A 57671-nucleotide genomic window follows, 5' to 3' on the forward strand; every position below is an offset into this window, starting at 1 on the left:
GCGAGAGGAACCATCAGTACGGATAGATGCCGCGAGGATGTATTTCTCATCGAATGTATAGATCAAACGACCATAATAGGAAATCAATGCATTCTCGGGTTTATCCATAGGGAAATTAGGTGTAGAACCCGGGATGAGATTGCCATTGGCACGGTAGTTACCAAAGTTGTAATTCGTAGAAGTGTTTTTGTAGTAACCGTAACCAGCCGTAGCGTTGATATTACTTTTGATAGAGGTAATGGTTTTATTGTAGTTCAAATAAAACTCACCCACTTTACTACGGATACTGTTCTTGTATTGGTTATGTTGACCACTATCCAAGAAGTTCTGCCCAGCATATGCAGGTACATCCACTGTACCCGAACCATTTGCTACATCATAACCGAGGTTTACATGCGCATGTAATTCTGGTAAGAAATGGAATTTATAATCGAACTGCGCGTTACCGTAGCTGCGTTTTACTGTGCTCAAGTTTTTGTACAAGTCAAGCAATGCAACAGGGTTACGGGGCGCGAGTTTGTTAAGTGTAATAGCACCCGTATTGGGGTCCTTTGTGTACCATTCGAAATAATTGCCGAACGGGGTTTCCGCATGTACAGGTTGTGTAGGATCGAAGTAAACAGCCGAGCTTACCGCTGCACCATTTGCAAAACGAGCTTTGCTGATGGTTCCTTTCAGGTTCAAATCCACCTTTAAATGGTTATCGAAAAACGTTGGACTAATCGATATACCACCGGAATAACGTTGCAAGTTATCGGTTCTTAAAATACCATCTTGGTTTAAATAACCTACAGATACGCGGTATGGTAAGTTTTTAAGCGCACCGGAAATGCTAAGGTTATTATCGGTTGAAATAGCGGTAGAATAAATTTCATCTTGCCAATCGGTATTGGCGTCGCCCATCATGCTTTTGAAATTGCCGGTTCCATGTTCATTCACGTAGTTACGGAATTCATCAGCCGTGAGTGCATCTGCTTTACGTGCTAAAGTGGCGGCAGATACTTGGGTAGAGAAATTGAATTGTGGCTTTACGCCTTGATCGCCCTTCTTGGTGGTAATTATAATTACCCCGTTGGAAGCACGCGATCCGTAGATGGCTGTAGCGGCAGCATCCTTCAAAACGGTGAAAGAGGCAATGTCGTTCGGGTTAATTAAACTTAATGGGTTAGAAGCTCCGTAGATATTAAGGTTGGCAAGCGGCAAACCGTCAACCACAATAAGTGGATCATTACTGGCATTCAGCGAAGCCCCACCACGCACACGAATCACACTACCGGCACCTGGCGATCCGCCATTCGGGGTAATGGAAACACCTGCGACCTTACCGGCTATCAGCTGCTCAGGTGTGGTGATAACGCCTTTTTGGAAATCCTTCGCCGTTACGGTTGCAATGGCGCCTGTAAGTTCTTTCTTTTTAGCGGTACCATAGCCGATTACAACTACATTGGCTAAAGATTGTGCATTGGGTGTGAGTTGCACTTCAATGTTCGACTGTTTGCCAACTGGAATTTCCTCGGTATTATACCCAATAAAGGAAATGACCAATACGGCATTACTGCCTACTTGCAAGGAGAATTGACCTTTTACATCTGTTGCGGCACCTACAGAAAGACCTTTAACTTTCACCGTAGCGCCAAAAACAGGTTGTTTGTTTTCGTCGAGCACTTGTCCTGTTACATTTTTTGTTTGCGCCCAAGCCTTCGAAGATGCGAATGCGAGCAGACAAAATAGCAGGGTGCGTAAAATGCGGTGCTGTATCATTTTCGATTGTACCATAATGTGGAAAAAGTGGAATTGTATAGGTTTAATTGATTTGACTAGTAACCGTTTCCCGGCAGAGAAAAACGGTCACCTACGTTTTACAGGCAGCTATCATAACTGGAATCCCGGTGAAATTTTTATATCATCCCAAAAAAAGAACAAGTTCCTCTATCGAAAAATTAATAGCCTCAAAATATAGATAATATCCACTTTTAGATGCCTTTACCAGTTTACAATACACTATATATCAATTCATTAAAAAAACATTAAATAAATTCACCATATACATAATACAGAAGCTAAAAAGGCAATAAAATGATATACTAAAGGATAAAAAGCGGCTATGCAATGCCTATCCCTACATGTACATCATGTGGGATTATAGTTGGTAAAGGCAAGAAATGAAAGGCTACTTAGATGGATTTGATTCGCATGACACGGTTATCAAAATCGTCTTTCGGAACGATGGTGCGGTTACGGATTTTGGTTTTATAAGCGTAGATCGTTTTGATAGAATACTCTAAAATTTGTGCTATTTTTTCATTCTCTGTTATACCCATACGCATCAAAGCGTACATCCGTAGTTCGTTATTCAGCAGTTCCCCGCTCTTCAGCACAATACGGTCTTCTTCCAAAAACAAGGCGTTGAACTCTTCCACGAAGGTGGGAAATAGCTTCAAAAACACCTTATCGAACTGGGTTAATAACTCTTCTCTTTCGTGCCGGATATTAATATTGTTAGCGAGTAACCGAATTTCTTCCATTTTACGGTCGGCTACTTTTTGATCGAGCTGGCGTTTGAATTTCTCTAGTTTCTCGAAAAAAGCGGCATTGATATTAAAGAAATAGCCAATGTACTCCTCTTTAATCTTATTTGCTTCTTCCAGCTTCCCGTTTACATCTTGCAAGGTGTGGTTCACAGATTGCAGTTGCGCATTAACTGCTTGGAGCTTTGCATTAGCTTCTTCGAGATGATTACGGGCCTCGTTGATAGCCTTTTCAGCCTTCTTTAACTTGGTAAATTGCTTATATATAATGAAGATTAAGCAACCAAGTATGACCAAGAACGAGGTCACTACCAAGGCATAATACAACCAGCGCTGCTTTTGCTTCTCGATGTAATTGATTTTCTCTCCTTGGATAATGGGTAAGATGGCACTTACTTGTACTTTACGTTGACGTGCACCGTAAAAGCTGGCATCGTCGATGGCCTTTTGGATATAAATAGACGCCTGCTCAAAATCGCCTTGACCATATAATAATTGAGCCAAGTTAAAGGTAGCGAAGGTTTCCTTCGTACTGGAACGTATATCGGCGATGGCGGCTTGTAATTGGTAGTGAATCGCTTTGGCCGCATCGTGCTTTAGATCGTAATAGTGACTAAGTGTAGAGGTAACGATGGCCAATTGGTGATCATTTAAGCCTGGCAATGTTAGCAATTGTTGGAAATAGCTATTGGCTTGTTCCAGCTGCCGCGATTTTAAGTTGCGTAAAACGGTATAATATATATGCTCGAAGGAGTTCGTTGGCAAGTAATGCAATGCAGTATCCAAGTAACGGTTACCTTTTGCACGGTATTCCTCGGAATATACCTCGTCGCTATTATAATCGGCGAGGTCGTAGTAATACCTGCCCAATAGCACATAGTAGTCGGCCTTACTTGAATCGTTGAGTTGTTGTGGTTGGATGGAAGACAAATAGCTATAAGCTTCGCTGAACTTCCCAGCCGACAGGAGGACAAAAGCGAGTTGTTGCCTTGCTGCGACCGCTTTTTTACCGTTTTGGGATTGAATGGCAATCGTTTCCATTACCCGGGCATAATTGAAGGCCGAGTCGAACTTGTATATTTTATATGCTTCGTATAGTGCTAGCGCTTGCGTGTATTGCTCGTTGGGAGTGGTTGCTTTTGAAAAAAGTGCCCGCATGGAGTCTAATGCGTGCTCCTTGGTGGCATCGAATTCATGGGATTGAGCAATTACTTTATTCAATTGGGCGAACAGGCTATCATTCACCGGTTGCGCCTTCGTGAGGGCACTGCTCATGACCAGTAATAATAATACGCACCAATATTTCATGTAAAAAGTCGGTTGATAATTTCTCATATATTCAGCCCCATGCAGCCCCGGTATAGGTTGTATAGCGGCATGGCAAGATTGCTAAATTAATGTTTAATTACTTTGTAGCCTATAGTTTTATATAACCGGGTTTCAACAACAAAATCTATCTATATTATACCTAACTTTCTATCATAATTTTTTAATCCCACAACCAAATACACATGAAAAAAGTAACGGGTATTGGCGGCGTATTTTTTAAGTGCGACGACCCAAAAGGCATGAATGAATGGTATGCAAAAAACCTAGGTATTGCTGCGGGCGATTATGGTGCTACGTTTGAGTGGCTACATGCCGATGACCCGGGGAAGAAAGGTACCACGGCTTGGAGTACCTTTAAAGCAGATACGAAATACTTCGATCCTTCTACGAAACCATTTATGATCAATTACCGTGTAGAGAACCTAGTGGAGCTGGTTGCCGAATTAAAAGCGAGTGGTGTGCAGGTGGTAGACGAGATTTCAGAGTACGATTACGGTAAATTTGTTCATATCATGGACCCTGAAGGGAACATCATCGAGTTATGGGAACCCAAAGATGAAGCCTTGTAATATACATGTAAACGGCGTACAACGCTAGTATTATCCTCGCATGGTACGCCGCTTTCTTTCCAATTGAAACCTCTAACGTAAATGAGCACGGAGCATCCATGCCATTTTCTCATGTGTTTCCATTAATTGGGTTGCAAAATCACTGGAACCTGCATCTTTATAATCTTCAGCGAATGTTTTCACATAGCCGCGCAAATGCATGATAATGGTTTCATGATCTTCTAACAATAAACGTTCAAAACCTTGCCCATCATTTGCTTCGCGGTTCATTTCTGACAAGTGCGTGAGTTGAAGGTATTGTTGCATGGTAGCCGGTGCATAATGACCAATAGAGCGGATTCTTTCAGCTACGCTATCGATTACATCTTCCAAAGCTTCGTATTGCGATTCGAAGAATAAGTGTTTCGCATGGAAATCCGGACCTTCTACGTTCCAATGCGCATTGCGGGTTTTTACATACAGCAAAAATTCATCTGCTAAAATAGCACTCAAAGATTGCGCTACAGCTAATGTGTGTTCACTTGAAATACCAATTGAGGGTTGCATATGTCATCAATTTTGATCAAAATAATGTTACAAATGTAGGAAGGCTATGTGCGCAAAGGAATGTACAAACCCGCGCAGGTTATGTATAAATATTGTTTTAAATTGAAGAAGCGCTTAACATTTTCCCATTCTTCGTGTTCACCCAGTAATCATTTTAGCATCATGGCATACAAGGTTAATATCCCAACAGGCATTACAGGACTTTCCACACCGGAGGTAACAGCATTACGTACTGCGCACGGTACCAATACCTATGCAGCAAAGCGACCTAATAAAGCGCTCGCTTTCTTAGGCGATCTTTTAAAAGAACCCATGCTGCTCTTACTTATTGCCGTGTCGATCATTTACTTCACATTGGCACAATGGGGAGAAGCTTACTTTATGTTGGCGGCTATTGTACTTGTATCGGGCATTTCCTTTTATACAGAAAACCGGAGCAACAAAGCGTTAGCAGCCTTGAAAAAAATTAACCAACCTAGTTCAAAGGTTTTACGAGATGGACGGTTGCAAAGCATTCCTACAGAAGAGATTGTGCAAGGCGATGTAATGTTTATTGCTGAAGGGGATACTGTGAATGCAGATGGTAGTATTATTCATAGCAACGATTTCTCTGTAAATGAATCTACCCTAACAGGCGAAGCCTTCACCGTGTATAAGGATCAAAATGAGCCAAACAACCAAGTATACAGTGGAACTTTGGTAGCCGGTGGTGCCGCTTTTGTGCGGGTTGATAAGGTAGGCATCCAAACGAAAATCGGGCAATTGGGGAACGATATTCTTACCATGAAAGAAGAGCCAACGCTGCTCCAACAACAGATCACCCACTTTGTAAAAGTAATGGCTATTATAGGGCTAGCTGTATTCCTTGCTGTGTGGGCCGTTAATTTCTACCGGGAAAGAAACTTGGTTAATAGTTTGTTGAAAGGCTTAACATTAGCCATGTCGATATTACCAGAAGAAATCCCCGTAGCCTTTTCTACGTTCATGGCACTTGGTGCCCGTAGATTAATGCAGTTGGGGATTATTGTGAAGAAAATCAAAACCGTGGAAGCATTAGGCAGTGCCACTGTTATTTGTACAGACAAAACAGGTACTATCACAGAAAATAGCATGCATTTACAGGCTATTTACATACAATCTAGCCAAGAATCGTTAGAAGCAGGCAATTGGAACTCGCCTAGTGCCCAAACTCTTTTACAATATGCCATGTGGTCGAGCGAACCGGTTCCATTCGATCCCATGGAGAAAACATTACATAGCATATACGAGAAAATAGCTGCGAAAGACGAACGCCCACTTTTCTCCATGGTGCACGAATACCCCCTCGATGGTACACCTCCTATGATGACCCATATTTTCGAACATGAACAAACACGGATTATTGCCGCTAAAGGAGCTCCCGAAGCAATTCTAGAAGTATCAAATCTTAGCGAGCACGACCGGGAAACGGCACTACAACAGTTAACAACCTATGCCTCCCAAGGTTTCCGGGTATTGGGCGTAGCAAGGGGTACTTTTACCGGCAACGATTTTCCTGCCCGCCAACAAGATGTACCCTTCGAATTCTTGGGATTTGTTGCCTTTTACGACCCACCAAAAGCAAATATCAAAGCCGTATTCGAACAGTTCTACGAAGCAGGTATTAAGGTGAAAATCATCACCGGCGATAATGCCCTTACTACCCGCGCCATTGCCCAACAAGCCGGGTTAAGGCATCCCGAAGAAGCCATTAACGGCGATGAATTAATGGCCCTTAACGAGCCTCAAAGACAAGCAACCTTACTACGCGCTAACATATTTACCCGCATGTTCCCCAATGCAAAACTAGCTGCTATTAATGCCTTGAAAGATAGTAACGAGATTGTAGCCATGACGGGCGACGGGGTAAATGATGGCCCAGCCCTTAAAGCTGCGCATATCGGGATTGCAATGGGTAAAAAGGGTACTGAAATTGCGAAGCAAGCTGCCGCACTTATCCTAGTGAACGATGACCTTTCAGGCATGGTCGACGCCGTTGCCATGGGCCGCCGCATTTACACCAATATCCGGAAAGCTGTGCTGTATATCATTGCAATTCACATTCCCATTATCCTCACCGTGTCGCTCCCCCTTTTCTTAGGATGGCTGTATCCGAATATCTTCACCCCCATGCATGTCATTTTCTTAGAGCTTGTAATGGGGCCAACTTGTTCCATCGTTTACGAAAACGAACCAATGGAACGCAACCTAATGCACGTTCCACCAAGGCCCATCAATGAAACCTTTCTCAGTGGCAAGGAATTAATGGTGAGTATTCTACAAGGCTTAGTAATAACAGCTTTTATACTTGGAATTTACCAATATTGCGTGCAAAGCGGCGAAAGTGAAAGTATCACCCGGTCGATGGTATTTACGACACTGATTTGTGCCAATATTTGGCTAACGATGGTCAACCGTTCTTTTTACTTTTCGTTTATAACTAGCATGCAAAATCGTAACTACTTGTTACCTGCTATTATTGCCGCTACCTTACTCATCACTATCATCATTTTATATGTACCTCCTGTAGCTGGGTTCTTTAGTGTAGCACCATTAAGCGGCCTACAAGTACTCATTTGTGCATTGGCAGGGGCTTTCAGCGTACTATGGATGGAAGGGGTAAAATGGTGGAGAAGGCGACGAAAAGGTGTGTAAGAACCCCCATTTTGACAGAGAGGTTCTTACCTTGCGAGCAGGTTTATTATAATTTTATGATAACATTTTTTTTGTCGAACTTGTATTTACAACAGAAGTATTTAAAGATACAATTAGCCCCGTTCTTGCAATTGTAATTTTGGGGATCATTTAAACTTTAGGAAGTATGTCAAACGTAGGAATGATCATTGAAGAGAGACCCGCGAATATTGGGAATTTCATGGTAGGCAGGTTATTGCCTTTCAAGGGGAAAAGAATGGTAGGACCCTATATTTTTATCGATCATATGGGCCCAACGAAAATGAATGACCATGAAAATTTGGATGTGGCGCCACACCCGCACATAGGGTTGTCGACACTCACCTATTTATTCGAGGGCAGTATTATGCACCGTGATAGCTTGGGAACGGAAATTGAAATCCACCCGGGTGCTGTGAACTGGATGACAGCCGGTAAAGGCATTGTTCACTCCGAGAGAACACCGGAATACTTAAGGCATTCGGAGAAGTCGATGCATGGTTTGCAGATCTGGGTAGCCCTTCCAAAGGAAAATGAATACATGGCCCCTACGTTTACCCATGTAGAAGCCAATGATATTCCATATTGGGAAGATGGAGATGTAACCTATAGATTAGTGGCGGGCGAAGCCTTCGGTAAGAAATCGCCTGTGCCGGTGTACAGTAAACAATTCTTCTTGGAAATACATAGTTTATCTACACAAACCTTGAATATTGGCCAGCATTTATTTGGTGAATCGGGTTTATATATTTTAGAAGGCAGTGTTGAGATTGAAGGCAATACTTATGGTCCGAAACAAATTCTTGTGGCGAAGAATGCTACATTATGCGAATTTGTAATCCATGAAAACACCACTGTATTCATATTTGGTGGTGAACCATTCCCTGAAGAACGTTTTATTTATTGGAATTTCGTGGCATCAACCCGCGAAAGAATTGAAGAAGCAAAACAATTATGGTTGGATCAAAAATTTGGGCAAGTGCCGGGCGAAACCACATTCGTTCCATTACCCCCAGATTATGGCGCTAAACCTGCGTCGAGCCAACCCAGTGCATAAACATCAATGTAAATCCAACGTGCAATGAAGAGCAAATTCAAGGCCATCCCGGTTGTTAAAAACCCCCTCATGCATCGATTCGAAATGCGAATCGGTGAACACTTGGCGTATATCGACTACAAAGAGAAGAAAGTTAAACTTTGGCTCATTCACACTACTTACCCAGAAGTGTACAAAGCCGATGGCGTGATTCCTGCCATCATAGAGAAAACATTGCGTGATGCGGAACAAAGCAACCTAAAGGTGATTCCCATTTGCCCCGAAATTGTGAAATACATTGCAGCTCACCCCGCTTGGAAACGCGTTGTTTTTGCGGGCAAAGATGAACTAACAGAAGAGCATTAAAATTACATCCATACAAAACCACAAGAGGCATCCTGTAACAGGATGCCTCTTGTGGTTTATTTTATAATGATTACGTAAATAAATTCTACGGTATTATTCGAAATAAACGAGTTGTGTGACTAATATTTTGGGATTGAAATTATTCGCATCACTGATCAAAAGAAATCCTTTATCGTATTGCACCATGCCCTCCCAATTGGTTTTCGTAGAGCGGATGCGCATTACTTCTTCCCATTCTCCATTTCCATCACCCAAATGGCAACGTACAATGCGGGCGAAGGTGATATCATTACCTTCTAAACGTTCCGGCAGGTTAGGAATGGCTTCGCGGATGGCTTTTTCTTTACCTGCTGCGTAGCATTTATAATCGTCTTTCCCACCAAAATAGTAGTTAATGCCATAGATGTACTCTTTATCTGCGCAGATGTCGGTAATACGGAAATACAAGCGGGGCATGTTAATCTTGCTTGTTTGGTTGTTTACAGGATCGATCCAATAACCGTATGGTTGTACTAAGCTGGCATTATCCTCGTACAAGGCCAATAAGTGCTTATCGAAATAAGTAAGGCATTCAAATCCCATGTTATCGCAATCGTACGGACGTTTAAGTGCTAGTACATTTTGAGGATCTAGTACAATTTTGTTACCATCGATAATACCTGTTAATACATAGCAATTAGGGTTACCATCATGTGTTTCCACGGTTAACCATACTTGGTTACCGTTAACTGCAATGGCTTCGAAACCTTCCCATTCGGCAGACAGCTTATTGTAAATTTCCCCCAAATTGGTAAGACTGTATGATTTATACGCAGTTACAGGTGTTTTCTCTGTACGGTACTTCCGCACATCTTCCAAGGAAATGGAATAGAGGGAGTCGCTACCTGTGCATTTCTTGAATTGTGGTAACAGCAGTAACTCGTTGTTGTATTTAGCTAGGCCAGAGTACTCGTAAAAGTTGCTGCTAATGGCGGCCGGCAAAGGGATCGTATCGCCTTCTTTGGTTGCTTGGGCGAAGGTAGGCGCCACAAACAGGAGGCAACACGCTAATAGCAAATAACGCATGTTCATGTTCATTGAGGGGCGAAAATTACAACATTTTACCATTTCCTTTAACAGGCATATTAACCGCTCGTCGAGCTACCCGTGAAAATCCCCTTTGCCTTTTGTATCTTGTTCGAAAGTCGACCAGGATCAAATGTTACGTTATATCGAACATAAGGTGAGCGGCCAAGCTGCTTTCTTTATTAAGAAACTTTGGATACTTGATAATCAGTATCATGCACAACCCGTTATACAGAAAAACGTGTTGCCGAATGGTTGTTTTACGATTGTATTTATCCATGGGAACGGGTTGGAAGTAACCACCAAGCAAGGCCTTCATGTATTGCCCGCCGGGATTTACTTTTGCGGCCAATTAACGGAAGCGATCCAAGTAAACATTCTCGCCCATACATTGGCTACCATGGTACAATTATATCCTTTTACTCCTGCCCATTTTACCCAGCAGCCTTTGGAAACTTATGTCGACCGCGTGGTACCCATCAATACATTAGATCTGCCGTTTAACATGGCACCACATGTACATTACACGGGAAGTACGAGAAAAGTGTTGTGGTATACGTTTAAGAATTTTATTCCGCTGGTGCATAATGCGCCTAGTGCTGTAATGATTACCCAAGTATGTAAAATGCTAACTGACATGCCAAGCCTAACATTGAGTAGTATTTGTGCAACATTGGGGTGTTCTCCCCGGCATTTACAGAAGAAGTTTAAGCTACATGTAGGGATTACACCGAAAGAATTAGCCATTATTTTAAAACTCCGCTTAGCGGTAGATGATGTAACGGATGATAAATTGCCGTATACGCAGTTAGCCTTAAACCATCATTTTTACGACCAAGCGCATTTCAATAATACTTTCCAGCAGATAGTGAAAACTTCACCTGGGAAATTCCGCGCACCGGATTATCTTTTATCGGAAAAAAACTAGCTGTTCGCTTTTTTCCAATTTTCGGATGAAAAGGCCTGCTACATTTGTACCGTATTCGAAACACATAGCATATATAACGATGAATTTCCACCGACTTCTTCCACTTGCGATTGTAGCCTTCGCTGCTTGCAATACGCAACCTACACCCGGCGACATGAAAACTGTTCCGGATTCTACATCAACACAGGCAAACGTGTTGACAGGCACTTATAAATTAGTGTCGGGCAAACTAATTAAACAAGGGGATACTACGAGTACATATCCCGTTGACGGTAAGCCAACAGAGATGATTAAAATCTTCAACGCATCGCACTTTGCGTTCTTTAACCACGATCTTGATCATGGTAAAGGGAAAGACCCCGTATTTACCGGTGGTGGCGGTACGTATACATTCGACGGTAAGCAATACACCGAGCATTTAATGTATTTGAACCACCGCGATTGGGAAGGCAAAGATTTTCACTTCAACCTCACTATCAAAGGCGATACATTGATCCAACAAGGATTTGAAAAGATTGAGAATTTGAACATCAACCAAGAAATCATCGAGATCTATGTAAAGCAACACTAGCGCGAATTTCATTACATCGCACATAAAATTCCGGTTATGCAACATTCTCGTAGAGCATTCCTCTTACAGGCGAGCATATTATCGGCTGGCATTGCCATGCCCAAAATCGCCCTCGCTTCGTCTAAAAAAACCTTCCCCTTAGGCTTGCAACTTTACACCATTCGAGAAGCCATGGAAAAAGACCTTCGCGGTACTTTACAGCGCGTTTCCTCGTTCGGGTACCAAGAAGTGGAAACCTATGGTTTTAATTATGGGAGAAACAAGTATTACTGGGGACTAGAACCCAAAGCCGCCAAGCAGCTGCTGGATGATTGTAACCTTACAACCCCGGCAGGGCACTACGATCTGAACTTCTTCTTCGCTCCTTCACAAGCAGATGCTTTGAAGAAGTACGTCGACGAATGCATCGCAGGTGCACATGCTTTACAGCAACAATACATCGTGTGGCCATGGTTAGCGCCAGAGTACAGGAACATTGAATCGTTCAAACGCTTAGCGAATACATTGAACACCATCGGCGAACAAATCAAGAAAGGTGGTTTACAACTCGCTTACCATAACCACGACTTCGAGTTTATTGAAGAGAAAGGGCAGATTGGGTACGATATTATTACCCAAGAAACAGACCCCAACTTCGTAACATTGGAACTCGACTTGTATTGGCTGTCACACTCCTCGAAGAAAAAAGCTGCGGAATGGTTTAAGGCGCAGCCCGGTAGGTTTGCCATTTTCCATTTGAAAGACATGGATAAAAAAGACAGGGAATTACATACAACAATGGGCGATGGACAAATCGACTTTCGCGCAATATTAAAAGATTACAAACTGGCAGGTGTACAACACATGTTCGTGGAACAAGGTAATAACTATATACCTGATGCTATGACCAACGTACAACGCAGCGCACAATACGTGAAGAAAAATTTTCTACACATATAAGCAAATGATGAATCGTTTGCTTCATCCTACTTAGATCAAAAGGGCTGTATTTCTACAGCCCTACAATATAGCTTAAACGGCTAATGCTTATGAAAAAGAAGGCTGTCATTTGGCAGCCTTTTCCTATTATTATAATGTACCCATGTATGAATAACGTTAAAAATAAAAAGCTGCCTCTACATGTAGAGACAGCCTTTTAACATGGTTTTACATGTAAAAATTAACTAGAGGTTTAAATCAGTAACACCAGCTACTTCCGTAGAAATTTCGCCTAACCAACCACCTTCAGCTCTTTGGCCTGTGTGTACTTTGATAAAGTCGATACCTTTTAGCTTCACGGGCTTACCGTTCTTATCAACTGCCCAATCCAATTTGATTTTCGCTTTTTCATCCGTATTTGACCAGTTATCGGCATAACCGAATTCAAATGCTTCGCTCACGAAATATGTACCTGTACCCGATTTATCGTATACGGTAGCATCGGTGAGTTTAGTGCCTGTGAATGAAATGCTATCGCCTTTCCACAAAGGGTAATAGCTCTGCGAATGGAAGGAGTTTTTAGATAAGTAGCCAGATTTACCTTGGTTATCTTTCCAGCGGATGTAGGTAGTATCATTCAGATATGGATACTCGTCGTTTGGAGTTGGATTCTTATTAGGATCTGGTTTAAAATATGTAATCGTATAGTTCTTCACCGTACGAGGGTTATTGTATTCTGAACCTGCAATTTCGAACCATTCGTCGTCTGGTAAACCATTGCCATTCGCATCGTATGATACGGAAATTACACCGGCTTCAGCCCAGTTAGCAAAGGCATTACCTTTTACTAAGAAACTAGGTTTGCCCGGTTGGTTAATGATCGTGTGATCAAAACCCATTACTACGTAACCACCGAAGCCCCCGAGGCAAATCATAGAGTTACCACTCAATGCTTTTTCTGCTTTCAAAGCCATAGCAGCTGCATTGTCACCTTCTACATAACCTGGTAATTCGTTGATGAACTGGCCTGGTGCAGGGAAGTATTCAAATACTTTTGTAACAGCATTGCTATATGCTTTTTGTTTTACCGTAACCACAATTTCTTGAAAGCCTTGGCCAATACCGTTTTTAACAGTTAATCGAACGCCATAAGCACCTGGGGCAGCAAATATGTGCATGAGTTGCTTTGTAGTACCAATGGTATCATTACCTACTGTCCATGTATATGTAGCATTATCATCATACTCAACATCCGGTGTAATACGTACCCAGCGGAATTGATCGAAGTTGAAACCACCGGCAGGAACCGTGATTTTTACTTCTGGTGATAATGATTTCAATTGGATAGTTTTACCGTCGCCAAATACGAACAACATGGTTTCTTTCAATTGCGCGATTGCTACAATGCCGAAAGCACTTGGGTTCGTAATAGTTGATTTAATACCGGCATCTTTTCCGTCGATAAACCAGTTACCAGTTGTACCAATTGTAATCAGTGGACTAGTGGCAGCTACGGCTACTTTAGTATCTACGTTATCGATCAACCAAGTATTGGTAGTACTTACGCTAAAGAAAGCAGGTTTATCACTCACATTCAATACTGTTCCATCGCTTAAGGTGATATTGTATTTACCGTTTTCGCTTGTGTATGAAGTAATATACAAGCGGTTATTCATGGCCGTGAGCAGGCTTTCATATTTCGCCATTTGCTCTTTCAATTTATTGACATCATCTTTCAGATCATCAATATCGCCCTTGTAACAGCCGCTGAATACTAAAGTAATCACGGCTACAAATAAGCATAGTTGTTTTTTCATTGTGCTTTTTGATTGATATATAAACTATTTCCGTATCATGTTATTTCACACCGTACACAAAGGCAAAGTGTGCTGGAATATCGCCCGTGGTAACCGACCATTTCTTTACACCATCTGCCCCAAAACAATACAAGGTACCGGGACTTACATAGTCTTTTGCGTCGGTTAGGAAGATCTCTTTTGTAATAGGATTGATTGCTATACCGTAAGGCATTTTCACACCCTTATCGGTGCCGTCGGTAATGAAATTCTTATTCAGTAATTGATCTGTTTTCAGATCAAGCATATTGAAAGCGATGGTTGTTTTGCCCGTATTGTAATTGAATTCAGTGCCGTATAAATAAGCAGTATCGCCGGCAATAGCCAAGTTGCTCACAGAGAAATCGATTTGCTTTACAACAGTATTTGTTTTCGTATCGATTTTAAATAAGCGGGAAGGTTTCGTGTAATAATCACCACGTGAGCTTACATAGAGATTACCTCGATTATCAGCCTTTAAACGGTGTAAATTAATGGCAACGTTGATCTTTTTGATTTCTTTAAAAGAAGCTAAATCCACCACGGAAACGGTAGAATCGTAATTTGGGAAACGGTAACCACCGGAATTTGCTACGTATAAATTATTTCCTACAATAGCCATCTCTTCCGGTTGATAACCTACAATTACTTCACGTGTAATATTCAATGTAGCTGTATCTAATTCAATAACTTTACCGATAGGCGCATTAGGATCTAATTCTACCGGTCCGGCGTAGGAGCTGATATAAGCTTTACCATTCGCAAAGGTTACATACCTACAGTTTAGTATCTCTACTGTTTTCACGCGTTTAGCAGTGGCTACATCCATGATCTCTAAACGGTTGGATACATTAATAACTGCATATACTTTGCTACCATAAACACGGATATCATTACCCACATCGCCGAGTTCTTTCACGGCTGTAGGGTTGGCTTCTGCGTAGATATTCTGTTTGTATAATCCCGATGTATAATCGTAATAATCCAAGGAAGCTTTATTACTTCCCATGTTCCCTTCATTCAATAAATAAAAACCAATAATACTCGTAGGTACACTGGGGGTATCTACAGGTGTAACGGTTGGAGGAAGAATAGTATCCTCTGTTCTACAACTCGAAAAATAAACGAGGCCGAGCGCGGCTGCGGCTAATGCATATTTTTTCATTCGCATGATATTCATTTTTTTAAAATCCCACGCGTATCGTGGCTTTCACATTAGTGCCGGGCATTGGATAGTTCAGCACTACATCATAGTATTGGTTAAAAATATTGTTCACTTGGAAGCTTGCCATCCAATCTAACATACCGGTTCTAAACTTGCGTGATACTGATATATCGCTCGTATACCAAGGTTGGACATAGTTGGCGCGAATATTTGCTTTGGCGTTGTAACGTTCTCCTGTGTAGATGTAACTATAATTAAAATCCCATTGCTTGTAACTCGCCTGTAGTATCAATGATCCGCTATGTTTCGGTATGTATAGAATTTGATCTTTGTAATAAGTATCCTTCGGATCTGAAAAATCCTGCGCCAATTGGAAGGTATAAACGGCTCGTGCCGACACAGTGAGCGACTTTGCTACTTGTAACTCCGTGTACCCTTTCATGTCTACCCCATGTATTTTTACAAAGCCCAAGTTCATCATCGACCAGCGGAATTGGCTAACCGTAGGCATGGCTACGATTTTATCTGTTACCTCGTTGTAATAAGCATCTGCTTCGAACCCTACTTCGTTAATGATACCCTTTTCGTATTTTTTGTTATACGTTAAACCCACATTGTATTGCGTAGCGTATTCGGGTTTTAAGTACGAATTACCAATTTCTGTGTAGTACAGGTCGTTGAACGTAGGCATCCTAAAGATGCGCTTATAGAAGGCACGTAAATAGAAGTCCTTGTAATGTGTAGGTTGATATTGTAAGAATACAGCTGGTGTTACTTCTCGTTTAGGAGGTGAAGCAGTTTTGATTTTTACTGTTTCATCTACAATGGTGGTAAGTGCATTCGCTTGTATTTTGAAGCGATTCCAATAAGCAGCTGTTGAAGCGGCTATTAATACGGTGTTCCTTGTTGGATATGCAAAATCACGCATCGTGGATTCCATGGAATTGTATTGATAATCGGTCGACAAGGCTACATCCCAATTGGGTAATATGGAATACTTCTGCGCAATAGAGAAGTAAGATTGTTTTTCGTAATACTTGTTATCTACACGGAGTAACGCGGTATCGGGAGCAATATATCGAACGTAATCGCTGGCGTATTTACCACTTAGCAAAAGGGAGTACTTCTTCGTGATATCTTTTTTGAAAGTTGATTGTACAAAGAAGTTTCTATCCATTTGTCGATCTACGTGCCCGAAAACCCCTGCCACTACGAATCCCGGTAATCCGCGATCCGAATCATAATAGTAGAATTTCGCCGACCACTCTCCTCCTTTCATCATCCCGTTAAAACCACCTTCTACACGTCGTGCTGTGATATCCCCGTTCTTACGGATAGCGGTTGTATCATACCCTTCCTTCTTCTTATACCTGAACTTATATTCTCCATCGGCATAGGTATATTCAGCGCTTAATGAAGCGGATACTTGATCGTTTATCTTATGTTGATAAATCAACGATGGATTTAACAAGCCAAATGACCCAGTTCTAAAAGTACCGGCCACATGTACTTTTTCTTTGCCTTCGAATGATGGTTTCTTGGTGTATAAGTAGATGGAACTTGCAGAGGAATAGTCTTTAGCGGTTTGCAGGATATTACTTTTCTGTCCATTATATAACGATACAATGTCCATGTAATCCAATGAGAACCTACCTAAATCTACTTGTCCATTTTGCGCATTGCCCAGCTGTATACCATCGTAGAAAACACCTACATGGTTAGTGCCCATACTACGTACATTCACGGTTTTTAAGCCGCCTATGCCACCATAGTCTTTAATTTGGATACCAGAAAAAAAGCGTAGTGCATCTGCTACGGAATACGTATTCAGTCGCTGCAAAGTGGCACCTTGCAGGCTTTGCGGGGGCGATATATATCGATCGGCCCTTGCACCCAAAATGGAAACTCCTTTCAATTGCTTTGTAGTAGCTGTATCTACTTGTTGTGCAAAAATTTGCATGGTTGGTATCACAACAAGTAAGCATACGAAAAGCAATGCCTTTTCCAAAGAACGGAGGTGTTCGATGAATTGCATACTAGATTAAAACTGTTAGATAAATAATATCAACAGCCTTCGCCATAGGAAAAACCCCATTGAAAATAACAACAATGCTATTGCCAGTACTCTCAAGCTCCATTCCACGAAAGCTTAAAAAACGAATTGCATGGCAGGTATTCTGGCTTATCTCAGCGCCAGGCGGCCTTCCCATCTCTATTTTCATAGAAACAGTGGCGAAAGAATGCCTGTGCTTATTATTGAGAATTACAGCAGCGGGACTGCCCGGGAGTTACACCCGAGTTCCCTTTTAATCGCGGATTATGGTAGTAATACGCGAACCAATGCGGTGCAAATGTAGTGTATTACAAGGGGAAATCAAATTTTGTCTTGCAAACGGTGGGGGTATAAGTATGGTTCGGGTATGTATAGTTAATATAAATCCTATTTGTTACTTTCTTTGCTTCTCCAAAGAAAGTAACCAAAGAAAGGAGGAAAAACGGCGAAAGACTGCGTCGCCGTTTTATCGGGATGTCGATGGGGCTTTGGTGCTACTGTGGTGAATGGCGTTAGGTCTTTGGGGGGCGTGTTGTGTTGGGGTGTGGTTTGTTGTTGTTGGGGTTATGTTCGCTTGGGAGCAAGAGAATAATTGATTTTTCTAATTTAGTGTTTACGTAGTGAAATATATACACATGAAAAGTATACAACTGAATTTCTCGTCCATCCTATGTAATGCAATGCTTTTCTACATGGATAATTATGTGTGTTGGATAATGAAGAAAGTATGCATTTTGTGGAGAAAATCGTTTGGACTACTTACTGGGGTTTTAATGTACAATATTGCGAGGTTATTTACTTGTGTTTAGGGAAATGTAATGGGGGGATGCTAGGTGCATCCCCTTGTAATATTTAGTCTTTATAATCGCTTACCGTACGTTTCTTTGGAATGGGTTCGCTATGTAAAGTGGGTGTTGTTGGATTGTAGTAGTAGATATTGGCTTCATCGAAAAGTGGGAACTGGCGTTCTAGCTTTTGTAGGAAGGCTGGGTAATCTTTTTGGGATGGAGGTGTCCAGGACATTTCGGCGAAGGCGCAAATGCGGGGGAACAGAAGGTAATCGAGGCGTTCGTTGTTGGACACTGTTTCAGTCCATAGGTTGGCTTGCACGCCTTTGATGAGGTATTGTTGATTGGGTTTCGCCAAGGATAGTGGAGAGAATTGGTATACTTCTTCCAGTGGATTATAGCGTTTGTTCCATTTACGGCCGTGGCGATGGGTACTGTCTTGTACGAAATCGAAGTATAATGGTAGGCGGGGACAAATAACTGTACTATATCCTTTTTGAAGGGCTAATTCGAGTTGTTGGGGTTTGTCGTGACGCCACCAGTAGATGATTGTTTTTTCGCGCGGTAGATCAGCTTCTGCCATTTCATCCCAGGCAAGTACTTTTGCTTGGAGAGACATGATGGTATCGGCCATGCGCTGCATGAAATAGTTTTCGACTGCTTTTAAATCCTTTAGTTGTTTGCGTTGCATTAATTGTTGAATGGCTGGGTCTTTCGGCCATTCTTCGTTGCCATAGCTTACTTCGTCTCCACCAATGTGGAGCATGCGAGAAGGGAAAAGTGTATTGGCTTCACGGAGAATATTGGTAAGATAATCGTATGTTTCTTCTTTTGCTGGGTTGAAGGTAAACATAGGATGTGCTTTCGAACCACCTCCGCTATATTGTGGGTACGCTTTATTAGCGGCAGTAGCATGACCGGGCATGTCTATTTCCGGCACCACCGTTATGAAACGTTCTGCTGCGTATTGTACAATTTCCTTTATATCGGCTTGGGTATAGTATTTAGCGGGTGCTATAGCATTGGTGAAGTCGCCTACGCCGCCAATTAAGGCTAACTTGGGATATTGCTTCACTTCGAATCGCCAACCTTGTTCGTCGGTTAAATGCCAATGGAAGGTATTCAATTTATAAAAAGCCATCCAATCCAATAAAGACTTCACCTTCTCTTTCCCGAAAAAATGGCGGGCTTCATCTAACATAAACCCGCGCCAGCCTAATAATGGGGCATCATCAATATTCCAGCAAGGCAAAGCCACCGTATTATTCTTGGCTGCTTGTATTCGCGATAATTGCAACAGCGATACCAAGCCATAGAAGATTCCGTTCGGGGTATTCGCTTGTATTACAATTTTATTTGGCTGCATTACTACGCTATAAGCAGATACATCTTTATTCGCCAATTTCTTCAGCTCTAATGAAATATGCGCACCAGTAGGATTACTAGCGACTTGCAATGGGATATTCTTCGATTGTAAAATTGCTTGTTGAAAGTAATAGGCTACAGGCTGTAATGATAGATCGCTGTAAGTAATGGGTGTGTAGGTCGACAATACAAATTCCCCGTTTCCTGCAGATGATTTAGCAGGTTGAGGAATGATTGGACAATTCGATTGTTGTGCATGTGCGATCATTACATAGCACATACATAACATCAACGTGAATAACGCGGAAATACGCAGCATGGATCAAAATTTTTATAATGATACAAAACTAGAAGAATACTTAATAGTTATACTGCAAATAACACCAGTATCTTGCAAATCAATATTATGATGGCAAAGAGCCCATTGAACGATTATAACAGGTAACTTACATTGAAACAACCGCATTTTGTCGATTGATGGATAGCCGGTTTTGATAATCGACCCGAACGCCGTATTTTTCCCGTCCATCAACACAAAATCTATACATGTTTCGTCGAGTTATAATGACCGTGCTTTTTGCCGGGATTTGTGCCAGCGCTATTGCCAGCGACTTTACTTTACAGCGTTTACAATGTGAATACATGGTTCGCCCGTTGGGGATAGATGCTGTACAACCCCGATTTACTTGGCAAATGGCAACTCCAAACCAGCCAGCAAAACAAGTAGCTTTCGTAATTCGCCTAGCGGCCGACAGCACAACGTTGGCCAGCCAACCCAGCTTCACCAGCGAAAAAATACAGTCGGGCCAACAACTATTCACATATAACGGTCCTACGCTAAAACCATTTACCAAGTACTATTGGCAGGTGCAAACATGGGATCAAGATGGGCATACACACATAGCAACCAGTAGTTTTGAAACCGGGATGGTGAATAAAAACAATTGGAAAGGTGCGTGGATTGCAGATCGCCTCGATATCCATGCCAAGCCTGCTCCCCTCTTCCGCAGGGCATTTCAAGCCAATAAACCCATTAAGCAAGCACGCGCATACATTGCCGCGGGTGGCTTGTACGAGTTATATATCAACGGGCAAAAGATCAGCTCGCACCAGCTAGATCCTATGTATACCCGCTTCGATCGACGCACATTGTATGTAACACATGATGTAACAACCGCTTTACAACAAGGCAAAAACGCCGTGGGTGTTATGCTTGGAAATGGCTGGTATAACCATCAATCTACCGCTGTATGGGATTTTCATAAGGCACCTTGGCGTGCACGTCCTACTTTCTGTATGGACCTCCGCATTACTTATACCGATGGCACGGAAGAAACCATTGCAACCGATCGCGATTGGCGCACATCATTATCACCCGTAGTTTTCAATAGTATTTACACAGCAGAACATATTGATGCACGCAAAATCCAAAACGGTTGGAATACGGCTAATTTCGATGATAGTAAATGGGGTGGTATCATATACCGTGCTGCACCATCTATGAATATAGTGTCGCAGGTAATGCATCCCATCGAACGGGTAGAAACCATTCTACCGGTATCGATGCGCAAAATCAATGATCGTCAATATATTTTCGACTTAGGACGGAATATCAGCGGCGTCTCTGAAATTACATTGAAAGGTGATGCCGGTACAGAAATTAGGGTACGACATAGTGAATTACTGGATAGCGCAGGCAATATTGACATGTCAAACATTGATGTACACTACCGTCCTACCGACGATAAAGATCCATTTCAAGTAGACATTTACACACTTGCGGGTATAGGCACTGAAACTTTCTCTCCACACTTTAACTACAAAGGATTTCAATACATTGAAGTAACTAGTAGTACACCTATAGCACTTACGAAAGAAAGCGTGGTGGCTTACTTTATGCACAGTAAAGTACCGCCAATAGGTGTTATCAGCACATCCCAAAGCACCTTGCAAAAGCTATGGTGGGCAACGAATAACGCTTATTTATCGAACCTATTTGGCTATCCAACAGATTGTCCACAGCGCGAAAAGAATGGCTGGACTGGCGATGCACATATAGCTGTAGAAACCGGGTTGTACAATTTCGATGCTATTACGGTGTATGAAAAGTGGCTAGCGGATCACCGCGACGAGCAGCAACCGAACGGTGTATTACCTTCGATTATACCTACGGGTGGTTGGGGCTACGAATGGGGTAACGGTCCAGATTGGACGAGCACCATTGCCATCATTCCTTGGCAAGTATATATGTTTTATGGCGATACTACCCTCCTTTCACGCTCGTACGAAGCCATGAAAGCATACGTAAACCACATCACCGATATTTCCCCGGACGGCATTACTACTTGGGGATTGGGCGATTGGGTACCCGTAAAATCTACCACACCTGTACCTTTCACATCTACGGCATACTATTTCGCCGATGCTACCATTGTAGCAAAAGCAGCCAAGATATTGGGCAAAACAGGCGATTACATTCAATATTCCAAATTAGCGAACACGATTAAAAATGCCTTCAACGAAAAGTATTTAGACCGATTGAATGCAACGTACGGGAAAGGTCAACAAACGGAAATGAGTGTACCATTATATTGGGGCCTTGTACCGAATGAACTAAAGTCGGTTGTTGCTGCAAACTTAGCGAAACGCGTAGCGCAAGACAATTACCACCTTGATGTAGGCCTACTAGGAACCAAGGCGATATTGAATGCACTAACTGAAAATGGGTACGACGATGTTGCCTATAAAGTAGCTTCGCAGAAAACCTTCCCATCATGGGGTTACTGGGTGGAAAACGGTGCTACTACTTTATGGGAAAACTGGCCACTAAAAGCCAAATCCGATATTTCGCGCAACCATATTATGTTTGGCGAAATTGGGGCATGGTTGTATAAGGGTATTGCAGGTATATACCCCGATGAAAACCAAGCAGGCTTTAAACACATTTTACTCAAACCTTATTTCCCGGCCGACTTGAACGATTTTGCGGTGAGCCACGAAGGGCCCTACGGTCAAATCAGCACGTTGTTCCAACGCAATAAGAAAGTGATTACTTACCAAGTAACCATTCCACCGAATAGTTCAGCTACATTAACGTTTAAAGGCATCTTTAAAAGCGTTCAAATGAAAGTTGATGGCAAATTAACGCCTGTAAGTACGCAGGATATTGCATTATCGGCAGGTACTTATCAATTTGAATTGAAATAAATCATCTTCAATGGAAGGCCAATATGCATTACGTTAGTGGATGTGTATTGGCTTTTTTGTTGGGAGGTGGCATGAAATGATTGATTTCCTTGGATGCGTTAATGACCGGCTGCTTTCGCTTGCCCTTGCTATTACCATTTTGCGGTATAGGTATGTTTGATTGATGTAGCATATCCAGTGCCGAAACGGTGACGGCTGCTGTTGGTTTAACAGGTACTTTCTTCGGTGTTGCACTGGCTACTCGTTTAGGCTTACTGGGTTCTTGCATCGTTGCCCGCATTCCTTTATTTTTCGGTACTGTTGGGGGTACTGCATCCTTTGCTGCTTTTTTGTTAGCGCTGGGTAACGCCGACAGTTTGGCCGGCTTTGGGAACACTTCAGCTATAGCCATCGCATTCAAGCGATTGCCTTTTACACTGTACGCTCGGCCATTTTCTATTTCCACGAATGCAATTCCTACCGACACAAATAAATGCCGTGGATCGTCTGCTAAGAAGGTGAGCGGTAATACAAATGCTTCTACCATGGGTGCATCTAAAGGTAACGTATTCGTTACCATGCAAGTTGTTTCTGTTTGATGGTTGTCGAAGTTAATCGCGTGAATAGAGGCTACCATTTTGAAATGCGTAGCATTTTTCGGTGCGCGTATTTCATTTAGCGGGGTAAATGCAGGAAATGCCACCGCAGCTTGACCTAACGAGCGATCTAGTGTTACTTTATACTTTGCATTACAAGTACGATAGAACTTAGCTTGCTGGTTGAATTGAAAATCATCTAGTACGGTAACGTTGCCTGCTTCTACAGTACGCATACCACGTTCATGGGTGGTATCTGCTTTCAAGGCCTCGAATAGTTTGGAAGACAACCTTCTGTACATTGTACTGTCTGGGAACAAGTTTGTTATCTCGCTAAAAGCCATACGAATATTAGCGGCCACTTGCGCAACCTTGCCAAATTCCTTGCGGTGTGAACGAATGCCATCGTACCGCTCGCTATCCCAGTTAATTGTTTTCTGTAGGCGGCCATTCTTCATAAAGCCACTTTCCTTTAGAAAGGTGAAAATTTGTTCCAAATCTTGGAAACTTAAATTAGATCGCTTTTTCATTTTGGATCATTTTTAGGTTAACTCGGCCAATGTGCGCCGTTAAAATGAAGATAATAAAAAATCAAATTAAATCCGCAAAAATTTTCGACTTTTTTATTCTTACATTCTTTGTATAAAACATTAGTAACCAATAAATTACTTTACACTGTAAGCAACTATATATCCATGAAAAAACGATATAGAAATCGCTCTAAATAAGGGGTTACAATTAGAAGAAATGGGTGATAAATTAAGGCGTATGTAACAAGGTATTGATAACAATGTATAATGCAATAGGCTGAATCTGAACGAAGCAGCACAAAATCACGATTGGTAATAAGGGAACAATAAGGAAGTAATAAGGGAACAGTTGGGTAACTACGATGAAGTATAAGGGTAAATACGATGTAAGTACGAAGGAGTTATAGTGAAACTACATGGAATTTACATGGAAAGTACAAGAGATTTACTTGGAAAGAGCATGGGAAAAGCATGAGAATAGCATACTTATATATTTAGCATCACAGTCTTAAATAGGGGAATTACTTCGTAAGAACCTCACAACAAGCTGGTTTTCATTTAATCAACAAAAGTAAAGTCCTTCATGATCATTTTTCGCAAGGCAAATGACAAAAGAAGGTAGCTACCAGGGAAGTAACACCTAAACGAGCTACAGGGCTTTTATTGTTTGATTCATTTGGCGTATGCTTGCTCCACTTACTAGAGGTGACTATACTACAAATATACGTAATACCATTGGCTATTAAGTTGCATACAGCCATTTAATTCATGTTCAATCTTGCCTAAAAAAAGTGACTGATATGGCAGCTATGCGAACAAATTAGGCAACAGGTTGTTGGAAAAACATGCTAACGCTTTTACTTATCAATAACGACCACCTGGCTACTGAAGACATGGCGGCGGTGCTGCGTTTAGAAGAATACGAAGTTTTAATAGCCGGTACCGGCGAGTTGGGTATTGAATTAGCGCAAGAAAACTTGCCTAGTTTAATTATCTGCAAAACGGGTATGCCTGGGATTGATGCATTTGGGGTGATGAAGGCTGTGCGTAAGCGCGATGCATTGAACTTAGTGCCTTTTGTGTTTTGGTCGGATGAATGGAACCCACATACGTTTAGAACTGCTATGGACGAAGGGGCAGATGATTTTATCTTCCCTCCCTTCAACAACCACAACTTGCTAACACTTGTTAAGAACCGCATTAAACGTAGCCAGCAACAACTCAAAAAAGCACGAAAATTATCCACCGAAGGCAACACAACCGTTACACAAGCTATCCACCAACTCATTAGCAACCGCAACACCATTCGTTTAGCCCCTTACGAAACCGTTTACAAGGAAGGAGGTATACCCCGCAATTTCTACTATATACTATCTGGGAAAGTGAAAACGGTGAAAACACATAATGATGGGAAGGAACTTGTAATAGGCCTATATAAAAAGAAAGACTTCTTTGGTTACATGGCAATACTTGAAAATACACATTACTTAGCGACTGCCATCACTATGGAAGAAACCGAGTTAGTGGTGATTCCAAAAGAAGATGCCATCGATATACTTGAACAGTCGCCTTCTATCCTCAACCGACTTATTCTTATGTTGGCCAATAATCTTACTGAAAAGGAAGAAAGACTTGTTAGTATTGCTTACAATTCACTCCGCAATAAAGTAGCCAGTGCGCTCATTCATCTACGTGATAAATATAAATCCGACGATCAACATCCCTTTAAAATCAGCATTCCCCGCGATGAATTAGCTTCTATTGCAGGTACTGCCACAGAGTCGTTAATTCGTACGCTACATGATTTCAAGTCGGAGAAACTGATACAAATAGCGAAAGGGAAAATTGAATTATTACATGAAGAAAAGTTAGAACGCATTGCCAATAAATAAAAAAGCAACAGGCGTTTTTTAGGCGCCTATTGCTAACTTGTTGCTCATAAAATCAAAACAGGTCTATTATTACCTTTGAGGAGTTTCTAATAATTTAAAGAATTGGTCTAATTCCGGTAAGATCACGATTCTTGTTCTTCTATTTTTACTTCTACCTTCTGCTGTATCGTTCGTGGTTACTGGTACATATTCACTACGTCCTGCTGCCGTCATTCTTGCCGGTGGAATATGGTATTCGTTTTGTAAGATACGAACCACGCTGGTAGCACGTTTCACACTCAAATCCCAGTTATCTAATAATACGCCGCGTGCGAATGGTACCGGGTCCGTATGCCCTTCCACCATAAACTCTATCTGCGGTTGGTTATTCAGCACTTTCGCTACTTTGCCAAGTACTTCGCGTGCTCGATCGGTTACTTCGTACGAACCGGTTTTGAATAATAGTTTGTCGGAAATGTCTATGTAAACAACCCCTTTATCTATCTTAATGTCAATATCTTGGTCGTCCATGTTCCCTATCACGCCTTTTAAATTCATCACCAATGCCATGTTCAAGGAATCTTTACGCGCCATAGCAGATTGTAAATCTTTGATGTACGCATCTTTTGAATTGATATTGGCGAGTGATTTTTGAATACTTTCTGCTTGGGAGCTGGAGATAACAGACAAGTCGCGTAAATGACCAATCATTTGGTCGTTATTCGCACGTTCTTGTGCAATCTGTGCATTCAAATGGGTGATTTGTTGTTGGGATAAAGCGTTTTGCTTCTTTAATTCGTTGTTACAATCTTGTAATGCTTGTTGGGAAGTATTGTATTTTGATTGTAATTGCGTGTACCTCGCTTCAGATTCTTTCAACTTTTTAGGTGCTGAACACGATGCTAAAAAGGCAATTAATACGGCTGAAGCGGCTAATTGTAATCTCATGACTTCTTCTTTTAGGTAAACAATTTTTCATTCTCTCTTTCACAAAGTCGATCATCTTCTTCTTTACAATTGCAAAGCTACTAGGCTTTGAAAGGGTGAGCAATGATGATGGTCATGCATATACTGATGTTGATCAGTTGTGCTAAGTAGTGCCATGTAAAAAGCCCGTGTCTACTGTGTAGATACGGGCTACATTTGGGGTTTGACTAGCTTGATAAGTGTATGTGTATATGTTAAAACCGAATTCATGAAAAAGGCAACCACCTAGCAGGTTGCCTTTTAACTTATTGTGTGTATGATAAAAAGCTTGTTTGTGCTGTGTTTGATGACACAAAATTACGGCGCGGCAAAAACCTGGGGAATGACGAAGGGTTAAAAATGGGCTGATAATGGTCATTTACCGTTTGGCATCAAACTATCATCCGTAGAAATTAAGTATATTGAACCCGCGAAAACCTTAACACCACTATATTTTAAGCAATCCATGAAAAGATTCTATACCTTGCGCGCCCGGGGTTTTATAGTATTACTAATGCTCATTTTCTCGGCCTGTACGAACCAAACCGCCGAAGATTTTGTGAGTTCCATTCCCGATCCCAAGAAAATTGATGGGGGCTATGTAAGCAATCCGGACAACCTCATTAGCACCGGCGCCGTGAGCGACATCAACACCCAATTATCGGCCTTAGACCAAGCAGGCAAAGCACAAGTGGCGGTGGTACTACTCCATAGTATCGGGGATAAAGATTCTCGCCAATTTGCCCACGAATTATTTAATCATTGGGGAATTGGGAATAAGGAAACAAATAATGGCTTATTGATATTGATGGTAGAAGATGCCCGCAAAATTGTTTTTGAAACGGGCTTGGGACTGGAAGGCGATCTACCTGATGTAATTTGCTTCCGTATACAACAAGAATACATGGTGCCGCGCATGAAAGAAAACAATTATGATGCAGCCTTTATAGATGGTGTGCGTTCCGTTGTTTCCGTTATGAATAACGGCAATTACCAATACCAATTCGATAAATTCGCGCCTTCTAATGACGATCATTCCTTAATAGATCCTGTTACGGTTGATTTAACCAATACCCCCATGCCAACAGCCCCTGTTGCACCACAAGGTATCATCAGCAACAATAGTAACAGCAGTGTACAAGATGATACCCCTATGGTAGATGGTGGTGATATGGCTAGTGCCGGTACGGTAGAATATGCTCCTGGAGAATTAACACAACAATACGACGACGCCTCATCTTATACAGGTGGGGAAATAGAAGAGCCCTTCTTCTTTGGCGCATTCTTCATGTTAATTGGTACGGCTATTTTACTACGTGCTGTGTTTGGTGGTAAAGCACCTAGTAAAACAGATGCTTCGAAAGAACCGGTTTCGTTGAAAGACTTACCTAATAAATATTTCAGGCCCCGCTTTTTTGGTAACATAGCAGTACATGGTACTGTTATTGTATTAGCATTTGTGTGCATCAAGTTTTTCAAATGGCACTTAGGCTTCTTTGCGGCTTGGGGATTGTATTACGTAGCATGGACATTATTGATGCATATTGCCTTTGCCTTTACAGCCATTTGTATAGCAACAGCCAACCGTACAGCTGAGCCCCATCAACGTTGGTGGAATTATGCTTATGGGAATGTTGGATTGAAAATAGCAGCGTACATGTTTCCTATCCCGGGCTTATTCTTGTATAAAAAGTATGTAGATAGCCAGATGAATAAGTACCGTAACGTGCAGTACAATTGCCCGAATTGCTATCACCCGATGGATAAACTGGAAGAATCGGAAGAAGACGCTTACTTGGAACATGGTAGGCAGGTGGAAGAACGTATTAAAAGCGTGGATTATGATGTATGGCTATGTAGTACCTGTAAACACGTGCTTACATTAGCTTACAACAACATGTATTCAGCGGCTTGTAGTTGCCCAAGTTGTCATCATTATACATTTGAAATGAAAAGCGATGTTGTTACGCGTAGTGCTACGGAAGATCATAGCGGGTCGGGATACAGGGTGTATACTTGTGCGGCGTGCAGTAACTCTAAAAGATATAATTACACCATTCCGAGGAAGTCGAGCAGCTCGTCAAGCAGCGGCAGTTCGTCTAGTTCTTCGAGCAGCTCCAGTTCTAGCTGGGGTGGTGGCTCGTCGGGTGGTGGTGGTGCCAGCAGTAGTTGGTAACATGTAAATAGCATGCTGGACATGGCGGCATTCCAGCATGCTATTTTCTTTATACAGTGGCCGGTGTTTCTACAGCCGGTTGTAAATGAGAGCTAACCCCAATGCGGTTCCATGCATTAATGATAACGGTAGCCATAATAATTTGGGCCGTTTTTTCTTGCCCGAATAAAGCGATGGCCTTTTCGTACGTAGGTTCTGTTAAACCAGCATGTGCAATCAATGTAACTTCTTCTACGATCGCAAAAATCAAGCGTTGTGCTTCAGTAAACACTTCCCCAGATTCGCGCCAAGCGCTTGTTAAAATTACTTGTTGTACAGTAGCGCCTGCTTTAATGGCATCGCGGGCATGGGAGTCAACACAATAACCGCAGCCATTGATTTGAGAAGCCCTCAGTTTAATCAATTCTTTATCAATAGGATCAATATCAAATGCTGCTTGCGTGGCATCAAATGCAATCATAGCTTTATATGCGCCAGGTACTACTACACCTGTTTTGAATCTTTGTTTCATGGTTATTTGTTTTCGTTTGATAGTACAAAGTTGAGGGATTACTGGTATGCATTAATAGACCAGTTAGAAGTTATTACCTAGTCCAGTTTTTCTGTGCCTTTATGCGTAATTCAACACAATATTGTACTTTTGTTGGTACAGATTTATCTACAAGGAAGCAATTACAAAGTAGTCCAGTTATGTTACCTTACAGCAAGCTTATCCCCGTTAATAAAAAGGCTGATACGGCTGTTTATTTGCAGATCAGCAATGCGTTTATCAAGAATATTCGTCGTGGTATACTTAAATCCGGCCTAAAGCTGCCGAGTTCCCGTGTATTAGCCACGTTATTACATGTAAATCGCAATACCATTAATGCGGCCTTGGATGAATTACAAGCCCAGGGATGGATAGATATACAACCTAGGAAGGGTATTTTTGTAGCACAGAATTTACCGGTCGTAAAACCAACGATACTTTCGGCCGATCAAATCCAGTCGCGCTATGCTAGTAGTACTAATTACAATATTCACCCGCTAAAGGTTTCAACGCCATTGGCAACCATGGCGCCGCCGTATTTCAAATTATACATCGATGATGGGTTTCCCGATACGCGTTTAGCACCATTAGACTTATTGGCCCGCGAGATTCGTAGGCAAGCGCATTTACCGGCTATGCGGAAATATCTTACATACGGGGCACCGGTAGGTACAGGCCCCTTGTTAGAAGCCTTGGTGAATGTATTATCGGAAACGCGGGGTTTGAATGTTCAACCCAACAATATCCTCATAACAAACGGGGCGCAGATGGGTATTTACTTGGTGGCACGTACCTTGTTACAGGAAGGCGACCAGGTAATTGTAACAGAACCCAACTACTTTTCAGCGAATCTTACGTTTCAACAAGCAGGTGCCATGTTAAACCGTGTACCTGTAGATGAGAACGGGATGGATATCGACGCGGTAGAAATGATTTGTAAGAAGAAGAAGATTCGCTTGCTTTATGCAGTGCCTCATCACCACCACCCTACTACCGTTACATTAAGTCCAGAAAGGCGTATGCGCCTATTGGAACTGGCCGCCAAATACAAATTTGCCATCATCGAAGATGATTACGATTACGAGTTTCACTATACGAGCAACCCCATTTTACCGATGGCTAGCTTGGATAATCATGGGAACGTGATTTACATAGGAACGCTTAATAAATCGTTGGCGCCTACTATACGCGTAGGCTTTATTGTAGCCCCTTCTAACTTCATAGAGATCGCAGCACAAATGAGGCGGATGATCGATTTCCAAGGCAATGCATTATTGGAAAATGCGTTGGCAGAATTGTACAAGAACGGCACCATCATGCGGCATATCAATAAAGTACAGAAGATTTACCACGAGCGGCGCGACCATTTCTGTGAACTACTATCCACTAAATTAGCCGGCAGGGTGGAATTTCATGTACCCAATGGTGGTATGTCGGTTTGGACGCACTTCCCTACTCGACCATTAGAAAAAATTGCCGAGCATGCCATGCAAATGGGACTACGTATTCCGAATTACAGGACTTACAACACAGGGAAAGTGGATTATAATTCAATTAGGATGGGTTTCGCTTCTTTATCGTTAGCAGAGCAGGATAAAGCCGTTGATATTTTGGCTGCCTGCGTGCCCTGATGCTATTTGCCTAGTGTTTGTGAATATCGTATCATTGCGTGCTTGGCGGCTAAAACCGGCAGCATGGAATGACAACATGAATATTTCAGGAATAGAGTTTTTCGATGAGTTACTAGAGTGTGTACAAAGTGGGATGCCTTTTCACGATCAATACGTGCGTATGCGCGCGATTTTGGAACGAGCGTGCAAATTGTTAACGATACACGAGAACATTCAATTTTCGAACCTATTTTCCCGTTTAAACTATGTTTGTCATACCACTGCCCTCTCCAAACGCAAAACTTACCAAATCAATACATTCAGGATACATGCAAACCAAGTATTAAAAACGGGGTATCAACCTACGGAAGACGAATATTTACATGATCTGAAAGCACTTTGTTATGCCTTGCATCATTTTTTCGCGGTAGACATTCCAGCGGAACTATCTGCATTATTACCATTAATTGATTTATACGAGCCGAAAGCCCGTGTAAATGGAATTAAATACGATCGCATCCGGGTAGAGGTAGTAGATATAGACCAAGACTATTTATACGCCATTGATGAAGAAAATGCAGCAGACGAGCCTGTAAAAATCAAGCATCATGAAACAGGCTTTAACTTGGAGTTTAATGAAACAATTGGAAAGCTGTGGAAAGATTGCCAGTTGAACTTAATTGACGTAGTGGTAGATGAGGACAACATCTACTATCCAGCTATCATCATCCTAGAACCAGATTACTTAATAGATATTAGTGCATTGGCTGAATGTATGAAGGAATATGGCAATTCGCCATTGAACTACATACAAAGCAAATTCGAGGCTTTGCGCAATACGAAGCATATATTACTGGGTAACGCGGCGAACCAATTCTTAGATGAATTTGTGAACGAGCAGCCCGGTGAACCGGTAGAATACAAAAAGGCCATTATGAAGGCTTTCAAGACCTTGCCGTTTGAGTATTCTACCTGTGTTGACTTAAAAGAGAAATCGAACGAAATGAGTTTCTTTATGGAAACAAAATCCCAGTTCGACAACATCAAAAGAGTGGTGGCGAAAGCTTTCCCCCCGAAACATATTAACAGGGAAAACGCCTTATTAGAACCTAGTTTTATATGTGAACAACTGGGCGTACAAGGTAGGCTCGATTACTTACAATTACAGTCTAACACGAATGAACAATTTGTGATAGAATTAAAATCGGGCAAGGCTCCATTCCCGGAAGATAATATCGCTTTAATAGGCAAGAACCATCGTTCCCAGCTTTTCATCTATCAAATTTTGATACAAAAAGTATTGGGCATCCCGTTTTCACAACTGAAAGCATTTATCCTCTATTCAAAATACACGGATGAAGATGCGAACTTACGTGTTTCACAGCCTTATATGACGGCCATCAAGGAAATCTTGAATATCCGGAATTTAATTGTAGCTAACGAACACAAGATAGCCACAGATGCGGCGGAAAATGAAACGAAGAATATTATACATGCCATTACACCGGAGAACCTTGTTAATGTAGTTGGTTCTACGAACAAAAATTTCATAGAACGATTTATTGTTCCGCAGATTAATGCATTTAAGCAGCCGTTTGCGCAGGCTTCTCCTTTAGCCTTGGCTTATTTCCATAGCTTTTATGCATTTGTAACAAAAGAGCATTACATATCGAAAGCGGGCGATACGGAATATGATAGCAATAAAGGTATTGCTAGTTTATGGTTGAGTTCTTTGGAAGAGAAATTCGAAGCGGGAGAAATTTTGTACGATTTAACCATTACAAAGCAGCAAGCAGCAGCAGCGAAACCTACGATTACATTAGATATACCAATTTACGAGAAAGAGTTTCTACCCAATTTCCGTGTAGGTGATATTGTGATCCTCTATCAAAGAAATCACATTACCGATAATGTAACCAATAAGCAAATCTTTAAAGGTTCCATTGAAGCCTTATCACCCCATAGCATTACGATTCGTTTACGCAACCAACAACGCAATGCATCGGTGATACCGATGGAGAGTAAATACGCTGTAGAACATGATCATATTGACGCATCGTATACAGCGATGTACCGAGGATTGTATGCTTTATTACAGGCAAATAACGATCGTGTATCATTGTTATTACATCAACGTGCCCCATTAGTTGATGAGCGATTGCAGCTTACTACCAACCACCATTCAGAAGAGGTGACGAATATTGTACGGAAAGCCAAGCAAGCAAAGGATTATTTCCTGTTGATTGGTCCACCCGGTACAGGTAAAACGTCTGTAGCATTGAAACACATGTTGGAGGAGTTTTACAGTGATGATGCATGCAATATTCTTTTGCTTTCATATACGAACCGTGCAGTAGATGAAATTTGTGAATGTTTGGAAACGGTGCAACAGCAGCCACATTATATCCGCATTGGTTCTGCCTTATCGTGCGACCCTCGTTTTAGGCATCGATTATTAGATGAAGTGATAGCGGGTTGTAATAACCGTACAGAGGTGCGTGATGTAGTGCAACAACACCGGGTGTTTGTGGGTACGGTGGCTTCCGTTTCGGGGAAGATGGAATTGTTTAAGTTGAAGCACTTCCAAGTATCGATCGTTGATGAAGCGTCGCAGATATTGGAACCACATTTGTTGGGGATTTTATCGGCTAAAGACGTTGAGGGGCGCAATGCAATTGATAAATTCATCCTCATTGGCGACCATAAACAATTACCGGCTGTGGTATTGCAAAGTGCAGAAGAGGCCATGGTGAAAGATCCCAACTTGCAAGCCATTGGGTTAATTAATCGGAATAACTCGTTATTCGAGCGTTTACACCGTTTGCATAAACATGATGCCGATTCTCCATTGTGGAGCATGTTACATAAGCAAGGACGCATGCACCCTAGCATTGCCTTGTTCCCGAACTACGCGTTCTACCAAGCACAATTGCACCCAGTGCCTACGCCTCATCAATCGGGGGATATTGGGTTTACACAATTTGATGAACATAACCCGGTAGAGAAATTAATTGCTACGGAACGCTTGGTATTTATTCCTAGCAATAAATCGAAAGCACAGAAGAATAACAAAACGAATAACGACGAAGCGAACATAGCTGCATGTTTAGTGAAGCATTTGTACCAATTGTATCAAAAGAATCCTTCGCTTACGTTTAGTCCTGAAAAAAGTATTGGGATTATTACACCTTATCGTAGTCAAATCGCATTGATCAAGCGTAAAATACATGCACTAGGTATTCCAGCGTTGAATATGATTACGGTTGATACAGTGGAAAGGTTCCAAGGGTCGCAACGCGATTTTGTGGTGTATTCTTTCTGCGTGAACCAATATCACCAGCTCGATTTCTTAGCCAATAACATGGAAGAAGATGGTCAAATGGTGGATCGTAAATTGAACGTGGCTATTACACGTGCACGGAAACAGATGTTTGTAACCGGTAATCCTAGTTTGCTTTCTAGCAACTTAACCTATTTCCGCTTCATGGAATTGATTAGGGCGAAGCATGGGTATTTGTATACAAATGCGGCTGATTTTTGTACCGGGAAGTTCCAACATGTGCCGGTAGGTATACCGTTGCCTATGGCGTTGCCTTTGTTCTTTGATGGATTGTTTGAGCAGGTGGTAGAAAAGAAATTGAAAGAGCACCCTGCTACGCAATATCCTATTAGCATATTGGGGAATACCGACGATTTCAATCATTTGAACATCGTGGAATATGGTCGTGCTGATTTTGATGCGGCATGTTATGCTACGAGTGCAGCAGAGAAGTGCTTGGTATATGCCTACTATTACATGCGCAAGCATATAGTGGGCAGCTTGGCGGTATTGGATAATTTCAAAACACCCCTTCAAACTTTTATTCAACAGCATCATCGTCGCGTTACCCTTGTAGATGTGGGTTGTGGACCTAGTACCATGGCTCAAGCTTGGGAAGATACTTTTGGGGCGTCGTTCCATTATATTGGCGTTGATCCGTCGACAGCCATGCTTGATTTAGCAAAGTCGTTTTTAGCTACAGCAGCCTTTCAACACCAAACTACATCACATGTACATGAGATTAGCGAAAGTTACTGGGAGCAACATTGGGAAAAATCGCATGTAGTGATCATCAATTTTGCCCATGTATTTGCCAACCTCTCCAAGGAAGACGCAGAGCAATGGGCAATTCAAATTACCCGTTGGCAGGAACAATTTCCCTTAAATACATTCCTCATTCTTTATCAAAACAATGCTACAGAAGGCAGTAATAGAATGTACGGGTTATTCAAGAAGTTGTTACCACAATTCTCGAACATATCATCACCATACAAACAATACGTTTGCTACCATGATGTTGACATGTCAATCTTCGACACGCACATTAACATGTATGCAGAACTACTAGGAAAATAAAATCATTGATATTGAACAATTTAGGATAAAAAAGCATTGTAATTGGAGCGAACCAACATGCCCGATCATGCGACAACCTATCTTTATTGGCCTTTTCATTGTATTATCGATCCTATGCTATGCCTGTGCTACTACGAATACTAAAATCGTTTCCAGTTGGCGCAATCCAAGTATTCGATTACAGCGTTCTGATATCAATAAGTTTGTTGTAGCCGTTTTTCTTAAGGACGACAGTACCCGGAAGATGGCAGAGAATCTTATTGCCAGGCGGTTCCCAGGCCAAGCCGTGCCGAGTTACGAGTATTTGGGGTTTGATCGTTTGAGCGCCGACACCTCCTTTTATTTGCGCAAAGCGGCAGCAGATGGAAAAGATGGCGTTGTTGTGGTGTATTTATCAAACGTTGATAGAACTAGGAATATCCGGGCTAAAAATATCCAATATTCGCAATCTTGGTCGACAGGAATCAACCAAGCGATTTATGCCCAAGATGTTGTGTTAACCGTACGCGACCAAGCCATTTACCAAGTGCAGGTAGATGTGTATGCAGCTAATAGGAATGCCTTGATTTGGTCGGGGTTAACGAGTACGGTGGACCCGTTTAATGATAAAACGTTAATTCACGATGTAACCACCGAGGTGGTACGCCAGATGAAAAAAGAACGGTTTCTCCAATAAAAAAGCCAATTACGGGGGCGTAATTGGCTGAGGGTTAGGGTTCTGCAAATCAAAAAATTAGTTGCGTTTAGGCATATTGTATTGTAGTGGTATTTGTCGTTTCAACATCTTCGAAGCTTCGCCTGTTAACCACAAATAATGATCCGAGGGTACGCCTTCTAATCCCAAGAAAGTGGCGCCATTCGTAGAAGGCGGTGTATCACTCACCTTGAAAATCGCGGTAGCTTCATTCACTTCATCAAACATGGCTACATATAACATTTGTGAACCTGCGGAAAGCGTGGTAACGATTTGTTGCCAGAAAAAGCGGCCGCCTTGGCGGGGGATACTATTCACAGGCTTTACATCGTCGGGGAACTCGTATTTACTTAGGTTATGCCAGCTAAAACCTGGATATACACAGGGTACATAATCGATTTTACGGGCTTTACACCAAGCAATGTCAGCAATGGTATTGTCGCGTAGGCGATCCATATCGTTGTGTAACAACGGTGAGTAACGTTGTACCGTCCATGGTAATACGATATCACATTGTTCAATGATTTGGTGCAAGTAATTGTCATGTACACAATCTGCATCTAATGTTCTAAATGCAGTGGGTACGCCAATCATTACGGCACAACCACCATATACGGGATCATTCTTTAAGAAATCGATAAAACGTTCCATCCCGATATTCCTAATATCGTATGGTCTATCAGGAAAGCCTACGCCCCAAATAGCTACCAGTGGTTTGCCATTATGTTGTAAGTAGGTTTTAGCACCCGCTTGGTTAGTTACTTTCAGTTGATCGACCAAGTATTTCCAATCTTCAATCAATACTGAACAATCTTCGCCGCTTCTTCTTAAACCCGACAAGTCGTACATCACGGCAATAGCGCGGTTGTATTTACTAGCAGATTTAAAAGCATTGGTAAGAATACCGGCAGAGATAGGATCACGTCGACGGGCATTGTCGAAAAAGCGTTGCATAAATACACCATCCACGCTATACTCTTTCATCCATTTAAAATGCAAGTCTATAGAACTAGCATCGTGGGAGCTGAAAAAGCGGGCCTTTTCACCATTGGGTAATACGAAAGGTGTTGAGTATGTTTTTTCATATTCTTTTACATCTGGCCACATATCGATGCCAGATTTCTGGTAATTCCCGTAAGCGAAATGCTGTGCACCCGACCCATCGCCTTCGGCACGGAACCAACCTTGGTAACCGGCCATTACCAAGCCTTTATAGCTGGTATATTGGGAGTTGGGGTGATGTTTATTTTGGCCGTAAAGACTTACGGCCATTAAACATATACAGCATAGAAAAACAGTTACTTTTTTCATTCTACATTCTTTATCAAATCAATTATTAACGAGTAGGTTTTGTGGCACCATATGTACCTTCACCACGCATCCATTTACCGGCTTGCCCTGTTAACCAGAGGTAATAATCCGGTGCAACATCACTTTCAATCCCTACAAATTTCTTCGAACCATTTAACGGCAAATTGCCTTCTTGTAAACACTTGTAAATAGCAGTGCCTTCATCGATTTCATCGAACATCGCTACGTATAAACTTTGTGCACCCGACATTTTAGCACCGGCCATTTGTTTCCATAGGAAGTCGCCTTTTTCGCGTGGAATAGAATTATAGCTAGCGGGATCATTTTTCAAATTACCCCAGCTAAAACCTGGGAATACAAGCGGTACGTAGGTGATATTATTCGTATTGCACCATTGTAAATCGCCCACTAACTCGCCACCGGCTACTTGTGCGTAGTTGTTATTGTTATAACGCCCTACCGCCCATGGCATCACGATATCGGCACGTTTAATGAGCGGATGAAGGCTAGGAGAATTTTCGGTATCGTTACGCATTGTGCGCCAGTAGTAAGGCACACCTAGCATTAATGATACGCGGTTATTCTTGCCTTTCAAATTGGTTACCAGTTTATCCACATCCGAAATGGAATATTGGCGGTTATCGTTGAAACCTACGCCCCATAATACTACAAGTGGGCGTTTATTATGGCGGAGGTAGGTAGGATTATCGGTGTTGCTGAATAATTTGAAGGTATTTACTAGCTCATTCCAATCTTCTTGGATATAAGCCACGTCGGCACTGTTACAACCGCTGAGATCGTACATAACACAGATAGCACGGTCGTACTTTTTGGCGGCGATTAATGCATTTTGTAATACTTTGTTGAAATGACGTTTCCCTGCAGGATTGGATTTTTTAATTTCAACAACAAAGCGTTGCATAAATACGCCATCGATTCCATAATCCTTCATCCATTTAAAATGTAAATCGATGGTTGATTCATCGTACGGGCTATACATGAAAGCATCCTTTCCATCAGCGAATTTGAAAGGTGTTTTGTATGTTTTGGTATATTCCGACACATCGGGCCACATATCTACGGAGGCGCAACCAGGCAAGAAGCCGCCACAGCTACCATTTTGTAAATGATACCAGCCACGGTTTGATTCGTCGCCAACGGCGGCAAACCAACCTTGATATCCGGCCATTACTAATTTATTGTAGGAAGTATACAGGCAACCGGTTTCATTGTACACGGTATCTTTTTCAGTGCCTGTACCTGGGCCGGGCCCCGTTCCGCCGCCACCGGTAATATTGTTATCGCTTTTGCTAGAGCATGCAATGATAGCAACGATCGTTAAAATCGAAACAAAAAGACAAACTTTCTTCATAAACGTTGGAATATATAGGGGAAGGACGGTACCCCTTCCCCTAGTGAATAATACACGTCAAGAATAGACATGCTATAAGTCGATACCCACAGCTGGCGCGTAATTCAGCTTCGCTTCACCCACATCAATTAAAGCACCGATGCGGAAGAAATATTTACGACCGGCTTTCAGCGTATTAGAGTTATCTGTTAAGTTGATTTCGAGTGTATACACCTCGTTTGGATTACTTACCGCGTTCAACTCTCTTTCTGCCGCTACCAACCGCATTGGTTCGCCTACTCGGAAATCCGAGTGTGCGTATAAACCTATTTTTTTTACGTTGTTGATAACAGATTGTTTCAATTTAAAAGAAGCCAGTATTTTATTGCCTTCTTTCTTGATGGTAACATCGGTAAAACGGATGTACGGTGTAACGGTGAAATCGAGCGTAGTTTGTCCTTTGATAACCACCTCTTGTGCTTCAACAGAAACGAAATTACCACGAACTGGACGCACCGTGTAAGTATTTGCAAACAACATGGTGTTTGCATAAGAGCCATCGTTTTTCACGATGAGGTATTGTGGTGATGGATTAGCATACCCATGTTCCAAGAGCTCGATGGTAGTACCGCGGATAATATCCTGTTCTACCAATTGCTTCGTTTCGGCATCGATGAATCGACCGCTTAAACCGGCAGTCGGCCCATCGTAGTTATCTTTTTCACAAGCCATCATACCAAAAGCAACGAGGCCGGCGAGGAAAATATGTTGTAGCTTTTTCATATCAAATATGTTTAGCAAATGCGTTGAAGAATGATATTAGTATTGCGGGTTTTGCACCAAGCCATTAGAACCGATACCCGGAATGTAACGATAGTAAGCCTTTGGCTCGAACGTACGTGGGTTAGCATTGGGTACATCTACACGAACGAAAATGTATTTCGTTTCGGGTAAAGCACGCAAATCTTGCAATGGTAATAATGTGTGCATACGACGGTTATTGAATACAGTATGGTATTCTCTACGGCGAATCAAATCCCAATAACGCTTATTTTCAAACGCTAACTCTACTCTACGTTCGCGTTGAACATTTGCAGGCGTTAATGTAATATCTACTGTATGACCGGCACGTTTCCTAATATCGTTGAGTGCTTTGGTGGCAACAGCTACATCTCCCGCACCACCTTCAGCAACCGCTTCAGCATAGTTCAACAAAACCTCTGCATAACGGAACTCGATGAAATCGGTTGTACTTTGGTTCCAACCTGGTACAATTGGTTTGGCATCGTTCATAAACTTCTTGAATGAGAAACCTGTGCGGGTGTTGTTACCACCATAGGTATCGAAACCAGAATACATGGAAGTACTTGGCGCACCATATGTATAATATTTTACACCATTGATTTCAATTTCATCTTTGGTACGGATTACCGCCTCACCATTTGGTTTTACATAACCGGCTTGGATAATGATATTGGTATTTTTCCACTGTGTAGAAGGCAATACCATGGTAGCCCACAAACGAGCATCTTTGTTTTTGAAGATTTCGTTTGGAGTGTTGAAGCGGATATAGTTTTTCGATGGTGCATAACCGTTGTAATCGGTAATGTTACCATCGGTAGTGGTAATAACCGGTGCATTTTGACCAGGAGCAGTATAGCTTTCGTAGATATCTACAAGGTCTAATGTAGGATTCATTCTACCTGGGTGAGGCCAACCATTCGCTACTTGCGCAGGTTGGTACCAGATATCGTAGTTATGACCTAAAGAGTTACCAGGCAGCGTATATCCTTTGATAAGAATTGCTTCGATGTTCGCTACGTTAGGATCAGCGAACATTTGCCTGTAGTTTTCTGCCGCCTCTGTTGGATTTGCAGGCGTAGGTTTATACAAGCCATATGCGTTTGATTCCATAATTTGTTTAGATGCATCGATACATTGTGCATAATAACCTGCAGCATCGCCCGCTTCTAAGCCTACTAATTTTTGTGAAACGGCTTCACCCGACATAGGTGCTAAACCACCGAATTTCGCGATAGAAGCAGCATGTAAGGCAGCACGAGATTTCAAAGCTAAAGCCGTGTATTTGTTTGCGCGACGGCCTGGTGCAACACCTAAGTTAGCAGCAGCTGTATCACATAAGGCGAGTACATAATCCCATGTTTCTTTTTCAGTGCTACGTGGCACTTTTAAGGCATTTGGATCACTGTTATAGGCTTGTGCAGCTTTAATCAAAGAAACACCACCATATCTTTTTACTAAACCGAAGTATGTAAACGCTTTGATGAAGGCAGCTTCACCGATAAGACCTTTACGTTCTTCCGCGTTGATATTGAGGGTTGGAATTACATCGCTGAGGATATTTACATCGCGCACCAATTTATAACCGGGCTCCCAGAAATGGAAATCACCATCACCAACGAAATCGCCAAATTCTGTGTGCATGGCTTCGTCGGTTACCATGGCAGGAGCAAAACCACCGTTGTTGGGATCTTGCGCATTTTGACGGAAACCTTGGCGGAAATAGGTAAAGTCTTCAATGGGCAATTGGTAATATAAATTGGCCATGTAAAGCTTTGTACCTTCCGGGTCGCCGAATAAATCTTCTGGGCGAATTTTATCAATTGGGCTCAGGTCAAGCGACTTCGCACATCCCATCATACCGATGAGTGCAACGAAATATAGTAGTTTTGAATATTTGCGAATCATGACGTGGAATCTTTAGAAGTTTACGTTTACACCGAAGTTGTAGCTTTTCGTGAGCGGGTAGTTGAAACCTGCGTTGAACAAGCCTTCCACTCTTTCTGGATCGAAAGGTTTCACAAAAGAATCGGCGATGGTGAACACGTTGAATGCGTTAGCATAAATGCGGATACGGTTAATACCTGCTTTTTTGTACAATTTATTATTGAAGGTGTAACCTAATTCAAGGCTTTTCAAACGTACATAAGAAGCATCTTTTCTCCACACAGAACTTTCTGCATACATTCTACCTACGTCGCCATTGAACCTAGATGCAGGCCATTTACCAGGCACCCATGCGCTATTAGGATCGTATGGATCTTCCTTATGCCACCTATCGAAGAAATAAGCCGGGGTATTACCTCTGAATGCTAATACTTCTGCATATACTTCGCTAAAGCGAACGGTGTATTTACCAGAGCCTTGGAATAAGGCATTCAAGTCGAAACCTTTATAGCTAGCATTCAATGTTAAACCATAGAACATTTTAGGACTACCACCGTAGAACATTGGCGTCATATCACGATCATCAATTACACCATCGTTATTGGTGTCTTGGTATTTAAAGTCACCCGGCAACTCGCGGATATTAGCTTGGTCGCCGTTTTGGATAGGATGTGTTGCAATCTCTTCGAGCGATTGGAATTGACCTTGGTAGGTATAACCCCAAACGATATCGTTCCAACGGTTAGCAGTACCATTACGCCATTTGTCGTAGCTATTGGTGAAAGGACCTCTTTCTACATAACGATTCATTGTACGCGAGTAGTTGAAATTCGCAGACACACCGTAAGAGAAATCGTTTACTTTGTTGTTATAGTTAACTGTGAAATCGAAACCTTGTGTACGATCAGAGTTCAGGTTCTCTTGTGGAAGAGAAGCACCGAAAGTGTTAGGTAACGAAACGTTTCTGTAAGCTAACAAACCATCACGATCTCTTCTATACACATCGAACTCTAAGTTGAACTTGTTATTCAACAAACCGATTTCGATACCAAAGTCGGTAATAGCCGATTTTACCCAAGACAATTGCGGGTTTACGATAGCTGGAGAGCTAGCACCGTTGGTTAATGAACCATTGGCAAACTCGTACGTACCGCCGCCGCTTGTAGAATAACCCACTACGTATTGGAAAGGATCACCCGCATCTTCACCCACGAAACCGTAAGAAGCTTTCAATTTCAAGTTAGATACATACGGTAATTTTTCTTTGAAGAAATTCTCTTCAGACAAGCGCCAACCACCAGTAACTACTGGGAAGAATACCCATTTTTTGTCGGGGTGATAACGGTAAGAACCATCTTCACGGAAGGCGAATTCGATCAAGTATTTGCCTTTGTAATCGTAGTTGAAGCGACCAACGAATGACAAGTTAGCAGTACGCCCTTCAATACCCGAGTTTTCTTGCACTTTAGAGCTGGCACCATTGATTTGATCAATTGTGTAGAAGTCGTAAATACGGCGTAAGCTTGCATCGCGGCTCCAGAACTGTTGTTGTTCTACAACCACTGTACCCGATACGTTATGTGCGCGGTTAAATTGACGATTGTAGTTTGCTTGTGCTTGCCATGTAATGCGGTTGTTATTACCGAAGCTATTAGAGATGCTAGCCGTACCAACACGTTGTGGAGAAACAATGTATTGATCATTTACATACGTGTACAATTTGTAAGGTTTCGATACATCTTTATTAGCATAGCTGTTTAAATCGAAGGCACCCATAGCACGTAAGCTTAAACCTTGCACACCTGGTACTTGGTAAGCTAAAGCAACGGAAGATTGCACATTGCGGTTAACTGTTTCGTTATAACCGGTAATGTTTTTATCGCTCAGCACCACTGGGTTTTGAGTAGAAGGCGTTACCACCGCTGGGTATTTAGGGTTACCATTTGCATAAGGTTGCTCTGTAGGCAATGTAACACGCGTACCTTTGAAGATATTGAAGAAGTTTTCGCCTGGTACATAACGACGATCGTAACGACCGCTGATAAATACTTCAGCTTTCAGGTTCTTTGCTAATTCTGTAACGAGGTTAGTACGTAGGGTATAATTAGAATAGCCCATATCGTTTGTTTTCAACAAACCTTCTTCATTTACATAACCGAGGCCGATGTAGAACTGTGTTTTCTCGTTACCACCACTGGCAGAGAACGTATGCTGTTGTTGCATCGCTTGTTTCTTCATCGTTTCGTTATACCAATCGGTGCTTTCATAACCGGGCGCGCCATCGATGTACTTTTGCATTTCTTCTTTCGTAAGGAAAGGAGCACCTGTACCGAGTACAGCAGCATCGTTACGCATTTGAATCCATTCAGCAGCATTGGCCATACGTGGCACATCTGTAGGTTTCATCCAACCTACAACGCCGTTATAGTTAAAAGAAGTTTTGCCTTTGTTACCTTTTTTGGTGGTAACGATAACCACACCGTTTGCAGCGCGCAAACCGTAGATAGCGGCAGAAGCATCTTTCAAGAAAGAGATACTTTCAATGTCTTCACCATTCAAACGTTGGAATTCAGAAGAACCATCACGCGCCACACCATCAATTACATATAAAGGCGTACCAAAACCGCGGATATTGATGCTGTTATCGAAAGTACCAGGTTCACCACCTTGTTGGCGGATTTGGAGACCGGCTACTTTACCTTGTAATTTTTGTGCGAGGCTGACGTTGGTTGAGGTCTGGATTTCTTTCGCCGTGATGTTAGATACGGCACCTGTTAAGGTTTCTTTTCTTTTAGTACCATACCCTACTACTACCACGCTGCTCAATTGTTCCTCGTTCGGTTGGAGGCTGGCATTGATAGTAGTTCTACCATTAATTTTCTCTATTAATTCTGTCATTCCTACGAAAGAGAAATGAAGATCTGTTTGCGTACCAGAAAAAGTGATGGCGTATTCACCTTTTGTATTCGTTGTGGTGCCTGTTCGCTTTCCGTCTGCCCCCTGCACAAATACACTCACACCAAACAACGCCGACCCGTCCCTGGCATCGGTTACGCGCCCGCTGATCGTTCTTTGCTGTGCCATAACGCAGAGCGGCAGCACGAACGCCAGCATGAGTAGGTAATAGAATTTTTTCATAACGTTTTTTGTTTCAGTCTAAGAATTTGGTTGTTATTTCTCGTCATTACGTGGATAAATACTGTTTGTTATTGAATACATGTTGTCGCCTATGGCGAGCTATCGGTAAGATGTTGCATATCTACGTGGATTGATTTTGGTTACAGAATTTTTGCGTGGATCAATGTTTTATTTGTGTATTTGCCAAGCTATGCTGCACTTGTAAATTGGAAGTGCCCGTGCCCCATTGCTTATTAGGTTTAGGACCCATTTCCAATTCCAAGTGGCCACCGTTCACGAGTTGTTCATGCGTAAACCATGGCGTTTGCAGCGGTTGACCGTTTATTTTTGCGCTTTGGATGTATTTGTTGACAGTGGATGAATTCTTCGCGGTTACCGTAAATGTTTTGCCGTTCGATAATTTGATGCTGACTTTACTGAAGACCGGGCTACCAATTGTATATACCGGCAAGCCGGGTGTTACAGGGTAAAAGCCCATACTTGAGAATACAACGAATGCCGTCATACCACCTCCATCTTCATCACCAGGAATACCGAACACATTGTCTTTGAACCAAGTATCTAACAAGAAACGAATTCTCTTTTGAGTTTTCCAAGGAGAACCTGTGAAATTGTATAAATAAGGAATGTGGAAACTTGGCTCGTTCCCCATAGAATACTGGCCTACATTGCCTGTAGCATCGGGGAACTTTGCCCAATATTCGTATTTGGATCTATCTAAGCCTTCGCGGAAAAGTTGATCTAGTTTTGCTTCGAATGGCTGTTGGCCACCTAATAATTGTACGAGCGATGGAATGTCTTGTTGTACTGACCATAAGTACGTCCAACCATTGTTCTCATCATAATAATCGCGGCCGCCCATTCCACCGGCGAACTTAGGATCGATGTCGATCCAATTGCCTTTGTCATCTTTGGGCATGAAGAGTTGTTGCTCCTCATGCCAAAGATTTTTATAGAAGGTGCTTTTTTTCTCGAACAAGGCTACATCACTTGCAGGCTTGTTGAGTTCTTTCGCTAGTTGCGACAATGCCCAATCGTCGTAGCTCGTACCCAGTGTAACCGCTACCGACTGCCTTTTTTCAAAGCTATGTACAGTAGGTTCGGTTTCTTGCTCGTTTGGATGCAACGCTGGGTAATAACCATGTTGATAGTAGAAATCTTCCAACTTGGTTTTCGGGCCATTTCGCCATGGCAACATTGTCGCTTGTGTGGAATTTTTATGCATACCATCGTATGCTGCGCTGATATCAAAATTTTTAATGCCTTTTCTATATGCATCGAGAACAACAACAGAAGAGTGGAATCCATTCATACAAGCATGGTCGCCGAATAACACGGGGAAAGTAGGTAGCCAGCCGCTTTGTTCATACATGCGTACGAAAGATTGCAGCATATCACCTTCTTGTTCTGGTTGTAAAATCATGCGTAATGGATGGTGTGCGAGGAAGGAATCCCAGGTCCAATCATCTGTATAAAAAGGGCGGGCATCCTCATGTATTTTATTATCGAAGCCAGAGAAGTATTTACCATCCTCCGAGATATTGATCATTCTTTCATAGCTGCGGTACAAAGAAGTGTAGAACGCACGCTTTTGTGCTAAAGTGCCGCCTTCAACTTGAATTTGTGATAATACGTTGTCCCATGCTTTTTGTGCTTTATTTTTAAGCATTGCAAAGTCGGTTCCATGTAATTCGTTATTGAAATTTTTCTTAGCTTGTTCGGCACTAATGTAACTGATAGCGTATTTGAAATCTACTTTGCGGGTATTCGCGGGAAAGCTATAGTAAGCTTTGGCAAATTCGCCGCTCGTAGTATTTTGTTGTTGAATGGTACCATTTTGCAAAACACCCGGTGTTCCTTTTACACTGAACTCGCCATACATGTAAACTTTAACATTACCATGGTAAGTTTCGAGGGCTTGTACGGTATTACCATTGAAGGTAAAAGAGGCCGGCCCATCGTTGTAAGTAGTGAATAAAATGGAAGGTTGTTGTTTTGCTGGGAAATCGAACGTGAAGAAACCAGCTTTTTTACCGGGCGTAAAGGCAACGGTGATTTCATCGTCGATTAAATATGTTTGATAATAATGAGGTTGGTTGATTTCTAGGTCGTGATCGTAAGTATATTTATATTGCCAAGATTTTGCTTGAACTGGTTGCGTAGTGGGGTGTAATGAAAAAACTTGTCCCAAGCGGTGCGAAACAATACATAGCGGGAAGCTAGCAATTTGATCGTCTATGTAGTCTTTTCGAATGGGTGAAAAACGGATTACTTGGTTCGGCAGTTGAACAGTTGGCCGGGTGGGTTCTAATAAATGTCCCACGTTCCCAATTGTAGGATCGACGAAGGCAAGGTTATTTTGTTTGGATGCTGACTTAGGTTGTTGTGCTAAAGCTGGCGACCAAATACTCAACGTGGAAATAAATACGACAATCAGTTTTTTCATGCGTGGCAGTGGTTTGAAATATGCTTGCAAGAAACAGTCAAGCCACTAACAAATGCATTAACGAAAGCATTAACGAGCAAATTAATTTCAAAAATATTTTCAATTAATAAATTAATAGCTTGATTTTCAATTGTGTTAATTTTTATTCTTCCTATAAAAAAACGATATTTGAAAACGATATACCGAGCCGACTGACAATCATCTAAACTGGTTACAATTAATTATTTAAATTACTAATATAAAATTCCACAAAGCATTCACTAGAGTAAACACTTATTTCACGTTACATTAATCATATTATATAATTCAACATATTTAATTCAATCGTTCGTCACTTATAATTTTTAGGGATGATTTCTCTTTTTAATAGAGAACGGGAAGCGTGAAAATTGATTATTTTGTGGCGATAAGACGTAGGGTCAACCATGGTAAAATCTATTTCCATTTTTATTGCTATTCTTTCTATTTGTGTTTCATCGGCCTTTAGTCAATCACATGGACTAAGGTTTATGAGTCATGAAGTGGTGGCCGAAAAAAGAACTTCATTAGAATTAACAGCCGCAGCTCCATTATGTATTAAAGATGGTACGGCGATTTCATTTGATATATTATTGAACCCCAACCTGGAAACATACTTCGGGTACGTGATGCGGCTAATAACGCCGGCACATCAAAATATCGACCTAGTATTTAACTCCCGGAACATCAACTTCGTTACAGGTGAAACCTTCTCCGCTATTACAACGGTAGATTCCGTGAAGCTGACAAACCGGTGGAACCATTTCAAGCTCCATTTCTCGGAAACCAAGCACGAGGTTGTATTGTATTTAAATGGTCAGCAAGTTGGAAAGGGTGCCATACCATTTCCGCAAGGCACTTGCGCACATATCTACTTCGGCACGAACAACTTTGAAGAATTCCAAACCACCGATATCCCACCATTTAGCATAAAAGATATACGCATAGAAGAAAATAATAAAACTACCCACTACTACCCCCTCGACGAGCTGGAAGGCACTACTGCCCACGACGAAACAGGTAAGCGCCCGGCGAAAGTTCGCAATCCTGCTTGGCTAAAACCACGCCACCAAAATTGGCAATTGGTACATAAACAAGACATTAAAGGCATTCCTTCCATCGCATTTAATAATGCGGGAGAAGTACTTTATATCAATGCCGCCGATACAACATACGAGTATTCATTTAAAACCAATAACCTCCGTTTCTTCCCTTTGCGTAACTCGCATGGTAAAATGCCTGCTGGCAATCAAGCCATTTTTGATACAGCACAACAGCAGTTATATAATATATATACCGACCAGAAAATGGTAGGTACTTACGATGCCACGAACCTTACATGGGACGAAGTATATCCTGCATTGGAGTTAACGGAGTATTGGCATGTAAATAAGTTCGTATCTCCAAGTGACTCATCATTATACATAGTAGCAGGTTATGGTCAACTACGCTATAAAAACGCTGTACAACGCTACCATTTGCCCACTAAAACATGGGAAACGGTCACCACCCACGGTGATCAATTTACACCGCGTTACATGGCGGCACTTGGTATGAATGCTACGAGAGATACCGCTTATATTCTTGGTGGTTACGGTAGTAATACGGGCGACCAGGCCATTAACCCTAAGTGCTATTACGATTTGCTATCGTACGATGTGAAAAACCGGGTTTTCAAGAGTATTTACCACTTTAAAGAACCTGCTAGGCAGTTTTGCTTCGCTAATAGCATGTTTATTGTACCGGGAACGAAGGAGTTTTATGCTTTGGTATACCCTACAGACCGGTTTAACTCGTCGTTGCAGTTGATGAAAGGTTCATTAGAGAAACCGGAATATCAAATACTAGCCGACTCGATACCTTATGCATTCCATGATATTAAATCATTTGCCGACTTATACTATTCACCGGTTGCTAAGAAATTAGTGGCAGTAACTATGCATACTTCGAAGGATACCGTAACGACTTTGCAAATTCATACTTTGGACTTTCCGCCGAATGTATTGATGGCATCGCCATTGGTATCGAATGATGGCAAACCTTGGTGGTTATATGTTTCGATAGGATTTGCGCTGTTTTGTGGTGCGGCCTTTTTCTTCTACCGTACTAGAAAGGCTCATGTTGAAGATGAACACGAGCATCACCATCACCATGTAAAACCAGCTGTATCCCAATTAATAAATGATCATGATGATACACCAGGAGTGGTGAAAGAACAACAGGCCGAGTTTTCTAAAGTATATCTATTTGGCCAGTTCGAAGTATTTGATAAAGCGGGGCAAGATATTACAAAACTATTCACACCACTGCTTCGAGAATTGTTCTTGATACTATTGGTGCATACAATTAAAGACGGGAAAGGTATTACATCGGAAAAGTTGTACGAGCTATTATGGAGTGATAAGCCGGTGAAAGATGCGAAAAACAACTTCTCAGTAAACGTGGTGAAATTGAAAGCGATTTTGCAAAAGATAGGCGATTGCCATATTGGCCGTGAATCGGGTAAGTGGAAATTGGAAATAATAGACCAATCGTTTAGTGTTGACTACTTAGCGTATGTACAGTTAATGCAACAGAAAAAGCCTACTCAAAAGGCTTTCATCCAAGCAATGCTCATCATTGCCCGTAGAGGCGCATTTTTAGAAAACATAGATTATGAATGGCTCGACGATACCAAATCGCATATTTATAGCGATGTAATTGACGTGATGTTACAATACATGTCGAGCGCTGATATCCACCAAGAAGCAGAGCTTTTCATTCAATTATGTAATAGTATTTTCTTGTTTGATAAGTTGAATGAAGAAGCCTTACAATGGAAATGTAAAAGCTTGATTCAATTGAAAAAACATGGTTTGGCAAAAGATGCCTATACCAAGTTCGCAAAGGATTACAAGGAAACGTATGGCCAAGAATTCCCTCCAACATTCATCGATTTAACAGCACACGAATAATCAATCTTACCATAAAAAAGGTGCACCACGCGGCGCACCTTTGTCGGAGCTTATTCTATCTATGAAAAATTATGGACGTTTTTTCTTTAATGTTATCACAGAAATTTCGGGCATAATACCAACACGACCTGGGAAACCTAAGAACCCGAACCCCCTATTTACATACAAGAATTGTTGATTATTCTCGTAAATACCTGCCCATTGTGGGTAGATATACTTTGAAGGGCTCCATTTCCAGCCAAACATTTCGATACCGAATTGCATACCATGTGTATGGCCTGCTAGCATTAACTGGATATTATGCTCACCAGGAATCACTTCTCCATGCCAATGTGATGGATCATGTGATAATAAAATCTTGAATGAATGCGGATCAACGGAAGATTGTGCTAATTGGAGGTCACCATATTGTGCAAAACCACGTTGTCCCCAGTTTTCAACACCTAATAAGGCTATCTTTTCCTCACCTTTCTCCAACATTAATCCATCGTTCTTTAAGAGCTTAAAACCCGTTGCCGCGTGAATCTCTTCCAATTTTAGCAAGTTAGCTGCTTTTGCATCTGCACTTTTCCAATGTACATAATCGCCGTAATCATGGTTACCTAAAATGGAATACTTTCCCATAGGTGCTTTCAATTCAGCAAAAACGTCTACCCAAGGTTCCATTTCTGTTGCCACGTTATTCACCATATCACCAGTAAACACGATAATATCGCTATGTTGGGCATTTGCCAATGCTATCCCTTTCTTCACAGCCTTCGCATTATCGAAACTACCAGCATGCACATCTGATAATTGGGTGATTTTAAAACCATCGAAAGCATCGGGCAAATGATCGAATTCCAATGTAACTTTGTGTACACGGTAGTTATATTTACCCCTCGAAATACCATATAATATACCTATGAAAGGTATAGCTGATAACGCCAATGCAATAGCACTGACTAATGGTACACGTGAAGCAAATACGGTACCCTGCCCATCATGACTAAATTGGTGCCCTATCCATGAAGAAGCTGTTGCGCCGAATCGGAAAATGTCTTCTACAAAAAGGATCGGCACAGTAACTAGTTTAGGAACAACAGCCAGTACAACTAATGCCATTCCAATGTTTGCATAACGCTTATTATGAGCGCCTTGCGTATCGGTTTGGTGACGATTTTTTATCACATAATACAATAGTGCTGCCAAAGCTAACTCTACCGCCCAGTAGGATGTTTGAATTGCCCAAGCCATATTAGGCGCAATACCGGCAGTAAGGGTTTTTATTGATTGGAAAAAATAAACATCAATAAAAAACCAAGCTAAAAAAATACCTACAAAACGGTTATTCATATGTTGCTTTTTATCACGATACAAATTTCAAATTTGTTGCTAACATGATGACGATTCACATTGAATAATATTGTAAGACGCATGTAAATCCCCTATATTTGTAGCCTACGAGCCCCGTTAACCGGGCATTTCAATTAAATGTTAAAATTTCCTAAAAGCATGATGGTTCCGAGAATAATACCTGCTGTTCAACCCGATTTTCCTAATATTGTTGCTGTTTGGGAAGCTTCCGTTCGCGCTACGCACCACTTCTTAACAGAAGATCATATACAATATTTCAAGCCTCTAATTTTGAATGAATATTTGCATGCGGTGCAATTGTACTGTGTGAAAGATATGGAAGAAGCAGTTGTTGGCTTTTTAGGGGTGGCAGATGAGAAAGTAGAGATGTTATTTGTACATCCACATTCATTCAAATTAGGTATTGGTAAGGCATTAATGCAATATGCCATTCAAAACTTAAACGTTTGTAAGGTAGATGTAAATGAGCAAAACCCTGCAGCTTTGGAGTTTTATAAGAAAATGGGATTTGTTGTAACAGCGAGATCTCCGTTAGATGGAATGGGAAAACCATTTCCTATATTACATATGAGTTTACGTTCCTAAAATGACATTAAAAAGGTTGGTAATGGTACCAACCTTTTTAATGTCAAATATTGATAAATCAATTTTCAATTTGTGCAACCAAATTATTCAGCACACTCACTACCCCGTCTTCGTCATTCGTTTTGGTAGTAAAGCGGGCAATTTCCTTGATTTGAGGGTGAGCATTCTCCATTGCGAAGCTAAAATATGCTTGTTCCATCATTTCTAAGTCGTTGAGGTAATCGCCAAATACCATGGTTTCTTTATCGCTGATTCCTAATGCTGTTTGTAAAACATGCAAAGCGCGACCTTTATTGGCCAGTTTATGCGATAAATCGAGCCAAATACTGCCAGAAACCTTTACTTGCAACTCGTTTTCGAGGTGTTTGAAGTGTGGGTAGCTATTTCCCTCCGATCCACCAAGGTCGCAGATGGCAATCTTTAAAAATTCATCGTCTTGTACTTCCAGTAAATCTTCAACTAGCAAACGGCGATCGTAATATTTCTCTACATGCACCATAAATTCAGGTGCAGTACTATCAATATAAGCTTGTTTTTTACCACAGAGGATAATATGCACTTGGGGAATAGTGCGAGCTTTCATTACCAGTTCTCGAACAATTTCTGCCGGTAAAGATTGAACTAATAGCTCACGGTCTTGAAAAACTACGTAACTTCCGTTTTCAGCGATGAAGTACATGTCGTTCTTGATAGTGGGGAATTGATTGAGTAAGTTGTAGAATTGACGGCCGCTGGCGGCTGAAAACTGCACCTGGTGTGCTTTCATCTTTTCGAACAGGGGAAGAAAGTCGCTGCTCATTTTTCCATTGGAGTGGAGTAAAGTCCCATCCATGTCTGTCACCACGAGTTTTACTGCTGATAAATCCATCTAGCAAAAATACGAAACAGTGGCGACGATAAAAACGGTATTAATTTAACTTAATCCAATAATATTTTGCCATACTATTGAATTCTAGCCGGATTTGTTGTATACTTCCGTTTATTATAACTGAACAATTGGCTAAAAATTTTTTATTCAACAAATACACATGTGAAAATTAAACGTCCCGGCCGTCTATTCTTGGATGGCTGTAACACTTTTACTTCACAAAAAAAGGCCGTGCAAACGGCACGACCATCAACTAAGTTTATATCAATCATTGTCAAATCAATTACCTTATTTCTCTTCAATTTTATAAGCACACCTTCTTGCGCCCAAGATAATGTGATCGACACGCTCTACCTTTACTTGCTTGCCTAGTACCGATTTGAACGTATCCAGTTCTGCCTTACAAAAACCTTGGCAAGCTGTAGCTGCGGCGCAAATGGGGCAATGATTTTCTATTAATAAATAACCGTCACCATCCTTTTCCATTTCAGCCATATATCCTTCGGCATTTCGAATATTAGCGAGGGCGCTTACTTTCTGGGATAAATCCTGCATGGGCTTTAACTCGGCAGTATAACGTTCTGTAGCTTGCTTTTGCTGGGCTTTAATTACGGCATCGAGGGCATCGTCGCCGAGTGTACTACGCATTGTATTAATAAGGCGAACAGTAAGATCGGCATGCGTATCGGGGAAACGAGCTTGCCCTAGCGGTGTAAGTGAATACACTTGCTGTGGGCGGCCGCGACCTTTGGCTATTGTGTTGGCTTTCACCAACCCCTCACCTGCCAACTTCAATAATTGAAACCGGGCCCCTTCCACAGTAACTTGCAGTATATCCGCTAAGGCAGTTAAAGGCAAATCACCTTTTGTTTTTAAAATCCACAATGCACGTTCGTGGTCCGGCAGATTATTAATCATAATAAACAAAGTAATTATTTGGTTTATTAGCAAATGTACTATATTTGTGCCACAGAATAAAATATAACATTATGACACATCAATTGCCTACCCTCGCTTTTCCATATAACGCTTTAGAACCTTTTATTGATGCGCAAACGATGGAAATCCATCACAGCAAGCATCACCAAGCGTACGTTGATAATTTAAATAAAGCATTACCAGGTACAGGTTACGAAGAGCAATCATTGGAAAACATTTTAGCGAACATTTCTAAGCTTACACCTGCTATTCGCAATAACGGTGGCGGTCATTTTAACCACACCTACTTTTGGCATATCCTGGCTGCTCCAACAAACGCATCTATTCCTGCCGATTTACAGGCAGCTATTGAAAAGGCTTTCGGTTCAGTAGACGAATTTAAAAAGAAATTTGCCGAGGCTGCAACATCGCGCTTTGGCTCAGGTTGGGCATGGTTAATTGTGAAAGACAATCATGAATTAGCGATCGTTTCTACACCTAACCAAGACAATCCATTAATGGATATTGCCGAAGTTAAAGGTACTCCTGTTTTGGCTTTAGATGTTTGGGAACATGCTTACTACTTGAAATATCAAAACAAACGTGCTGACTATATCACTGCTTTCTGGAATGTTGTAAACTGGGAAGCCGTGGCAAAACATTACAGTACGGCTGTTGCAAAATAATGTGCACATGAACGAGATCGTCAATAAAGTAGCAGCGAGTGGTATTGTAACACTTGATTTGCAAATATGTAAGCCTATATCGAGCGATATGGCGGCTTTGGATATGAAGGATTTTCTTGTACAAGAATTCCTCTTCAAAGAAGCCCACTTCCGTGAACTGGTGAAAACGCTCGATACGCAAGTTTTTGCAGGCAAACACGTAGCACTTTACTGTTCTAATGACGCGATTGTTCCGTATTGGGCATTCCTGCTTTTAGCTTCTACGATAGGACCATTAGCGAAAGCCGTTACTTTTGCCACCCCAGCTGATGCCGCCATCCAGTTGTGGACAGAACGCGTGCTTTCGATGGACAAAACACCATTCGAAGGGAAAAAAGTTGCATTTAAAGCTCACTCCGACATACCAATTGGCGTATATGTTGCTGCCGCACAGCACTTACAACCAGTTGTAAAAAGCTATATGTGGGGCGAAGCAGGTTCACCCATTATGCTGTATAAATCAGCTAAATAATACTTGACTCAAATCTCCATTTATTATAATACACAGGTAACTAACAGTTACTAAAACGACAATAATTCTCGACGGCTGTTCTCCAACAGCTGTCTCTATTTTTAACAATGTAAACTCTTTTATCAATGCGAGTTTTAATATTCAATGGCTCTCTTGATATGCACCCCAATAGTTCTGCTATCAACATCAGTAACTATCTTTCCAATCAACTAAAAACACATGGTGTTGATGTAGAAATATTCCATTTAGCGGATGCACAAATCCCATTCTTCAATATGGCTATCAATAGCGAAGAAGCTGCTAATATGAATAACCTATTTAGAGAAGCAGATGTGCATATTTGGTTGACGCCTTTATACCATGGCGGTATGACAGGCATCATGAAAAACTGTTTGGACTGGTTGGAATTAAGTGCAAAAAAAGAAAGACCTTATTTAACGAATAAAGTAGTAGGCATGATTTGTTGGAGTGCAGGTGGGCATGCCATGCAAGGTATTAATGCCATGGAATCGGTAGCGAAAGCTTTGCGAGCATGGACCTTACCTTACTCGGTACCGGTGATGAGAAACCATCTATACGAACCTGGATCGGCTGTATTTACCAAAGAATATCAACAAAAATTCAATCTTCTTATACAACTATTACTTGAAGCAAAGCAAACATTAAAGTAACAACTTTAGCTACCTTCTCTAAAAATCCCAGTTTCCGAAATCGCCTCGTCTATAGTCTTCATAGGCTTGCGCGATTTCTTCCTCTGTATTCATTACAAACGGGCCATGCGCAACAATAGGTTCATTGAATGGCTTGGCTTGACCATATAATAAAATACTAGGTGCCTCTGCATGCACATGAATAGTTTCCCCATCATTATTGAACTCAACTAAATGCAAGGCCTTAACCTCTTGATGATTCACCAGTAATTCACCCCGGATCACATAAAAGAAAACATTATGCTCCTTGGGCGCATGTAAGGATACCTTACCCCCTGCGTCAAAATGAAAAACATTCAATTGTACATGGGCATGGAATGCTCCGGCTTGGCCATTCCAATCACCGGCAATTAAATCGACTGTTACACGACCTTCATCCAGTTGCTCGTGGTGGATTTCATCGCGTTGAAGTCCTTTATACAATGGCGCTGTCATTTTTAGTTTTGCAGGTAGGTTAAGCCAAAGCTGCAATATTTCTAACTGGCCCCCATTTTCTTTGAATTGTGCAGAAGATGTTTCAGCATGAATCAACCCTTTCCCGGCAGTCATCCATTGTACACCACCTGCTTCAATAACACTCTCATAACCGCTACTGTCTTGGTGAACAATATCTCCATCGATAATAAAAGTGACAGTTTCCATGCCGCGATGCGGGTGTGGACCAAATGGAAGACCATTATTTCGAGCTGGGAAATGTTGAGGACCGTGGTGATTTAAGAATAAAAACGGGTCGATATACTGTACAGTATGCGTAGGAATTGCTCGGTATGTAACCAAATCAGCAATGGGCGCAGCAATAGCTGCGTGTATTTGTTTAATGGTTCTCATGTGATTATATACTTGCTACCATGCTAAATTAATGTATCTATACAGCCAGGCATGCCTATAAGTTAAAAAAACTTAAATTTTTTTGCAACGTTGTTTCATTTAGCTTACATTTGTTGTTCGATTTTATTTTTTGATGAACAGGGGCCAACGGGATACTGCCGCTAGGCGAGGAAAAATTTTGGAAACATGCAAGTGAAATCAACGTTTAAAATAAACTGGGATGCAATTGGAATTGGTGCTTCATTGGCTTGTGCAGTACATTGTGTGTTGTTACCCGTGTTATTTACAACCCTAACTTTCTTCGATATTGAATTGCTAGAGAATATTTACATGGAAATAGGCACCATTCTCATTTCTATGCTAGCAGGTGGCTGGGCATTACTGCATGGTTACAGGCACCATCATCAACGAATTAGCTTGGTAATTATGTTTATTGTAGGATTAGCATTGATGATTGGCGGGAACTTTTTCCACCATGGTGCTCATGAATGGCTTGAAATGGTGGCGAAATTATCAGGCGCCATTTTGATTATTAGCGCCCATATTATGAACTACAAAGCATGTAAAACACAACATCCCCGCGAAACAACCGCGAATGCCTAATACTTAATACTGGATTAACATTGCTCTACTATATTTGCCGCGCTAACCTTTGACAGCAAGGCTGTATAGCAGGTCGATACATGGGCTGTTGCTCCATTTTCCATCTAACCTTCCCCAAAACGAAACCCGTAATATCGTCTACAACATCGTACAGTCCTCGTTTTCAATGATTACTAAAAAATCTAAAAACAGGCAGCTTGCAGAAAAAACTCAGTTCATGGATCATGTTAATGCTCGTCGCAAGTAGCGTATGGGCACAACAGAACGTAGTAGAAAGGCCGAAAATGGTGATCGGTATTATGGTAGACCAAATGCGATGGGATTATTTGTACAGGTTTTACCATAAGTATGGCGACGGTGGCTTTAGAAGAATATTGAAAAATGGGTTTACAT

At 41.6% G+C, this 57671-nt stretch carries 41 protein-coding genes and 1 riboswitch (2 of these 42 only partly in view); of the genes, 20 read left to right on the plus strand and 21 right to left on the minus strand.

The window, feature by feature from the left end:
• Window positions 1–1776 carry the 5' portion of a SusC/RagA family TonB-linked outer membrane protein gene (locus LX64_RS16675; RefSeq protein ID WP_245952711.1) on the minus strand. Its footprint begins 1182 nt before the window's first position, so the window shows 1776 of its 2958 coding nt (coding positions 1–1776); its start codon is at window positions 1774–1776; its stop codon lies beyond the left edge, outside the window.
• Between the two features lie 398 nt (window positions 1777–2174).
• Window positions 2175–3836: a DUF6377 domain-containing protein gene (locus LX64_RS16685; RefSeq protein WP_148707353.1), complete on the minus strand. Its 1662-nt coding sequence runs from the start codon at window positions 3834–3836 to the stop codon at window positions 2175–2177.
• Window positions 3837–4039: 203 nt separating this feature from the next.
• Between LX64_RS16685 and LX64_RS16690 the strand changes: the two genes are divergently transcribed.
• Window positions 4040–4426, plus strand: coding sequence for a VOC family protein (locus LX64_RS16690; RefSeq protein WP_111598825.1), 387 nt, complete (start codon window positions 4040–4042; stop codon window positions 4424–4426).
• 72 nt (window positions 4427–4498) lie between these two features.
• On the opposite strand, the gene LX64_RS16695 is transcribed toward LX64_RS16690, so the two are convergent.
• Window positions 4499–4972: a Dps family protein gene (locus LX64_RS16695; protein ID WP_111598826.1), complete on the minus strand. Its 474-nt coding sequence runs from the start codon at window positions 4970–4972 to the stop codon at window positions 4499–4501.
• Window positions 4973–5134: 162 nt separating this feature from the next.
• Here LX64_RS16695 and LX64_RS16700 point away from each other — a divergent pair, with 162 nt between their 5' ends.
• The 3 genes from LX64_RS16700 (at window position 5135) to LX64_RS16710 (ending at window position 9065) form a co-directional block, all read left to right on the plus strand.
• Complete coding sequence (locus tag LX64_RS16700) at window positions 5135–7645, plus strand: cation-translocating P-type ATPase (RefSeq protein WP_111598827.1); 2511 nt, start codon at window positions 5135–5137, stop codon at window positions 7643–7645.
• Between the two features lie 166 nt (window positions 7646–7811).
• Entirely contained in the window at window positions 7812–8720 is a 909-nt protein-coding gene (locus tag LX64_RS16705) for a pirin family protein (protein WP_111598828.1), read from the plus strand.
• Between the two features lie 24 nt (window positions 8721–8744).
• Complete coding sequence (locus LX64_RS16710; RefSeq protein WP_111598829.1) at window positions 8745–9065, plus strand: GNAT family N-acetyltransferase; 321 nt, start codon at window positions 8745–8747, stop codon at window positions 9063–9065.
• A 93-nt stretch (window positions 9066–9158) separates the two neighbouring features.
• On the opposite strand, the gene LX64_RS16715 is transcribed toward LX64_RS16710, so the two are convergent.
• Window positions 9159–10142 (minus strand): hypothetical protein, encoded by a 984-nt coding sequence (locus LX64_RS16715; RefSeq protein ID WP_111598830.1) that lies wholly within the window; start codon window positions 10140–10142, stop codon window positions 9159–9161.
• A 121-nt stretch (window positions 10143–10263) separates the two neighbouring features.
• Between LX64_RS16715 and LX64_RS16720 the strand changes: the two genes are divergently transcribed.
• From LX64_RS16720 to LX64_RS16730, 3 genes are all read left to right on the plus strand, one after another.
• Complete coding sequence (locus tag LX64_RS16720; RefSeq protein WP_111598831.1) at window positions 10264–11058, plus strand: helix-turn-helix transcriptional regulator; 795 nt, start codon at window positions 10264–10266, stop codon at window positions 11056–11058.
• A 154-nt stretch (window positions 11059–11212) separates the two neighbouring features.
• A complete protein-coding gene (locus LX64_RS16725; RefSeq protein ID WP_211324835.1) occupies window positions 11213–11629 on the plus strand; it encodes a hypothetical protein in 417 nt (138 codons plus the stop codon).
• 36 nt (window positions 11630–11665) lie between these two features.
• Window positions 11666–12568, plus strand: coding sequence for a sugar phosphate isomerase/epimerase family protein (locus LX64_RS16730; RefSeq protein ID WP_111598833.1), 903 nt, complete (start codon window positions 11666–11668; stop codon window positions 12566–12568).
• Window positions 12569–12792: 224 nt separating this feature from the next.
• Here LX64_RS16730 and LX64_RS16735 read toward each other — a convergent pair whose 3' ends face one another.
• From LX64_RS16735 to LX64_RS16750, 4 genes are all read right to left on the minus strand, one after another.
• Complete coding sequence (locus LX64_RS16735; RefSeq protein ID WP_111598834.1) at window positions 12793–14364, minus strand: PKD domain-containing protein; 1572 nt, start codon at window positions 14362–14364, stop codon at window positions 12793–12795.
• A gap of 40 nt (window positions 14365–14404) precedes the next feature.
• Window positions 14405–15553: a YncE family protein gene (locus LX64_RS16740; protein WP_211324836.1), complete on the minus strand. Its 1149-nt coding sequence runs from the start codon at window positions 15551–15553 to the stop codon at window positions 14405–14407.
• 13 nt (window positions 15554–15566) lie between these two features.
• Window positions 15567–17582 (minus strand): TonB-dependent receptor plug domain-containing protein, encoded by a 2016-nt coding sequence (locus tag LX64_RS16745; RefSeq protein ID WP_211324837.1) that lies wholly within the window; start codon window positions 17580–17582, stop codon window positions 15567–15569.
• Between the two features lie 115 nt (window positions 17583–17697).
• Window positions 17698–17905, minus strand: a riboswitch (cobalamin riboswitch).
• Window positions 17906–18452: 547 nt separating this feature from the next.
• Entirely contained in the window at window positions 18453–20072 is a 1620-nt protein-coding gene (locus LX64_RS16750; RefSeq protein WP_211324838.1) for a beta-N-acetylhexosaminidase, read from the minus strand.
• A 227-nt stretch (window positions 20073–20299) separates the two neighbouring features.
• Here LX64_RS16750 and LX64_RS16755 point away from each other — a divergent pair, with 227 nt between their 5' ends.
• Window positions 20300–22960 (plus strand): alpha-L-rhamnosidase, encoded by a 2661-nt coding sequence (locus tag LX64_RS16755; protein ID WP_111598836.1) that lies wholly within the window; start codon window positions 20300–20302, stop codon window positions 22958–22960.
• Between the two features lie 28 nt (window positions 22961–22988).
• On the opposite strand, the gene LX64_RS16760 is transcribed toward LX64_RS16755, so the two are convergent.
• Window positions 22989–24065 carry a hypothetical protein gene (locus LX64_RS16760; protein WP_148707354.1) on the minus strand — a complete coding sequence of 359 codons (1077 nt, stop codon included), beginning with the start codon at window positions 24063–24065 and terminating at the stop codon, window positions 22989–22991.
• Between the two features lie 845 nt (window positions 24066–24910).
• Here LX64_RS16760 and LX64_RS16765 point away from each other — a divergent pair.
• A complete protein-coding gene (locus LX64_RS16765) occupies window positions 24911–25957 on the plus strand; it encodes a cyclic nucleotide-binding domain-containing protein (RefSeq protein ID WP_111598838.1) in 1047 nt (348 codons plus the stop codon).
• 69 nt (window positions 25958–26026) lie between these two features.
• Here LX64_RS16765 and LX64_RS16770 read toward each other — a convergent pair whose 3' ends face one another.
• On the minus strand, window positions 26027–26884 hold the full coding sequence (locus LX64_RS16770; RefSeq protein ID WP_111598839.1) for an OmpA family protein: 858 nt from the start codon (window positions 26882–26884) through the stop codon (window positions 26027–26029).
• 484 nt (window positions 26885–27368) lie between these two features.
• Here LX64_RS16770 and LX64_RS26240 point away from each other — a divergent pair, with 484 nt between their 5' ends.
• Window positions 27369–29078, plus strand: a complete 1710-nt coding sequence (locus tag LX64_RS26240) for a TPM domain-containing protein (protein WP_111598841.1) — start codon at window positions 27369–27371, stop codon at window positions 29076–29078.
• A 49-nt stretch (window positions 29079–29127) separates the two neighbouring features.
• Here LX64_RS26240 and LX64_RS16785 read toward each other — a convergent pair whose 3' ends face one another.
• Window positions 29128–29589: a carboxymuconolactone decarboxylase family protein gene (locus LX64_RS16785; protein WP_111598842.1), complete on the minus strand. Its 462-nt coding sequence runs from the start codon at window positions 29587–29589 to the stop codon at window positions 29128–29130.
• Between the two features lie 179 nt (window positions 29590–29768).
• On the opposite strand from LX64_RS16785, the gene pdxR reads away from it, so the two are divergent.
• The 3 genes from pdxR (at window position 29769) to LX64_RS16800 (ending at window position 36289) form a co-directional block, all read left to right on the plus strand.
• Window positions 29769–31238 carry a MocR-like pyridoxine biosynthesis transcription factor PdxR gene (gene pdxR / locus LX64_RS16790; protein ID WP_158538653.1) on the plus strand — a complete coding sequence of 490 codons (1470 nt, stop codon included), beginning with the start codon at window positions 29769–29771 and terminating at the stop codon, window positions 31236–31238.
• Between the two features lie 19 nt (window positions 31239–31257).
• A complete protein-coding gene (locus LX64_RS16795) occupies window positions 31258–35613 on the plus strand; it encodes an AAA domain-containing protein (protein ID WP_158538654.1) in 4356 nt (1451 codons plus the stop codon).
• A gap of 67 nt (window positions 35614–35680) precedes the next feature.
• On the plus strand, window positions 35681–36289 hold the full coding sequence (locus LX64_RS16800; RefSeq protein ID WP_111598845.1) for a hypothetical protein: 609 nt from the start codon (window positions 35681–35683) through the stop codon (window positions 36287–36289).
• Between the two features lie 57 nt (window positions 36290–36346).
• On the opposite strand, the gene LX64_RS16805 is transcribed toward LX64_RS16800, so the two are convergent.
• The 6 genes from LX64_RS16805 to LX64_RS16830 form a co-directional block, all read right to left on the minus strand.
• Complete coding sequence (locus LX64_RS16805; protein ID WP_111598846.1) at window positions 36347–37618, minus strand: glycoside hydrolase family 71/99-like protein; 1272 nt, start codon at window positions 37616–37618, stop codon at window positions 36347–36349.
• A 25-nt stretch (window positions 37619–37643) separates the two neighbouring features.
• Window positions 37644–38990: a glycoside hydrolase family 71/99-like protein gene (locus LX64_RS16810; protein WP_111598847.1), complete on the minus strand. Its 1347-nt coding sequence runs from the start codon at window positions 38988–38990 to the stop codon at window positions 37644–37646.
• 72 nt (window positions 38991–39062) lie between these two features.
• Window positions 39063–39752 (minus strand): DUF3823 domain-containing protein, encoded by a 690-nt coding sequence (locus LX64_RS16815; RefSeq protein ID WP_111598848.1) that lies wholly within the window; start codon window positions 39750–39752, stop codon window positions 39063–39065.
• A 36-nt stretch (window positions 39753–39788) separates the two neighbouring features.
• Window positions 39789–41678, minus strand: a complete 1890-nt coding sequence (locus tag LX64_RS16820; protein ID WP_170132820.1) for a RagB/SusD family nutrient uptake outer membrane protein — start codon at window positions 41676–41678, stop codon at window positions 39789–39791.
• Window positions 41679–41690: 12 nt separating this feature from the next.
• Complete coding sequence (locus tag LX64_RS16825; protein WP_111598850.1) at window positions 41691–44795, minus strand: SusC/RagA family TonB-linked outer membrane protein; 3105 nt, start codon at window positions 44793–44795, stop codon at window positions 41691–41693.
• Window positions 44796–44955: 160 nt separating this feature from the next.
• The gene (locus tag LX64_RS16830; RefSeq protein WP_111599096.1) at window positions 44956–47241 is read right to left on the minus strand and encodes a GH92 family glycosyl hydrolase; all 2286 of its coding nucleotides are present in this window, start codon (window positions 47239–47241) and stop codon (window positions 44956–44958) included.
• A gap of 425 nt (window positions 47242–47666) precedes the next feature.
• On the opposite strand from LX64_RS16830, the gene LX64_RS16835 reads away from it, so the two are divergent.
• Window positions 47667–50213, plus strand: a complete 2547-nt coding sequence (locus LX64_RS16835; protein ID WP_111598851.1) for a hypothetical protein — start codon at window positions 47667–47669, stop codon at window positions 50211–50213.
• Between the two features lie 69 nt (window positions 50214–50282).
• On the opposite strand, the gene LX64_RS16840 is transcribed toward LX64_RS16835, so the two are convergent.
• Window positions 50283–51548 (minus strand): metallophosphoesterase, encoded by a 1266-nt coding sequence (locus LX64_RS16840; RefSeq protein ID WP_111598852.1) that lies wholly within the window; start codon window positions 51546–51548, stop codon window positions 50283–50285.
• Window positions 51549–51707: 159 nt separating this feature from the next.
• Here LX64_RS16840 and LX64_RS16845 point away from each other — a divergent pair, with 159 nt between their 5' ends.
• Window positions 51708–52154: a GNAT family N-acetyltransferase gene (locus tag LX64_RS16845; RefSeq protein ID WP_245952712.1), complete on the plus strand. Its 447-nt coding sequence runs from the start codon at window positions 51708–51710 to the stop codon at window positions 52152–52154.
• Between the two features lie 58 nt (window positions 52155–52212).
• Here LX64_RS16845 and LX64_RS16850 read toward each other — a convergent pair whose 3' ends face one another.
• Both LX64_RS16850 and LX64_RS16855 read right to left on the minus strand, forming a co-directional pair.
• A complete protein-coding gene (locus LX64_RS16850) occupies window positions 52213–53022 on the minus strand; it encodes an HAD family hydrolase (protein ID WP_111598853.1) in 810 nt (269 codons plus the stop codon).
• 288 nt (window positions 53023–53310) lie between these two features.
• Window positions 53311–53940, minus strand: a complete 630-nt coding sequence (locus LX64_RS16855) for a helix-turn-helix transcriptional regulator (RefSeq protein WP_111598854.1) — start codon at window positions 53938–53940, stop codon at window positions 53311–53313.
• Between the two features lie 71 nt (window positions 53941–54011).
• On the opposite strand from LX64_RS16855, the gene LX64_RS16860 reads away from it, so the two are divergent.
• The 3 genes from LX64_RS16860 (at window position 54012) to LX64_RS16870 (ending at window position 55808) form a co-directional block, all read left to right on the plus strand.
• The gene (locus LX64_RS16860) at window positions 54012–54626 is read left to right on the plus strand and encodes a superoxide dismutase (RefSeq protein WP_111598855.1); all 615 of its coding nucleotides are present in this window, start codon (window positions 54012–54014) and stop codon (window positions 54624–54626) included.
• 7 nt (window positions 54627–54633) lie between these two features.
• Window positions 54634–55137 (plus strand): DUF2480 family protein, encoded by a 504-nt coding sequence (locus LX64_RS16865; RefSeq protein WP_148707356.1) that lies wholly within the window; start codon window positions 54634–54636, stop codon window positions 55135–55137.
• 125 nt (window positions 55138–55262) lie between these two features.
• Complete coding sequence (locus LX64_RS16870; protein ID WP_111598857.1) at window positions 55263–55808, plus strand: NADPH-dependent FMN reductase; 546 nt, start codon at window positions 55263–55265, stop codon at window positions 55806–55808.
• Window positions 55809–55826: 18 nt separating this feature from the next.
• Here the strand turns inward: LX64_RS16870 and LX64_RS16875 are convergent, their stop codons facing one another.
• Window positions 55827–56675, minus strand: coding sequence for a pirin family protein (locus LX64_RS16875; protein ID WP_111598858.1), 849 nt, complete (start codon window positions 56673–56675; stop codon window positions 55827–55829).
• 186 nt (window positions 56676–56861) lie between these two features.
• Here LX64_RS16875 and LX64_RS16880 point away from each other — a divergent pair, with 186 nt between their 5' ends.
• A complete protein-coding gene (locus LX64_RS16880; protein ID WP_111598859.1) occupies window positions 56862–57278 on the plus strand; it encodes a MerC domain-containing protein in 417 nt (138 codons plus the stop codon).
• 197 nt (window positions 57279–57475) lie between these two features.
• Window positions 57476–57671, plus strand: the beginning of a protein-coding gene (pafA, locus tag LX64_RS16885) for an alkaline phosphatase PafA (protein ID WP_111598860.1). 1433 nt of this gene lie beyond the right edge of the window; 196 of the gene's 1629 nt are visible here — the first part of the coding sequence; its start codon is at window positions 57476–57478; its stop codon lies beyond the right edge, outside the window.

The sequence above is a fragment of the Chitinophaga skermanii genome, from assembly GCF_003259335.1.
Lineage (GTDB): Bacteria > Bacteroidota > Bacteroidia > Chitinophagales > Chitinophagaceae > Chitinophaga > Chitinophaga skermanii.

Bases quoted from the DNA above. Each gene is read 5' to 3' on its own strand.
- LX64_RS16870 (WP_111598857.1), top strand. From the start codon at position 55,263: ATGCGAGTTTTAATATTCAATGGCTCTCTTGATATGCACCCCAATAGT.
- LX64_RS16745 (WP_211324837.1), bottom strand. From the start codon at position 17,582: ATGCAATTCATCGAACACCTCCGTTCTTTGGAAAAGGCATTGCTTTTC.
- LX64_RS16825 (WP_111598850.1), bottom strand. From the start codon at position 44,795: ATGAAAAAATTCTATTACCTACTCATGCTGGCGTTCGTGCTGCCGCTC.
- LX64_RS26240 (WP_111598841.1), top strand. From the start codon at position 27,369: ATGAAAAGATTCTATACCTTGCGCGCCCGGGGTTTTATAGTATTACTA.
- LX64_RS16805 (WP_111598846.1), bottom strand. From the start codon at position 37,618: ATGAAAAAAGTAACTGTTTTTCTATGCTGTATATGTTTAATGGCCGTA.
- LX64_RS16860 (WP_111598855.1), top strand. From the start codon at position 54,012: ATGACACATCAATTGCCTACCCTCGCTTTTCCATATAACGCTTTAGAA.
- LX64_RS16880 (WP_111598859.1), top strand. From the start codon at position 56,862: ATGCAAGTGAAATCAACGTTTAAAATAAACTGGGATGCAATTGGAATT.
- LX64_RS16740 (WP_211324836.1), bottom strand. From the start codon at position 15,553: ATGCGAATGAAAAAATATGCATTAGCCGCAGCCGCGCTCGGCCTCGTT.
- LX64_RS16810 (WP_111598847.1), bottom strand. From the start codon at position 38,990: ATGAAGAAAGTTTGTCTTTTTGTTTCGATTTTAACGATCGTTGCTATC.
- LX64_RS16855 (WP_111598854.1), bottom strand. From the start codon at position 53,940: ATGATTAATAATCTGCCGGACCACGAACGTGCATTGTGGATTTTAAAA.
- LX64_RS16705 (WP_111598828.1), top strand. From the start codon at position 7,812: ATGTCAAACGTAGGAATGATCATTGAAGAGAGACCCGCGAATATTGGG.
- LX64_RS16815 (WP_111598848.1), bottom strand. From the start codon at position 39,752: ATGAAAAAGCTACAACATATTTTCCTCGCCGGCCTCGTTGCTTTTGGT.
- LX64_RS16765 (WP_111598838.1), top strand. From the start codon at position 24,911: ATGCTAACGCTTTTACTTATCAATAACGACCACCTGGCTACTGAAGAC.
- LX64_RS16750 (WP_211324838.1), bottom strand. From the start codon at position 20,072: ATGCTGCGTATTTCCGCGTTATTCACGTTGATGTTATGTATGTGCTAT.
- LX64_RS16770 (WP_111598839.1), bottom strand. From the start codon at position 26,884: ATGAGATTACAATTAGCCGCTTCAGCCGTATTAATTGCCTTTTTAGCA.
- LX64_RS16835 (WP_111598851.1), top strand. From the start codon at position 47,667: ATGGTAAAATCTATTTCCATTTTTATTGCTATTCTTTCTATTTGTGTT.
- LX64_RS16690 (WP_111598825.1), top strand. From the start codon at position 4,040: ATGAAAAAAGTAACGGGTATTGGCGGCGTATTTTTTAAGTGCGACGAC.
- LX64_RS16715 (WP_111598830.1), bottom strand. From the start codon at position 10,142: ATGAACATGAACATGCGTTATTTGCTATTAGCGTGTTGCCTCCTGTTT.
- LX64_RS16725 (WP_211324835.1), top strand. From the start codon at position 11,213: ATGAAAACTGTTCCGGATTCTACATCAACACAGGCAAACGTGTTGACA.
- LX64_RS16760 (WP_148707354.1), bottom strand. From the start codon at position 24,065: ATGAAAAAGCGATCTAATTTAAGTTTCCAAGATTTGGAACAAATTTTC.
- LX64_RS16850 (WP_111598853.1), bottom strand. From the start codon at position 53,022: ATGGATTTATCAGCAGTAAAACTCGTGGTGACAGACATGGATGGGACT.
- LX64_RS16865 (WP_148707356.1), top strand. From the start codon at position 54,634: ATGAACGAGATCGTCAATAAAGTAGCAGCGAGTGGTATTGTAACACTT.
- LX64_RS16800 (WP_111598845.1), top strand. From the start codon at position 35,681: ATGCGACAACCTATCTTTATTGGCCTTTTCATTGTATTATCGATCCTA.
- LX64_RS16695 (WP_111598826.1), bottom strand. From the start codon at position 4,972: ATGCAACCCTCAATTGGTATTTCAAGTGAACACACATTAGCTGTAGCG.
- LX64_RS16730 (WP_111598833.1), top strand. From the start codon at position 11,666: ATGCAACATTCTCGTAGAGCATTCCTCTTACAGGCGAGCATATTATCG.
- LX64_RS16700 (WP_111598827.1), top strand. From the start codon at position 5,135: ATGGCATACAAGGTTAATATCCCAACAGGCATTACAGGACTTTCCACA.
- LX64_RS16845 (WP_245952712.1), top strand. From the start codon at position 51,708: ATGATGGTTCCGAGAATAATACCTGCTGTTCAACCCGATTTTCCTAAT.
- LX64_RS16875 (WP_111598858.1), bottom strand. From the start codon at position 56,675: ATGAGAACCATTAAACAAATACACGCAGCTATTGCTGCGCCCATTGCT.
- LX64_RS16785 (WP_111598842.1), bottom strand. From the start codon at position 29,589: ATGAAACAAAGATTCAAAACAGGTGTAGTAGTACCTGGCGCATATAAA.
- LX64_RS16840 (WP_111598852.1), bottom strand. From the start codon at position 51,548: ATGAATAACCGTTTTGTAGGTATTTTTTTAGCTTGGTTTTTTATTGAT.
- pdxR (WP_158538653.1), top strand. From the start codon at position 29,769: ATGTTACCTTACAGCAAGCTTATCCCCGTTAATAAAAAGGCTGATACG.
- LX64_RS16735 (WP_111598834.1), bottom strand. From the start codon at position 14,364: ATGAAAAAACAACTATGCTTATTTGTAGCCGTGATTACTTTAGTATTC.
- LX64_RS16710 (WP_111598829.1), top strand. From the start codon at position 8,745: ATGAAGAGCAAATTCAAGGCCATCCCGGTTGTTAAAAACCCCCTCATG.
- LX64_RS16720 (WP_111598831.1), top strand. From the start codon at position 10,264: ATGTTACGTTATATCGAACATAAGGTGAGCGGCCAAGCTGCTTTCTTT.
- LX64_RS16830 (WP_111599096.1), bottom strand. From the start codon at position 47,241: ATGAAAAAACTGATTGTCGTATTTATTTCCACGTTGAGTATTTGGTCG.
- LX64_RS16685 (WP_148707353.1), bottom strand. From the start codon at position 3,836: ATGAAATATTGGTGCGTATTATTATTACTGGTCATGAGCAGTGCCCTC.
- LX64_RS16820 (WP_170132820.1), bottom strand. From the start codon at position 41,678: ATGATTCGCAAATATTCAAAACTACTATATTTCGTTGCACTCATCGGT.
- LX64_RS16755 (WP_111598836.1), top strand. From the start codon at position 20,300: ATGTTTCGTCGAGTTATAATGACCGTGCTTTTTGCCGGGATTTGTGCC.